The following is a 57,671-nucleotide window of genomic DNA, read 5'->3' on the forward strand; positions in this document are numbered from 1 at the left end:
GTGTCGGTCCGGAATCGTTGGTGGCGTTGGCGATGCGTCGATCGATCGATCTGTTGGTCGGTGTGTACGCGGTGGTCAAGGCCGGTGGTGCGTACGTGCCGGTGGACCCGGATCAGCCGGCGGATCGAATCGGGAACATCCTCGACACCGCCGAGCCCGCGTGCGTTCTCTCGACGTCGCGTGACGAGTTCACGGCCCCGGGGGCTGAGGTCGTCGAGATCGACGCGGTCGACCTGGCGTCGTTCTCGGATGCGCCGGTGTCGGATGTGGATCGGTTGGCGCCGTTGGTGCCGTCCAATACGGCGTATGTGATTTTCACGTCGGGTTCGACGGGTCGGCCGAAGGGTGTGGCCGTGAGCCATGCGGCGATCGTGAATCGTCTGTTGTGGATGCAGGGCGAGTACGGGTTGTCCGTCGATGATGTGGTGTTGCAGAAGACTCCGGTGACCTTCGATGTGTCGGTGTGGGAGTTGTTCTGGCCGTTGCAGGTTGGTGCTCGGATGGTGATCGCGGTGCCGGATGGTCATCGGGATCCGGCGTATCTGGCTCGGGTGATCGTGGAGGAGTCGGTGTCGACGGCGCATTTTGTGCCGTCGATGTTGGCGGTGTTCGTGGCGGAGCCGTCGGTGGTGGGGGCGTTGTCGTTGCGGCGGGTGTTTGCGTCGGGTGAGGCGTTGCCTGCGGAGACTGCGGCGCGGTTGCGGGAGATCCTGCCTGCGGTGCGGTTGCACAATCTGTACGGCCCGACGGAGGCCGCGGTGGACGTGACCTTCCATGAGGTCACCGCGGCGGACGTGGTGGGTGTGCCGATCGGTGCGCCGGTGTGGAACACCCAGGTGTTCGTGTTGGATTCGCGGTTGCGGCCGGTGCCGGTGGGTGTGCCGGGCGAGTTGTATCTGGCGGGTGTGCAGTTGGCCCGCGGGTACGTCGGTCGCAGTGACCTGACGTCGGATCGGTTCGTGGCGAACCCGTTCGGGGCGTCCGGTGAACGGATGTACCGGACTGGTGACCTGGTGTCCTGGAACGACTCCGGCGAGCTGGACTACATCGGCCGCACCGACTTCCAGGTGAAGTTGCGCGGTCTGCGGATCGAGCTCGGCGAGATCGAGGCGGTGCTTTGTGCGCTGCCCGAGGTGGCGCAGTGTGTGGTCGTGGTGCGCGCGGATTCGGCGGCCGGCGAGCAGTTGGTCGGCTACGTGGTGCCGTCGGCGGGCGCCGTGCTGGACGTCGACGAGCTGCGATCCGCAGTCGAGCGTGTGCTGCCGGCATACATGGTGCCGTCGGCGTTGACGGTGCTGGAGGCGTTCCCGCTCAACGCCAGTGGCAAGTTGGATCGCAAGGCGCTGCCCGCGCCCGTGTTCACGCTCGGTGAGCGGGCCTATCGTGCCCCGCGGACTCCCGCGGAGGAGATCGTCGCCTCGGTGTTCGCGGACGTGCTCGACGCGGATCAGGTGGGCCTGGACGACAACTTCTTCGAGCTGGGCGGTAACTCGCTCAACGCCAACCACGTGGTCGCCCGGATTGGCGCGGCATTCGGCATCCGGCTCGGCGTGCGGACGCTGTTCGAGGCCCCGACCGTCGCGGCGATCACGGACCGGGCGGAGAAGGCCAGCGCCAAGGGGGAGCAGCGCCCGCAACTGGTGGCCAGGACTCGGCAGGAGCAGCTTCCGCTGTCGCTTGCGCAGCAGCGGATGTGGTTCCTCAATCAGTACGACACCGCAGCTGCCACCTACAACCTGCCGCTCGTCGTCCGGCTCGCCGGACGCACCGATGTGCCTGCCCTGCGCGCGGCCCTGCTCGACGTGCTCGGCCGGCATGAGGCGCTGCGCACGGTGTTCCCCGAGTCGGCGGCCGGCGTGTTCCAGGTGATCCTGCCCCTCGCAGAAGTGGACCTGGACGTGGTCGCGCAGGAGGTGACCGAGGACGAACTGGCGACTCGGCTCACGGACTTCGCGTCCCTCGGATTCGACGTGGCGGAGGAGATCCCCTTCCGGGTGCGACTGTTCGCGGTCGGGGCGGACGAACTCGCCGTTGCGTTGGTCGTTCACCATATTGCCGCGGACGGCATGTCGTGGGCGGTTCTGGCTCGTGACGTGATGACGGCTTACACCGCCCGGGCCACGGGTGTGGCACCGGACTGGGCGCCGCTGCGAGTGCAGTACGCGGACTACAGCGTCTGGCAGCGCGAGGTGCTCGGATCCGAGGACGATCCGAACTCGTTGTCCGCCAAGCAGATCAGCCACTGGCGTGAGGTGCTGGCGGGGCTGCCCGACCAGCTGGACCTGTCCATGGACCGACCCCGCCCGGTTGTCCAGTCCTTCGACGGCGGCCGGGTCCGCTTCACCATCGAGGAGGACACGGTCCGGGCGCTGGGCGCGCTGGCCCGGGCCCAGGGCGTCACCGCCTTCATGGTTGTGCACGCGGCGCTGAGCGTGCTGTTGGCACGCCTCAGCGGTACCACCGACATCGCGGTCGGTACCCCGGTCGCCGGTCGAGGCGAGCAGGCACTCGACGACGTCATCGGCATGTTCGTCAACACCCTGGTGCTGCGCACCGAGGTAGATGCCGGTTCGTCCTTCGTCGATCTGCTTGCCCGCGTCCGCGACGTCGACCTGGCCGCATTCTCCAATGCCGACGTGCCTTTCGAGCAACTCGTCCAGGTGCTCAACCCGGCGCGCTCGACCTCCCGGCACCCGCTGTTCCAGGTGGCGCTGTCGTTCGAGAACATGGGCGCGACCACCCTCGAGCTCCCGGGGCTGTCGGTGTCCGCCAGCGAGGTCGAGGTCGATCTGTCCAAGTTCGACCTGCAGTTGACCCTGCGCGGCGGTTCCGATTCCGTAATGGACGCCGAATTCATTTACGCCACAGATCTGTTCGACGAGTCGACGGTGTCCGGATTCGCGGAGCGGTTCGTCCGGATCCTCCGGTCGGCGCTGCGCGAGCCCAGTCGCCCGGTCGGTGACATCGAGATCCTCTCCGGCGAGGAGCGAATCGACCTGTTGAGCCGCTCCGGCCGTGAGGGGGAGCCCGAGCGGCTCTTGCCTGACATCCTCCAGAGTGCTGCAGCCGCGAATCCGACCGGTGTCGCCGTGTCCGATCAGGGGCGTGAACTGACCTACCATGACCTCGACGAGGCGTCGTCGAGGCTGGCCCGGCTGTTGATCACCCGCGGCGCAGGGCCCGAGACCACAGTTGCCGTCGCGCTGACCCGGTCGCTCGAATCCGTGCTGGCGGTGTGGGCGGTGGCCAAGACCGGTGCCGCGTTCGTGCCGGTCGACCCGAACTACCCGATCGACCGTATTGCCTACATGATCGAGGACTCGTCTGCCGTCGTCGGCGTCACCGTCGACACCTTCCTCGGTCAGTTGCCCTCTGGCATCGCGTGGCTGGCGCTCGGAACAGACGCAGTCGAGGACGAACTCGCCGCACTGGCACTGACACCGGTGGGCGACCCGGACCGGGTGCGTCCGCTGCAGTTCGCCAACGTCGCCTACCTGATCTACACGTCGGGCTCCACCGGCAGGCCGAAGGGCGTCGCGGTCACACACGACGGGCTGGCCGCCGTCGTTGCCGATCAGCGCGCGTCCTTCGGTACGACGCGCGATTCACGGATCCTGCACTTCGTATCACCGAGCTTCGACGTGTCCATCTACGAGATGCTGCTGGCTTACGGCTCGGGCGGCACCGTCGTGATTGCTCCGCCGACGATCTACGGCGGTGCCGAACTCGCCGAGCTCATGCGGCGCGAGCGGGTGACACATGCATCGGTCACCCCGGCCGCGCTGGCCGCGGTCGACCCGTCGGACCTGACCGACCTGCGCATGGTGATGGTCGCCGGCGAGGCATGCCCGCCGGAACTGGTCGCCAGGTGGAGTCCTGTCTGTGACTTCGTCAACGGTTACGGTCCCACGGAAGCAACGATCATCGCCACCACCACCGGACCGCTCGCGGTCGGTCAGCCGATCACCATCGGCGGCCCGGTGACGGGCGTCCGCGCACTGGTGCTGGACGGTCGCCTGCGTGCGGTTCCGGTCGGTGTCGTCGGTGAGTTGTACCTGGCGGGGCCGGCGTTGGCTCGTGGTTACCGGGGTCGGCCGGGGTTGACGGCGGACCGGTTTGTGGCGGATCCCACCGGGGTGGTGGGTGATCGGATGTACCGGACCGGTGATCTGGTGCGGTGGACTGCCGATGGTGATCTGGACTACCTGGGTCGTAGTGACTTCCAGGTGAAGGTGCGTGGGTTCCGGATCGAGCTCGGTGAGATCGATGCGGCGCTGTCGGCGCTGTCGGGTGTGGAGTTCGCGGTCACCGTGGGTCACCAGGGTGTGGGTGGGACGACGTCGTTGGTGTCGTATGTGCTCGGTTCGGACGGGGTCGTTCTGGAGCCGGCTGCGTTGAAGGCGGCGTTGGCGGAGTCGTTGCCCGGGCACATGGTGCCTGCGGTGGTGATGGTGCTCGACGGGATTCCGTTGACTCCGGTCGGGAAGCTGGACCGGAAGGCGTTGCCCGCACCGGTTTTCGAGGCGACCGCGTATCGGGCTCCGTCGACGCGTGAGGAGGAGCTTGTCGCGACCGTGTTCGCCGAGGTGCTCGGTCTCGAGCGGGTCGGTTTGGACGACGACTTCTTCGAGCTCGGTGGCAACTCGCTGATCGCCACGCAGGTGACGGCGCGACTGGGTGCCGCACTGGACACCGTCGTCCCGGTTCGACTGCTCTTCGAGGCGGCGACCGTCGAGGCACTCGCCGCCCGCGTCGAGGACCTGGCCGGAGTCGGCCGCAAGGCGTTGGCAGCGGGCCCCCGCCCGGACCTGATTCCGTTGTCCGCCGCGCAGCAGCGGATGTGGTTCCTCAACAAGTTCGATCCCGAGTCGACCGCGTACAACCTGCCGTTGGCCCTTTCTCTCTCGGGTGAGTTGGACGTCGCTGCGCTGCGCTCCGCCATCGCCGACGTCATCGGTAGGCACGAGTCGCTGCGGACGTTGTTCCCAGAGGTCGATTCGGTCCCGCGGCAAATGATCCTGGACGCCGAAGACGTCGCTCCCGAGCTCGCACCGGTCGTCGTCGCGGCCTCCGAAATGCCCCAGACGCTGGTCGGCTTCTTCTCCAAGGGCTTCGACGTCACCGTGCAGGTTCCGCTGCGCGTCGCCCTGTTCCGGGTGGCCGGTGCGGACGGCGCCGCCGGCGAGTTCGTGCTGGCGATGGTGGTGCACCACATCAGTGGTGACGGCTGGTCGATGGCGCCCCTGGCCCGCGATGTGATGGTCGCCTACTCGGCGCGGACGCAGGGCGTCGAGCCCGCGTGGGTGCCGCTGCCGGTGCAGTACGCCGACTTCGCGCTGTGGCAGCATGAGCTGCTCGGCTCCGAGGACGACCCGGAGTCCTTGTCGGTGACGCAGCTCGACCACTGGAAGTCCGTGCTGTCGGGATTGCCGGACCAGCTGGACCTGCCGGCCGATCGGCAGCGGCCCGCGGTTGCCTCGTATCGGGGCGCCACGAACCGCTTCACGCTGGCGCCGTCGCTGCAGCGGGAACTGCATCGGGTCGCTCGCGAGCAGGGCGTGACCCTGTTCATGGTCGTGCACGCGGCCCTGTCGGTGTTGCTTGCCAGGCTCTCCGGAACCACGGACATCGCGGTCGGTACCCCGGTGGCAGGCCGCGGTGACGCGGCGCTCGACGATCTCGTCGGCATGTTCGTCAACACCCTGGTACTGCGCACCGAGGTGGACCCCGGTGCGAGCTTTGCGGAGGTGCTCGCCCGGGCCAAGGAGACCGACTTGGCTGCCCTCGGCAATGCCGACGTCCCGTTCGAGCGGTTGGTGGAGGTGCTGTCCCCGGCGCGCTCGCAGGCACGTCACCCCTTGTTCCAGGTGTCGCTGGCCTTCCAGAACCAGCGACAGACCGAGTTGGAACTCCCCGGACTCAGCATCCGTGCGCTGGAGTACGACGAGCAGGTCGCAAAGTTCGACCTTCAGCTCGACCTGACTGAGTCCTTTGACAGTGCAGATGAGTTCGCTGGGATCGTCACCGAACTGACCTATGCGACCGACCTGTTCGACGAGCCGTCCATGCGGGCGTTCGAGAACCGGTGGGTGCGAGTGCTCGAGGCGGTGGTGGCCGATATCGCCGTCGTCGTCGGCGACATCGACCTGCTCGAGCCCGTCGAGCGGGAATCCCTGCTGTCGTCGTGGAACTCCTCCGGAGTCGACGAGGGTGTCGACGCGACCCTGGTCGAGGCATTCGATGCCGCGGCAGTGGTTCGTCCCGATGCCGTCGCCGTTCGGTTCGACGGTGCGTCCCTGACGTACCGGGAGCTCGATGCGCGGGCCAACCAGCTGGCACGCGAGTTGATCACGATGGGTGTGGGACCGGAGACGCTCGCGGCGGTGGCGCTGCCGAGGTCTGCGGACCTGGTGGTGGCGTTGCTCGCGGTGCTCAAGGCCGGTGGTGGGTACCTGCCGGTGGATCCGACGTATCCGGCGGACCGGATCGCGTTCATGCTCGCCGACGCGGCACCGGTGTGCGTGGTGACCACGGTCGGCCGTGAGATGGATCTGCCGACTGACCTGCCGGTCGTCGAGATCGACGTGGTGGACGTGTCGTCGCATTCGTCGGCCGCAGTGCAGGATTCGGACCGAATCGCGCCGCTGCGCCCGGCCAACGTGGCCTACGTGATCTACACGTCGGGGTCTACGGGACGCCCGAAGGGCGTGCAGGTGCCGCATCGGACGGTGACCCGTCTGATGCGCAACACCGAGGGCCGGTTCGGATTCGATTCCTCCGACGTGTGGACGATGTTCCACAGCTATGCATTCGACTTCTCGGTGTGGGAACTGTGGGGTCCGCTGCTGTACGGCGGGACGCTGGTGGTTGTCGACTACTACACGTCGCGTTCGCCGGAGCAGTTCCTCGACCTCCTGGCCCGCGAGCGGGTGACGGTGCTGAACCAGACTCCGTCGGCGTTCTACCAGCTGGCGGAGGCCGATCGGCGGAACCCGGCCGAGCTCGCGCTGCGTTACGTGATCTTCGGTGGTGAGGCGCTCGAGCTGCCTCGGCTGTCCGACTGGTACCGGCGCCGCGGCGAGACCCCGGTGCTGGTGAACATGTACGGCATCACCGAGACCACCGTGCACGTGTCGTTCCGGGCGCTCGACGCCAGGACGGTCGCGGAGGCCGCCGGCAGCGTCGTCGGTCAGGCGATCGCCGGCCTGCAGGTCTTCGTGCTCGATCACCGGCTGCGGCCGGTGCCGATCGGAGTTCCCGGTGAGATGTATGTGGCCGGCGTTCAGTTGGCGCGCGGCTACCTGGGCCGGCCGGATCTGTCCGCAATTCGTTTTGTCGCCAACCCGTTCGGATCGGGCCGGCTCTACCGATCCGGTGACCTCGCTCGGTGGAACCGCAACGGGGAGCTCGAGTACCTGGGACGTGCCGACGACCAGGTGAAGGTGCGCGGCTTCCGAATCGAGCTCGGCGAGATCGAGGCCGCGCTGCTGGCGGAGCCGGGCGTGGCACAGGTGGCGGTGATCGTGCGCGAGGATACCGCCGATTCGGCCCGGATCGTGGCGTACCTGGTGCCCGAGGAGACCACCGGTCTGGATGTGCGGGCGGTGCGCGAGGGATTGGCCGGCGTGCTGCCCGAGTACATGGTTCCGTCGAACTTCGTTGTACTCGAAGAGATTCCGCTGACCGTGAACGGCAAGCTCGATCGGCGAGCGCTGCCCGCGCCTGCCGTGGAAGTACGCGAGTTCCGTGCCCCCGTGTCGACGAGCGAGGTCGTCGTGGCCGGGGTGTTCGCGGAGGTGCTCGGACTCGACCGGGCGGGTCTGGACGACGACTTCTTCGACCTCGGCGGCAACTCACTGATCGCGGCGCAGGTCGCCGCGCGGATCGGTGCGGCACTGGAGACCAAGGTGCCGGTGCGCGTCCTGTTCGAGGCGCCCACCGTGGCGGGACTGGCCGGCGCTGTCGACGCGCTGGCCGGTGGCGGAGCCATGCCCGCACTGGTCGCGCAGCCTCGGCCGGAACGGGTTCCGCTCTCCCCGGCCCAGTCACGGATGTGGTTCCTGAACCAGTTCGACACCGCATCCGCGGTGAACAACATTCCGGCGGCGATTCGACTCTCGGGCCCCATCGACGCCGCGGCCCTGCAGGCCGCAGTGGCGGACCTGGTGGATCGCCACGAGATCCTGCGGACCCGTTACCCCGAGACCGTCGACGGTCCGATCCAGGTCGTCGTTCCCACCGAGCAGTCCGTCCCGGACCTTGCGCCGACCCCACTGGCGGAGGATGACCTCTTCGCGGAGATCCTGCGCGAGGCCGGCACCGGCTTCGACGTCACCGTCGAGGTCCCGCTGCGCGTCCGACTGTTCGTCCTCGAACCCGGCATCGAACACGTGCTGGTGTTCGTCGTGCACCACATCGCAGGCGACGGGTTCTCGATGCGGCCGCTGATGCGTGACCTGATGGTCGCCTACTCGGCCCGAGTCGCCGGTCAGCAGCCGGGTTGGGCCCCACTGGCCGTGCAGTACGCCGACTACGCGCTGTGGCAGCGCGGGGTTCTCGGCTCGGAGGACGACCCGGAGTCGTTGGCGGCGAAGCAGATCGACTACTGGAAGTCCGCGCTGTCCGGGTTGCCGGACCAGCTGGACCTGCCGAGTGACCGGCCGCGGCCTGCGGTTGCCTCGGGCCGTGGTGCAGCGCACCACCTCACGGTCGACGCCGACCTGCACGCGGCACTGGCCGGTCTGGCCCGGGACCGCGGCGTGACGATGTTCATGGTCGTGCACGCGGCGCTGTCCGCGTTGTTGGCACGGCTCTCGGGAACCAGCGACATCGCGGTCGGAGCGCCGATCGCCGGTCGCGGCGAGGCGGCGCTGGACGATCTCGTCGGCATGTTCGTCAACACCCTGGTGCTGCGCACCGAGGTGGATTCCGGTGCGCCATTCGCCGAGTTGCTCGATAGGACCAGGTCGGTCGATCTCGCCGCGTTCGGGAATGCCGACGTACCGTTCGAGCGATTGGTGGACGTCCTGTCCCCGACCCGCTCGCAGGCGCGGGCCCCGCTGGCGCAGGTCGCGCTCTCCTTCCAGAACCTGGGGCTCCCCGGTCTCGAACTGCCCGGTCTGACGGTGACCCAGGTCGAGTTCGACGCGCACGTGGCCAAGGTCGACCTGCAGGTGACGGTGTCGGAGTCGATCGACGAGGCCGGCGTCCCCGCCGGGCTGGCGGTCGAACTCGGCTACGCCACAGACCTGTTCGACGAGGCCACGGTGGCCGGGTTCGGTGGTCGACTGGTTCGGGTGCTGGCGGCCGTGGCCTCCGCCCCGGAGGTCGTCGTCGGCGACATCGACATCCTCGACGACACGGAACGCGCCACCCTTCCGGTTCGCACCGGTGGGGCCGATGTCGAGCCGAGGAACTTGGCGGACGTGCTGACCACCGCGGTGGCGCTGCGGCCGTCGGCCGTCGCCCTGACCTTGTCGGGCGTCGACGTCACCTATCAGGAACTCGACGAGCGGTCGTCACGGCTGGCTCGCGTCCTGATCGAGGCCGGTGCCGGGCCGGAGACCGCGGTCGCGATCGCGATACCCCGTTCGATCGAATCCGTCCTCGCGGTCTGGGCCGTCGCCAAGTCCGGTGCCGCGTTCGTGCCGGTCGACCCGAAGTATCCGACCGACCGTGTCACCCACATGGTGACGGATTGCGGTGCGGTGCTTGGTGTCACGATCGGTGCACATGTCGAGGGGCTGCCCGCTTCGGTGCCGTGGCTGGTGCTCGACGGCGACGAGATGGACAGCCGATGCGCGAGCATGTCGCCAGCGCCGATCGCCGACGCCGACCGACTCCGCCCGCTGCGGGTGACGAACCCCGCCTACATCATCTACACGTCGGGTTCGACGGGGTTGCCCAAGGGCGTGGTCGTCAGCCACACCGGTCTGGCGAACTTCAGCGTCTACCAGCAGGCGGACTACTGGATCTCGGCCGACGACCGGACGCTGCACATCGGGTCGCCCAGCTTCGACATCTCCGTCAACGAGATGCTCCTCGCCGCGGGCGCCGGCGCGACGCTGGTCATCGCGCCGACCACCGTGTACGGCGGCGCCGACCTCGTCGACCTGCTGCGCCGCGAACGGGTGACCCACGTGATGATGACCCCGGCCGCGCTCGCCAGCGTCGAGCCGGAGGAGTTGCCGGACCTGAGGGTGGTCGGTGTCGGTGGTGAGGCCTGCCCGCCGGAGTTGATGGCACGGTGGGCCGACGACCACATCTTCCTCAACGGCTACGGTCCGACCGAGGCCACCATCGTCGTCACGACCACCGCCCCACTGGTCCCCGGAAAGCCGATCACACTGGGACCCCCGGTGCGCGGAGTGCGGGCGATGGTGCTGGACGGTCGCCTGCGTGCGGTTCCGGTCGGTGTTGTCGGTGAGTTGTACCTGGCGGGGCCGGCGTTGGCTCGTGGTTACCGGGGTCGGCCGGGGTTGACGGCGGACCGGTTTGTGGCGGATCCCACCGGGGTGGTGGGTGATCGGATGTACCGGACCGGTGATCTGGTGCGGTGGACTGCCGATGGTGATCTGGACTACCTGGGTCGTAGTGACTTCCAGGTGAAGGTGCGTGGGTTCCGGATCGAGCTCGGTGAGATCGATGCGGCGCTGTCGGCGCTGTCGGGTGTGGAGTTCGCGGTCACCGTGGGTCACCAGGGTGTGGGTGGGACGACGTCGTTGGTGTCGTATGTGCTCGGTTCGGACGGGGTCGTTCTGGAGCCGGCTGCGTTGAAGGCGGCGTTGGCGGAGTCGTTGCCCGGGCACATGGTGCCTGCGGTGGTGATGGTGCTCGACGGGATTCCGTTGACTCCGGTCGGGAAGCTGGACCGGAAGGCGTTGCCCGCACCGGTTTTCGAGGCGACCGCGTATCGGGCTCCGTCGACGCGTGAGGAGGAGCTTGTCGCGACCGTGTTCGCCGAGGTGCTCGGTCTCGAGCGGGTCGGTTTGGACGACGACTTCTTCGAGCTCGGTGGCAACTCGCTGATCGCCACGCAGGTGACGGCGCGACTGGGTGCCGCATTCGAGGCCCGGGTGCCGGTGCGACTGCTGTTCGAGGCGACGACCGTCGCCGCTCTGGCGTCCGCAGTCGCAGGCCTCGCGGGCAGTGGAGCGCGTCCGGAACTGGTGGCCCAGCCCCGGCCGGAACGGATTCCGCTGTCGCTGGCGCAGCAGCGGATGTGGTTCCTCAACCGATTCGACCCGCAGTCGGTTGCCTACAACATCCCGATGGCGATTCGACTGACCGGCGCGCTCGACATCGCGGTGCTGGAGGTCGCACTCGCGGACGTGGCCGCGCGGCACGAGTCGCTGCGTACCCACTACCCGGAGACCGAGGACGGCCCGATTCAGGTCATCGCGGCGCCCGCGGACGCGGTCCCGGCTCTGACCCAGATCCGGGTGGACTCCGAGGAACTGCCCCAGCGGCTGTACGAACTCGCGACCACCCGGTTCGACGTGACGGCAGAGATCCCGCTTCGGATCGCCCTGTTCCAGCTGTCGGCGACCGAGTACGTCCTGGCCGCGGTCATCCATCACGTCGCGGCAGACGGTTCGTCGATCGCGCCGTTCGTCGGTGACATCATGACCGCGTATACCTCCCGGCTCGGCGGGACTGCGCCTGCCTGGGTGGAGCTTCCGGTGCAGTACGCCGATTACGCGCTCTGGCAGCGACGGGTACTCGGGGACGAATCGGATCCGCGGTCGGTGGCCGGGCAGCAGCTCGACTTCTGGCAGCGCACGCTCGCCGGCAGCCCCGACCAGCTCGACCTTCCGAGTGACCGGCCCCGGCCCGCCGTGCGGTCCAACCGGGGCGGCCGGGTGGTCTTCGAGCTGGACAGGCAGCTGCACAAGGACCTTGCCGAGTTCGCTCGCGGCGAGGGGGCCACGGTCTTCATGGCCACCCACACCGCGCTGGCGGTGCTGCTGGCCCGGCTGTCCGGAACCGACGACATCTCTGTCGGCACACCGACGGCCGGTCGCGGCGAGGCCGCGATGGACGGGTTGATCGGCATGTTCGTCAACACCCTCGTCCTGCGAACCGCGGTGGACGGCGGCAAGTCCTTCGCCGAGCTGTTGGCCACGGTGAAGGATGCGGACCTCGCGGCCTTCGGCAACGCCGACGTGCCGTTCGAACGCCTCGTGGAGGTCCTCAACCCCACCCGGTCCACGGCCCGGCACCCGCTGTTCCAGGTCGGGTTCTCGTTTCAGAACCTCGCACAGACGAGTCTGGAACTGCCCAGTCTCACAGTGTCGGCACTGGACGTGGACAACGGCATCACCCAGTTCGACCTGCAGCTGTTCCTCGTCGAACGATTCGCCGCCGACGGTTCTCCCGACGGTGTCGAGGCGCTGTTCCACTTCGCCACGGACCTTTTCGACCAGCAGACGGTCGAGCGCTTTGCGGACCGGTTCGTGCGGGTGCTCGAGGTCGGAGTCGCGAAGCCGGACACCGCAGTCGGCGACATCGAGGTCCTCGACGAGGCCGAACGCACGCAGGTGCTGACGGGCTGGAACGAGACCCGTGCGGACGTCGCGGACCAGACCCTGGCCGATCTCTACCGTGCCCAGGCCTTGGCGACCCCGGATACACCGGCGCTGTGGTTCGACGGCACGGAACTGAGCTACCGCGAGTTCGACGCGCGCGTCAACCGCGTCGCCCGCGCGCTGATCGAGCTCGGCGTGGGACCGGAATCCCTGGTCGTCCTCGCCATGCGTCGGTCGATCGACCTGGTGGTCGGCATGTACGCGGTGGTCCAGGCCGGTGGCGCCTACGTGCCGGTCGATCCCGACCAGCCGGCGGAACGGACCGGTCACATCCTGGAGACCGCGGCACCGGTCTGCGTATTGTCCACCGCGCGAGATGATTTCCGCGATGCAGGGGACAGGTCTGTCCTTTTCCTGGACAGCGCCGACCTGACCGGATTCCCCGCCGGACCGGTGCAGGCCGCCGAGCGGATCCGTCCGCTGCGTCCGGAGCACCCGGCGTACGTGATCTTCACCTCCGGCTCGACCGGCAAGCCCAAGGGCGTCGCGGTCAGTCATTCCGCGATCGTCAACCAGTTGGTGTGGAAGAACAACGCTTTCGGGCTCGACGGGTCGGATTCGGTGCTGCTCAAGACCGCGGCGACCTTCGACCTGTCGGTGTGGGAGTTCTGGTCCCCGCTGGTCTCCGGTGGCCGGATGGTCATCGCAAAGCCGGGCGGCCAGCAGGATCCCGGCTACCTGCTGGACCTACTGCGTGCCCAGCGGGTGACCACGCTGCACGCGGTGCCCTCGACGGTGTCGATGCTCTCGGCGGCGGCTTCCGGTGCGGCGTTGTCTGATTCGCTGCGTCGCGTGCTCGCGATCGGCGAAGCATTGCCCGCTGCCGCGGCGCAGGACTTCCTGGCGGCGAACGCTGCCCGCCTGTTCAACCTGTACGGCCCGACCGAGGCCGCGGTGTCGGTGACTGCGCACGAGGTCACCGACGCCGATATCGCGTCGGTGCCGATCGGCGTCCCGGAGTGGAACACCCGAGTGTTCGTGCTCGACGGTCGCCTGAACCCGGTTCCCGTTGGGGTCGCGGGGGAGCTCTACCTGGCCGGAGCGCAGCTCGCACGGGGCTACCACGGCCGTGCGGACCTCACCGCGGATCGCTTCGTGGCCAACCCGTTCGGGGCATCGGGTGAGCGGATGTACCGCACCGGCGACCTGGTCAGTTGGCGCCAGGACGGCGAACTCGAATACCTCGAGCGCGGCGACTTCCAGGTCAAGGTGCGCGGCTTCCGGATCGAGCTCGGTGAGATCGAGTCCGCCCTCACCCGAGAGGCGTCGGTCGCCGCCGCCGTGGTGACCGCGCGATCGGACGAGCGCACCGGGGACCGTCTGGTGGCGTACCTGGTGCCTGCCGCCGGTGCGGTGCTCGACACCGCCGACCTGAAGGCCGCCGTGGCGGGGGCGTTGCCGAGCTACATGGTTCCGGCGGCATTCGTGGTCCTCGAGGCGCTGCCGCTGAACATCAACGGCAAGATCGACCGAAAGGCGCTGCCGGAGCCCGAGTTCGAGGCTGCGGAGTTCCGGGAGCCCGGCACCGAGGCGGAACAGCTGGTGGCCGGTGTCTACGCCGACCTGCTCGGCCTCGACGCCGTCGGTCTCGATGACGACTTCTTCGCTCTCGGCGGCAACTCGCTGATCGCCACCCAGGTCGCCGCCCGGTTGGGCGCCGCGCGCGACACCCAGATCCCGGTGGCCTGGCTGTTCGAGGCCCCGACCGTGGTCGAGTTGGCCGCGCGGGTGCAGGCGCACGTCGGTGCAGGCGACCGGATCGCACTGGTGGCAGGGGAGCGTCCGGAACGGATCCCCCTCTCGCTGGCACAGCAGCGGATGTGGGTGCTCAACCGGATTGCTCCGGATTCGGCGGCCTACAACGTGCCGGCCGGCATCCGACTCACCGGGACCCTGGACCTGGCCGCGCTGCGGGCCGCGGTCGCGGACGTCTTCACCCGGCACGAGGTGCTGCGCACCGTGTACCCGGACGGGCCGGAAGGACCGTCGCAGGTGATCCTGCCGGTGACCGAGGTGGCCGTCGAGCTGGTCCCGATCGACGTCGACGAGGCCGGGTTGGTGACGGCCGCAGCCACGGAGATGGGCACCGGTTTCGATGTCACCGACGCGGTGCCGCTGCGCGTGCGCCTGTACCGGGTCAGTCCTACCGAGCATGTGTTGCTGGTGGTGGTTCACCACATCGCCGCGGACGGATTCTCGATGGCCCCGCTGGCTCGTGACGTGGTGCTGGCTTACTCGGCCCGCACGGCCGGGGCGGCGCCGGACTGGGCTCCGCTGGCAGTGCAGTACGCGGACTACAGCCTCTGGCAGCGCGCGGTGCTCGGCAACGAGGACGATCCCGACAGCCTGCTGGCCCGCCAGATCAACCACTGGCGCGAGGCGCTGGACGGAGTGCCGGACCAGCTCGACCTGCCGTCGGACCGACCCCGTCCGGCCGCGCAGACGTTCGCCGGTGACCGGGTCGCCTTCGAGATCCCCGCGACCACGCTCGAGGCTCTGCACGACTACGCCCGACGTCGGGGCGTCACCACGTTCATGGTCGTGCACGCGGCGCTGAGCGTGCTGCTGTCGCGGCTGTCCGGCACCACCGACATCGCCGTCGGCACCCCCGTCGCCGGTCGTGGCGAGCAGGCGCTCGACGACGTGATCGGTATGTTCGTCAACACCCTCGTGCTGCGCACCGAGGTCGACCCGGCCGTCGGGTTCGACGCCCTGCTCAGCCAGGTCCGCAGCCGAGACCTGGCGGCCTTCGGCCAGGCCGAAGTGCCGTTCGAGCAGCTGGTCCAGGCACTGAACCCGGCTCGGTCGACGGCCCGGCACCCGCTGTTCCAGGTGGCGCTCTCGTTCGAGAACATGGGCGAGTCCCAGATCGAGCTGCCCGGTCTGACGGTGTCCGCGGAGGACGCTCGGATCGGCGGCGCGAAGTTCGACCTGCAGTTGACCCTCCGGCCCGGTGCACAGCCGACCGAGATGCTGGCCGAGTTCGGCTACGCCACCGACCTTTTCGATGCGGCGACAGTGCGGGGCTTCGCGGACCGCTTCGTCCGGATCCTCGACGGCGCGCTGACCGATCCGCAGCGCCCGGTCGGTGATCTCGAGGTCCTCACCGTTTCGGAGCGGTCCGACCTGATCGCCCGCCATGACGCCGAGACCGTCGGGCGCCCCGGCGGGGCGTCGGGTGCGGTCGGCCCGCAGCTGATGCCGGACATCCTCGCGGCCGCTGCGGCTCTCGACCCCGCGGCGATCGCACTGGTCGGCGAGGACGGCGATCTCACCTACCGCGAGCTCGACGAGCGCTCCTCGCGCCTGGCGCGTGCGCTCCGCGAGTACGGTGCCGGCCCGGAGACGACCGTCGCGGTCGCCATCCGTCGTTCGGTGCACTCGATCCTGACGGTGTGGGCGGTGGCGAAGACCGGTGCCGCGTTCCTCCCGGTGGACCCGAACTACCCGGCGGACCGGATCACCCACATGGTCACCGACTCCGGCGCCGTGCTCGGTGTCACCACCGAGGCGTATCTGCCGACGCTGCCCGCGTCCGTGCAGTGGCTGGCGCTCGAGACACTGGAGGAGGGTGCGGCCGCGCAGTCCGCGGCTCCGGTCACCGACGCGGACCGGACCCGGCCGCTCCGGCCGCAGCATCCGTCGTACGTCATCTACACCTCCGGCTCGACCGGGTTGCCCAAGGGCGTCGTGGTCACGCACGAGGGACTGGCCAACCTGCGGGACCACCTGCGTTCGACGTTCCGGGCCGATGCGCGGTCCCGGACCCTGCACGTGGTCTCGCCGAGCTTCGACGTCTCCGTCTACGAGCTGTTGCTGGCATACGGCGTCGGCGCGACCATGGTGGTCACGCCGCCGGACGTCTGGGGCGGCGTCGAGCTGGCCGAGTTGCTTCGCCGTGAGCGGGTCACCACCATGGTGATCACGCCCGCCGCGCTGGCGACCGTCGACCACCGCGGCCTCGATGAACTCGTGACCGTCGCGGTCGCAGGTGAGGCCTGCCCGCCGGAGCTGATGGCGCGCTGGGCGCCCGGTCGGCGGTTCATCAACGCCTACGGTCCGACCGAGGCCACCGTCATCGCGACGCGCACCGACGCACTGACCCCGGGCCAGCACATCACCATCGGTAGGCCGACCGCGGGCATCCGCAGCACCATCCTCGATGGCCGGCTGCGTCCGGTGCCGGTTGGCGTCGTCGGTGAGCTCTACCTGTCCGGCCCGGGTCTGGCACGGGGCTACCGGGCCCGTCCGTCCCTGACCTCGGACCGCTTCGTCGCCGATCCGTTCGGTAAGCCCGGATCGCGGCTGTACCGCACCGGCGACCTGGCCCGCTGGACCGCGGACGGGGAAGTGGACTACCTGGGCCGCACCGACTTCCAAGTCAAGGTGCGAGGTTTCCGGATCGAGCTCGGCGAGATCGACGCGGCGCTGGCCCTCCAGCCCCAGATCGAATTCGCGGTCACCCTCGGCCACCCCGGACCGGCAGGTACCACCGTGCTGGTGTCCTACGTGAAGGCAGCGGGCGACGTCGACGTGGTCGCGCTCGAGGCGGCCGTCGCCCGGATCCTGCCGGCGCACATGGTGCCGGCGTCGATCATGGTTCTCGACGAGATCCCGCGTACTCCGGTGGGCAAGCTGGACCGGAAGGCGTTGCCGGAGCCCGTCTTCGCGGTTCGCGAGTTCGTTGCGCCGAGCACCGAAGCCGAGCGAGTCGTCGCGGAGGTCTTTGCCGACGTGCTCGATCTCGAGCAGGTCGGCGCCGCCGACGACTTCTTCGACCTCGGCGGCAACTCGCTGATCGCCACCCAGGTCACCGCGCGGCTTGGCGTGGCGTTCGACACCTCGGTGCCGGTCGTTACGCTGTTCGACGCCTCGACGGTTGCCGGCCTGGCGAGGGCCGTGGAGCAGATCAGTGGTCGTGGTGCCCGGGCGGCGCTGGTCGCCCAGGAGCGCCCGGAGCGACTGCCACTGTCGCTGGCTCAGCAGCGGATGTGGTTCATCAACCGCTTCGAGCCCGACTCGGCGGCCTACAACATCCCGGTGGCGATCAGGCTCGCCGGCGACCTCGACACCGATGCGCTGCAGGCCGCGGTGGTGGACGTGCTCGAACGCCACGAGTCGCTGCGCACCGTCTACCCCGAGGTCGACGGCGAGGCCCAGCAACTCATTGTGCCTGCGGCACAGGCGGTCCCGGATCTGCGTCCGGTCGCCGTCGCCGAGGCGGAGATCTTCGAGCGCATCGTGGCAGTGTTGTCCGCGCCCTTCGACGTCACCGCCGAGGTACCGCTGCGCGCGGCGCTGTTCGAGGTCGGCGACCGGGACCACGTCCTGGTGCTCACCGTGCACCACATCAGCGGCGACGGCTGGTCCGTCGCACCGCTGACGCGTGACGTGATGGCTGCCTACGTCGCCCGCAGCGCCGGGCAGGCGCCTGCGTGGTCGCCGCTGGCCGTGCAGTACGCAGACTTCGCGCTGTGGCAGCGTCGGCTGCTCGGAGCCGAGGACGATCCGGACTCCCTGATCAGCGTCCAGTTGGACTACTGGCGGAGCGCTCTCGCAGGCGTGCCGGAGCTCCTGGAGCTTCCGACGGACCGGCCGCGTCCTGCAATCGCCAGCAACCGAGGGGCGCGGCTGCCCTTCGAGATCGATCACGGCCTGCGGACCGGTGTCGAGCGGATCGCCCGCGAACACAGCGCGACACCCTTCATGGTGCTGCACGCCGCCCTGGCGGTGCTGTTCGCCCGACTGTCCGGCAGCACCGACATCGCTGTCGGCGCCCCGATCGCGGGCCGCGGCGATGCGGCCCTCGACGACCTGGTCGGCATGTTCGTCAACACCCTGGTGCTGCGCACTCGGGTCGAGCCCTCCGACACCTTCGCGGAGGTCCTCGGGCGGGTTCGCGTCGGTGATCTCGGCGCATTCGGGAACGCCGACGTGCCGTTCGAACGGCTCGTGGAGTCTCTCGCCCCGACGAGGTCCCAGTCGTACTCGCCGCTGTTCCAGGTGTCGCTGACGTTGCAGAACCAGCAACAGACCGAGCTGGAATTGCCCGGACTGACTATCGGCGCCCTCGATCCGGGTGTGCGGGTGACCCAGTTCGACCTGGATCTGACGATCGGCGAGGCCATCTCGACCGACGGAGAGCCCGCAGGCATGGCTGCCGACTTCACCTACGCCACGGACCTGTTCGACGAGTCCACGGTGGCCGGTTTCGCCGACCGGTTCGTGCGTGTGCTCCGGGCCGCCGTCGCGGATCCGGAGTCCGTGGTCGGGGACGTCGACATGCTCGGGGCCGACGAGCGCGAGCGGGTGCTGCGGGAGTGGAACCAGACCGCGGTCGATCTCGGGCCCATGACGTTGATCGACCCGTTCGACGGCCAGGCGGCGCGCACCCCCGACTCGGTGGCCTTGGTGTTCGAGGGCGAAGAGCTGAGCTACCGCGAGTTCGATGAGCGGGCGAACCGATTGGCGCGCAGGCTGATCGCCGAAGGAGTCGGCCCCGAAGCGCTGGTCGGCCTCGCGGTGCGCCGCTCGGTGGAGCTGATGGTCGGCATGTACGCGATCGTCAAGGCGGGTGGCGCGTACGTCGCGATCGACCCCGACCACCCGGCCGAGCGCACCGAGTACGTGCTCGAGTCCGCGGCACCGGTGTGCGTGCTGACCACCAGCAGGGACCGGGGCTGCCTGGCGGCGGACCAGGCGGTGATCGTGATCGACGAGGCGGATCTGAGCGACTACGACGGCGCGCCGGTCGCCGACTCCGAACGGCGTTCGCCGTTGCGGCCGCAGAACACCGCCTACGTGATCTACACCTCGGGCTCGACCGGCAGGCCCAAGGGCGTCGCGGTCAGTCACGAGTCGATCGCGAACTACCTGGCGTGGCTCATCGACCGGTACTCGATGACCGCGGCGGATCGCGTGGTGCAGAAGGCCCCCGCCACGTTCGACGTGTCGTTGTGGGAGTGCTTCGCCGCCCTGCAGGTCGGTGGCCGCGTCGTGCTCGCCACGCCCGACGGGCACCGCGACCCCGAATACCTGGCGCGCCTGATCGGCGAGCAGTCGATCACGATCGCCGAGTTCGTCCCGTCGATGCTCAGCATGTTCCTGTCGGCCGGGGCGGCCTCGTCGCTGGAGTCGCTGCGGTACGTGATCGCCGGTGGCGAGGAACTCTCGCCCGCGTTGTTGCGGGACTTCGCCGCTGCGACCGGGACCAGCATCGACAACACCTACGGCCCCACCGAGACCACGGTCGGCATCATCTTCGAGCCGGACGTGGAACGTCTGGCCGGTGACCGGGTGACGGTGCCGATCGGCGGACCGAGCTGGAACGCCCGTGCGGTGGTGTTGGACACCCGCCTGCACCCGGTTGCGGTGGGTTCCGCTGGTGAGCTGTACCTGTCGGGAGTCCAGCTTGCTCGCGGCTATCTCGGCCGCGCGGATCTCACCGCGGAGCGGTTCGTGGCGGACCCGTTCGGTGACCCGGGCGAGCGGATGTACCGCACCGGCGACCTGGTGCGGTGGAACGCGGATGGTCAGCTGGAGTTCCTGGGCCGGACCGACTTCCAGGTCAAGCTGCGCGGACTGCGGATCGAGCTCGGTGAAATCGAGTCGGCGTTGATGCGGTCCGAGGCGGTGGCGCAGGCCGTCGTGACCGTGGTCCGCAGCCGGCACGCCGGTGAGCACCTGGTCGGCTACGTGAGCGCGCGACCGGGGGCGTCGGCTACGGCGTCCGAACTGCGCGCCGCAGTGGCGGCAGAACTGCCCGCGTACATGGTGCCGTCGCAGATCCTGGTGCTCGACGAGTTCCCGCTCAGCAGTGCGGGCAAGGTCGACCGCAAGGCGCTGCCGGAGCCGGACTTCACGACGGCGACCGTCGAGTTCCGCGAGCCCGGCACCGCCGCCGAGGTCGCGGTGGCGGCGGTGTTCGCGGAACTGCTCGGAGTCGAGCGTGTCGGCGCCGATGACGACTTCTTCGCTCTCGGTGGCAACTCGCTCCTGGCGATGCGACTCGTGTCGCGGGTCGATGCCGCGCTCGGCTGCGGGCTCGGTGTGCGTGCGGTGTTCGAGGCCTCGACGGTGGCCGGACTGGCCGAGCGGGCCGAGGCGGCCGCGGCGTCGTCCTCGGCGCCGGCCCTCGTCGCCCGGCCGCGGCCGGACCGTATCCCGTTGTCGTTGGCGCAGAACAGGATGTGGTTCCTCAATCAGTTCGATCCGTCCTCGTCCGCGTACACCATCCCGCTGGCGATCCGCTTGCAGGGCAGCCTCGACGTCGAGGCGCTCGACCTCGCGGTTCGTGACGTACTCGAACGGCACGAGTCGCTGCGGACCGTGTTCCCGCACGACGGTGAGGGACCGGTACAGGTGGTCGTGCCCGCGGACCAGGTCGAGCTCGACCTGGCGCCGGTGCGGGTCGACCCGCAGGACGTGTCTGCCCGGGTGATCGAGATCCTGGGCGCCGGTTTCGACGTGACCGCCGCGGTCCCCGTGCGGGGTGCGCTGCTCGATGTCGGATCCGACGAGTACGTGCTGTTGATGGCCGTCCATCACATCAGCGCGGACGGCGTCTCGACCGGGCCGATGGCTCGAGACCTGATGCTGGCCTATGCGTCTCGCACCGCCGGACAGCCCCCGGTGTGGGCGCCGCTGCCGGTGCAGTATGCCGACTTCACGCTGTGGCAGCACGAAGTGCTCGGTTCGGAGGACGACGCACAGTCACTGGCCGCGCGGCAGATCGCGTTCTGGAAGAATGCCCTTGCCGGCCTGCCGGACGTGCTCGAGCTGCCTACCGACCGGCCCCGTCCGGCCGTGTCGTCGGGCCGCGGAGCGCGGCTCGAGTTCGACATCGACGCCGAGCTCGCCTCGGGCATCGAGGCGTTGGCCCGTGCACACGGCGTCACCACATTCATGGTCGTGCACGCCGCGTACGCGGTGCTGTTGGCCCGGTTGACCGGCAGCGCAGACATCGCGATAGGCACGCCGATCGCGGGGCGCAGCGACGCCGCGCTGGACGAGTTGATCGGCATGTTCGTCAACACCCTGGTGCTGCGCACCGACGTTGCGTCCGACGTGGCCTTCGCTGAGTTGCTCGGCCAGGTCCGCATGGCCGACCTGGCGGCGTTCGAACACGCCGAGGTGCCCTTCGAGCGCCTCGTCGATGTGCTCAACCCGGCTCGCTCACAGTCCCATTCGCCGCTGTTCCAGGCGTCGATGACGTTCGAGTCCCGTACCGACACCAGCTTCGAGCTGCCTGATCTGACGATCAGCCCGGTGGCACACGAGGTCGAGGTGACGCAGTTCGATCTGACCCTGGTGATCGCCGAGGGGATCGACGAGACGAACGCGATGGGTGGCGCGTTGCGGTACGCCACCGACCTGTTCGACGCGGCGACCGTGTCCACCTTCGCGGAGCGGCTCGTGCGGATCCTGCGCGCCGTCGTCGTGGCGCCGGGGACACTGGTCGGTGACATCGAGCTGCTCGGCGAGGACGAGCTCGAGCGGGTGCTCTTCGACTGGAACGCCACCGACGAGCTGGTCGCACCGCAGACGCTGGTCGACCTGTTCGACGAGCAGGTCGCCCGCACGCCGGATGCGATCGCGCTCACCTTCGAGTCCGCCTCGCTGACCTACGCGGAGTTCGACGACCGGGTGAACCGGTTGGCGCGCCACCTCATCCGGATGGGCGTGGGCCCGGAGTCGATGGTGGCGATCGGGATTCGCCGCTCCCTCGAGATGATGATCGCGATCTACGCGGTGGTCCGGGCGGGCGCGGCCTATGTGCCACTGGATCCGGATCAGCCGGCCGAGCGGATCGGCCACATCCTCGACACGGCGAAGCCGGTGTGCGTGCTTTCCACGTCACGGGACGGCTTCGACCGCGCGGGTGCGCGGCCGATCCTGTGCATCGATGAGCTGGAACTCGGTGATGTGGACGGCGGATCGATCACGGACGCGGAGCGGGTTGCGTCGTTGCGGCCGGACCACTCGGCCTACGTGATCTTCACGTCCGGATCCACCGGCCGTCCGAAGGGTGTCGCGGTCTCACACGGCGCGATCGTCAACCGGTTGGTCTGGATGCAGGGTCAGTACGGGCTCGGCGGCGACGACGTCGTCCTGCAGAAGACCCCGGTGACCTTCGACGTGTCGGTGTGGGAGCTGTTCTGGCCGCTGCAGGTGGGCGCTCGCCTGGTGATCGCCGTGCCGGACGGTCACCGCGACCCCGCGTACCTGGCGCGGACGATCGTGGCCGAGTCGGTGACCACGATGCACTTCGTTCCGTCGATGCTGGCGGTCTTTGCCGCCGAACCGAGTGCAGTACAGGCACGTTCGCTCGTGCGGGTGTTCGCCTCGGGTGAGGCGCTGCCCGCCGAGACCGCGGACCGGCTGCGCGCGGCCCTGCCGCAGGCCGGGTTGCACAACCTGTACGGGCCCACGGAAGCCGCCGTCGACGTCACCTTCCACGAGGTCACCGAGGCGGACCGGACGAGCGTGCCGATCGGTGCGCCGGTGTGGAACACCCAGGTGTTCGTGCTCGACGGTCGACTGCGGCCGACGCCGATCGGGGTGCCGGGTGAGCTGTACCTGGCCGGCGAGCAGCTGGCCCGCGGCTACGTCGAGCGGCCCGACCTGACCGCGGATCGTTTCGTGGCGAGCCCGTTCGTCCCGGGCTCCCGGATGTACCGCACCGGTGACCTGGTGAAGTGGAACGGCGCCGGGGAGGTCGAGTACATCGGGCGAACCGACTTCCAGGTGAAGCTGCGCGGTCTGCGCATCGAGCTCGGCGAGATCGAGGCCGCGCTGACCAACCTGCCCGAGGTAGCCCAGTCGGTGGTCGTCCTGCTCCGGGATCCGATCGCGGGTGAGCGGCTGGTCGGCTACGTCGTGCCAGCACCGGACGCGGTGGTCGAGACCGGTGCGGTGAAGACCGCGCTGGCCGCGACGCTGCCCGCGTACATGGTGCCGTCGGCGTTCGTGGTGCTCGAGGAGTTCCCGCTCAACGCGTCGGGCAAGCTGGACCGCAAGGCCCTGCCCGCGCCGGCCTTCGAGGCGCGGGTCTACCGTGCCCCGGCGACACCGATCGAGGAGATCGTCGCGGCGACCTTCGCGGATCTCCTCGGTGCCGAGCGGGTCGGCGCCGAGGACGACTTCTTCGAACTCGGTGGCAACTCACTGATCGCCACCCAGGCCGCGGCGCGGCTCGGTGCGGCGCTCGACACCACGGTGCCGGTGCGCGCGCTGTTCGAGGCATCGACCGTCGAGGCTCTCGCAGTACTCGTCGGGACGCAGGCGGGCAGCGGACGGATTGCGCTCACCCCGCAGGAGCGTCCGGAGCAGATCCCGCTGTCGCTTGCGCAGCAACGGATGTGGTTCCTCAACCGGTTCGACCATGCCAGCGCGGTCAACAACATCCCGGCCGCGGTCCGGCTGGCGGGCGATCTCGACGTGGCGGCGCTGCGGGCGGCGTTCGCCGACGTGGTGGCCAGGCACGAGATCCTGCGCACGGTGTACCCGGAGCACGGGGGCACCGGACATCAGGTGATCCGGCCGGTCGACGAGATCACCGCTGACCTGACCCCGGTTCCGGTCAGGGCGGGCGAACTGCTCGAACGCGCGGCGTCCATCGTGACCACCGGATTCGACGTCACCGTCGATGTCCCGCTGCGGGTCGCGTTGCTGCGCGTCGTGGACGACGCCTCCGCAGCCGACCAGCACATCCTCGTCTTCGTGGTGCACCACATCGCCGCCGACGGGTTCTCGATGGGCCCTCTGGTGCGCGATCTGATGCTGGCCTACGCCGCCCGGACCATGGGCGTAGCGCCGTCGTGGGAGCCGCTGTCGGTCCAGTACGCGGACTACAGCCTGTGGCAGCGGGAGGTGCTCGGCTCGGAGGACGATCCGGAGTCGCTGATCTCGCGTCAGCTCGGATACTGGACGCAGGCACTGGCCGGGTTGCCCGCCCAGCTGGATCTCCCGTCCGATCGGCCGCGGCCGGCCATCGCCTCGAACCGCGGTGCGGCGATCGGCTTCGACCTCGACGCGGATCTGCATGCCGCGCTCGGTGCCGTTGCCCGCGATCAGGGCGCCACCGTGTTCATGGTGGTGCACGCCGCGCTGGCGGCGCTGTTGGCGCGGCTGTCGGGGACCACCGATATCGCGATCGGTGCGCCGATCGCCGGGCGCGGCGACGCCGCGCTGGACGATCTCGTCGGCATGTTCGTGAACACGCTGGTGCTGCGGGCGGAAGTCGATCCGGCGCAGTCGTTCACGGAGCTGCTCGCAGGTGTCCGGACGACGGATCTGGGTGCGTTCGGACACTCGGAGGTGCCCTTCGAGCGGCTGGTCGAGGTGCTCAACCCGACGCGGTCGCAGGCGCGGCATCCGCTGTTCCAGGTGGCTCTGTTCTTCCAGAATCTCGCCAAGCAGAGCCTCGAGCTGGACGGGCTCACGGTCTCCAGCGTCGAGTTCGACGAGGAGATCGCCAAGTTCGACCTGCAGGTCACGGTGTCGGAGAACCACGGCCCCGACGGGATGCCCGGCGGGATCCGGGTGCACCTGGCCTACGCCACCGACCTGTTCGACGAGTCGACCATCCGCCGGTTCGGCGAACGGTTCACCCGGATGCTCGAGGCGATCGCCTCGGACCCGTCGGCACGGGTCGGCGATGTGGAGTTGCTCGAACCCGCCGAGCGCGCGGTGATGCTCGAGGGTTGGAACGATTCGGCGTACGAGCTGCCCACCGGGCAGCGCTTGCTGGACGGGTTCCGTCGTCAGGCCGCCGCCACCCCCGACGCCACCGCCGTGGTGTACGAGGGCGAGTCACTGACCTACGCAGAATTCGGAGCAAGGGTCGCCCGGTTGGCGCGGCTGTTGATCGCCGAGGGCGTTCGGCCGGAGTCGTTGGTGGCCTTGTCCATCCGTCGTTCGCTCGATCTCGTGGTTGGCATCTATGCGGTGCTCGAGGCGGGCGGTGCCTACGTGCCGGTCGATCCGGACCATCCGGTGGAGCGGATCGGTCACATCCTCGAGACCGCCGGTCCGGCCTGCGTCCTGACCACCGCGCGGGATGATTTCCAGGTTCCGGGGGACAGGTCGGTCCTGCGGATCGACGAGGTGGACGTGTCGGGGTATTCGGCCGAGCCGGTGACCGACGCGGATCGCTCGTCGGTCCTGCTGCCCTCGCACCCGGCGTACGTGATCTTCACGTCCGGGTCGACCGGCAAGCCGAAGGGTGTCGCGGTCAGCCACGGCGCGATCGTGAACCAGATGGAATGGATGCAGGGCGAGTACCTGCTCGACGGCTCCGATGTCTACCTGCAGAAGACCGCGACCACGTTCGACGTGTCGTTGTGGGGCTGGTTCATGCCGTTGCGCGTCGGCTCCACCCTCGTGGTGGCGACGCCCGATGGTCACCGCGACCCCATGTACGTCGCCGAGAAGATCGCCGAGCACTCGGTCACGGTCACGGACTTCGTGCCGTCGATGCTGACCGTGTTCGCGGAGTACGCATCCGGTGCGGCGCTCGCCTCCCTGCGGCACGTGTTCGTGATCGGTGAGGCGTTGCCTGCCGAGACGGTGCGCGCGTTCGCGGAGATCAGCCCGGCCCGGCTGCACAACCTGTACGGGCCGACCGAGGCCGCCGTGTCGATCACCTACCGCGAGGTGACCGGAGACGGCCACGCGGCCGCGGTGTCGATCGGACGGCCGCAATGGAACTCGCAGGTGTTCGTGCTCGACTCGCGGCTGCGGCCGGTCCCCGTCGGGGTGCCGGGCGAGCTGTACCTGGCGGGTGACCAGCTGGCGCGCGGTTACTACGGACGGGTCGACCTGACCTCGGATCGTTTCGTGGCGAATCCGTTCAGCGAGCGTGGCGAGCGGATGTATCGCACCGGCGACCTGGTGTTCTGGGGACCGGAGGGCGAACTCGGCTACATCGGTCGCACCGACTTCCAGGTCAAGTTCCGCGGCCAGCGCATCGAGCTGGGCGAGATCGAGACGGCCTTGCTGTCGCACGAGTCGGTGCTGCAGGCGGCCGTGCTGGTGGTCTCGACCGCCACCGGCGATCAGTTGGTGGCCTATGTGGTGCCCGCGCAGGGCTCCCACGTGGTGCCCGCCGACCTCGTCGGCTTCGCGTCGACCTCGCTGCCCACCTACATGGTTCCGGCGGCCGTCGTGGTGCTGGACGAGTTCCCGCTGAACTCGTCGGGCAAGCTGGACCGCAAGGCGCTGCCTGCGCCGCTGTTCGAGGCCAGGGCGTACCGGGCACCGGAGACCGCGTCCGCGCGACTGGTGGCCGCGACCTTCGCGGAGGTGCTCGGGCTCGAACAGGTCGGCCTGGACGATGACTTCTTCGAGTTGGGCGGCAACTCGCTGGTCGCGATGCAGGTCGCCGCACGCCTGGGCGGTGCGCTCGACACGCGCGTTGCGGTGCGTGAGCTCTTCGAGGCAACCACCGTCGAGCTGCTCGCCGCGCGGCTGGACGTCTCCGCGAGGAGCGGCGGCCGGATCGCGTTGACGGCGGGGGAGCGGCCTGAGCGGATTCCGCTCTCGACCGCGCAGTCGCGGATGTGGTTCGTCAACCAGTTCGACACGACGTCGGCGGCGTACAACATTCCGGCTGCCGTGCGGCTGTCCGGTGAGCTGGACGTCCCGGCGCTGCGCGCGGCGATCGCCGATGTGGTCGCGCGGCACGAGGTGCTGCGAACGGTCTACCCGGCAGTGGACGGGATCGGCCACCAGGTGATTCTTCCCGCGGAGCAGGCTGTTCCCGAGTTGGTCGTCGCGACGGTACCGGAGTCGAACCTCATCGATCGGGTGATCAGGACCGTGGCGACGGGCTTCGACGTGACGGCCGAGGTTCCGGTGCGCGCAGCCCTGTTGCGGGTCGAGCACACCGCAACCGAAATGCCCGAGTACGTGCTGGTGCTGGTGGTTCACCACATCGCAGGCGATGCTCTCTCGATGGGTCCGCTGGCTCGCGACGTGATGGTGGCGTATGCGGCACGGTCCGCAGGCACGACGCCCGGCTGGACGCCGCTGGCGGTGCAGTACGCGGACTACACGATGTGGCAGCGGGAGGTGCTCGGCAACGAGGACGACCCGCAGTCGTTGATCTCGAGCCAGCTGGCCTACTGGACTCGGCAGCTGTCCGGGCTGCCGGATCAGTTGGACCTGCCCACGGACCGGCCGCGGCCGGTACAGTCGTCGAACCGCGGTGCCACGAAGGCATTCACGATCGACGCCGACCTCCACCGTGCGTTGACCGATATCGCGCACCAGCACAATTCGACCCTGTTCATGGTGTTGCACTCGGCGCTCGCGGTGCTGCTGGCGCGGCTGTCCGGGACCGACGACATCTCGATCGGTACGCCCATCGGCGGCCGGGGCGAGCGGGAGCTGGACGATCTCGTCGGCATGTTCGTCAACACCCTCGTGTTGCGGACGACCGTGGCCGCGGGCGCGAGCTTCGGCGAACTGCTGGAAGGCGCCCGGGACACCGATCTGTCGGCGTTCGCCAACGCGGACTTGCCGTTCGAGCGGCTCGTCGAGGTGCTGGAGCCGGCCCGCTCCACGTCGCGGCATCCGCTGTTCCAGGTCGCATTGGGCTTCCAGAGCGCGGATTCGGCGAGCTTCGAGCTGCCGGGGTTGACGCTGAGCGAACTGGAGATCGACGACCAGGTCGCAAAGTTCGACCTGCAGCTCACCGTCGCCGAATTGTTCGACGAGGACGGTGCGGCCGGCGGACTGTCGGCGGAGTTCCTCTACGCAACCGACCTCTTCGACGCGGCCACGGTGTCGCGATTCGCGGAGCGTCTGCTGCGGATCCTGTCGGCGATCCGGCTCGACCCCTCCGTTCCGGTCGGTGAGATCGAGATCCTGGCACCCGAGGAACGGGCGGATCTGCTGAGCCGCCTCGATCCGATCGCGACGACGCCTGCCGCCGAGCGCGACGGTGCGCCGCGTCTGCTCCCCGACATCCTCGTCGCGGGTGTGCGGATCGACCCCGACGCGACCGCGCTGTCCTTCGAGGGCGAGCGGTGGACCTACCAGGAGGCGGACGAGCATTCCTCACGGTTGGCTCGAATGCTGATCGAGCAGGGTGCCGGCCCGGAGACCACTGTGGCAGTAGCGATTCCGAGGTCGGCTGATTCGGTGCTCGCGGTGTGGGCGGTGGCAAAGACCGGCGCCGCCTTCGTGCCGGTGGACCCGAACTATCCGACGGACCGGGTGGCACACATGCTGGCCGATTCGGGTGCGGTCCTTGGCGTCACGATGCAGCGGTTCAGCGACCAGTTGTCGCCGCTGGTGCCGTGGACTGCGCTCGACGATGCCGCGGTCGATGCTCGTGTGCGGGAGCTGTCCGCGGCGCCGGTCACGGAAGAGGACCGGCTCGCGACACTGCGACTCGAGCACCCGGCCTACGTGCTCTACACCTCGGGTTCGACGGGTCTGCCCAAGGGTGTCGTCGTGACGCACGCGGGCCTGGCCAACGTGCGTGACCACCTGCAGCGCGACTACCTGACAAACAGGGACTCGCGGATCCTGCACCTCGCGTCTCCCAGCTTCGACGTCTCCGTCTATGAGATGCTCATGGCGGTCGGAGTGGGTGCGACGCTGGTCATCGCGCCGCCGACCGCGTGGGGCGGATCCGAGTTGACCGATCTGCTGCGCCACGAGAGGGTGACCCACGCGTTGATCACACCCGCCGCGCTCGGCTCCGTCGATCGGACGGGGCTGGACGAGCTGCGGGTCCTCATCGTGGCGGCGGACACCTGTCCGCCGGATCTGATGGAGAAGTGGGCTGTCGGCCGCCGGTTCGTGAACGCCTACGGTCCCACCGAGGCGACGATCGTCGCCACGTGCACCGGCGCCCTCGTGCCGGGTGGCCCCATCACGATCGGCGGGCCCACCGCGGGCACGCGCCTGATGGTTCTCGACAACCGGATGCAGCCGGTCCCCGTCGGCGTGGTCGGTGAGCTGTACCTTGCCGGTGTCGGGCTCGCGCGGGGTTACCGTGGCCGGCAGGCGTTGACCGCGGACCGGTTCGTGGCCAACCCGTACGGGGCGTCCGGCGAGCGGATGTACCGGACCGGTGACGTCGTGCGGTGGACCGAAGACGGTCAGGTCGAGCACCTCGGGCGCTCCGACTTCCAGGTCAAGGTGCGCGGACTGCGAATCGAACTCGGCGAGATCGACGCCACGCTGTCGTCGCACCAGGACGTGGAGTTCGCGGCCACGATCGGGCACACCACCGCCTCGGGCTCGACGTCGCTCGTCTCGTATGTGCTCCCGGCTGCGGGCCGCACCGTGGATCCCGCGCAGCTGACCCAGTTCGCGGCGCAGTCGCTGACCGCGTACATGGTGCCTGCGGCGATCATGGTTCTCGACGAGATCCCGATCACCCCCGTGGGCAAGCTGGACCGGAAGGCCCTTCCGGAACCGGTCTTCGCGGTCCGGGAGTTCCGGGCCCCGACGACCAGGACAGAGGAGGTCGTTGCCGACGCGTTCGCCGAGGTGCTCGAGGTCGAGCGGGCGGGCGCGGACGACGACTTCTTCGAGCTCGGCGGCAACTCGTTGCTGGCGACGCAGGTGACGGCTCGGATCGGCGCCGAACTGGACCTTCGGGTTCCGGTGCTGTGGCTGTTCACGGATTCGACGGTGGAGTCCTTGGCCGCGAGGATCGACTCGGCCGGTCTCGGGTTCGAGAACCTGGCCGAGGACGCGGCCTTCGATGTCCTCATCCCCCTGCGGGCGGGAGGGTCCAAGCCGCCGGTGTTCTGCGTGCATCCGGTCATCGGAATCTCGTGGGCGTTCGCCGGACTGGCACAGCACGTCGATCGCGAGCGCGGCGTGTACGGCCTGCAGTCGCCGGTGCTCTCCGGGACCGCGGACCTGCCGGAGTCGATCGAGGCGTGGGCGCGGTTGTACGTCGAGACGATTCGGACCGTGCAGCCGGAGGGGCCCTACAACCTGGTCGGCTGGTCTCTCGGCGGCATGATCGCGCACGCCATGGCCGCGCAGCTGCAGGAGGTGGGCGAGGAGGTCGAACTGTTGGCGATGATGGACAGTTTCGCGCAGCAGCCGGCGGACGGGACCCTGGTGGACCGGGATCTGACCGTCGGTGACCTGCTGGGCGGGTTGGTCCCGGCCCTGACGGCGGACGGTGGCCTGGAGGCAGGCGAGAACCCGCTGCTGGAGGAGTTGTCCGAGGAGATGCTGGCCGGGATCATCGAGAATCTGCCCGCGCCGTTCAACGCCATCGGGGCCGAACGCGTTGCGGCCGCCGTGCGGGCGATCGATGAGTCCGTCACGCTGATCGAGGGCTATGTGCCGCCCAGGTTCAAGGGCGACCTGCACTACTTCGCGGCGCTCGAGGACGATCCCAGCGGCGCCGTCGGTGCAGCCACCTGGCGGGACGGGGTGGACGGCCGCATCATCACGCACGGCGCCCCGGCCACCCATTGGGGCATGGCAGGCCCGAGCTCTCTCTCCCTGATCGGGGAGGTGCTGCACGAGGCGTGGAACACCGAGGAGCGCAAGTGAATTCAGGACATGACGAAAGAAAGGTAGATCTATGAGCAACCCCTTCGATGACGAGGACGGCCAGTTCCTCGTGCTGGTGAACGACGAGGGTCAGCACTCGCTGTGGCCGATGTTCGCGAAGGTCCCGGCGGGCTGGAACGAGGTGCACGGCCCCTCCTCGCGCCAGGAGTGCGTCGACTACGTCGAGGCGAACTGGACCGACATGCGGCCGAAGAGCCTGATCGATGCGATGGCGGGGGACGCCGACAAGTAGGCGTCACCGAACGACGAATCGGCCCGAGAGCTCAGCTCTCGGGCCGGTTTCTCGTTTCGGAATCGATCAGGTGTGCGTGCCCCGCGCGGGACCCACGATCGCGGTGTGGATCTTGTTGCCGTCGGCGTCGGCGTCGGCGTCGGCGTCGGTGTGATCGGGGTCGTTGGTTGGGTTGTCGGGATCTACCTGCGGGTTGCAGTGGCCTGCGGTGATGCCTACCTTGCGACCGGCGGAATCGGTGCCGGCGCCCCGTGTGCACCAGTAGCCGTACTCCGTGTAGTCGTCGAACGTGATCGTGGTGCCCGGTCCGACAACCTTTGCGGGTGGTACGGCCGGGCCCGGAACTCGGTCAGCAAGGGCGGACGCGACGCCCAGGCCGAGCAGTAGGGCCGAGGTGGCGAGCAAGCCTGTGAGTAACCGGGTGGTGCGTGTCCTGCGGGCTCCTTTGCTGTGAACGACAATCCGCCGAAGCAAGATAAACCGTCTGGTCGGTTTTTGTTACGAAACGAGACCTCCGCTGGATCGCGAGAGCCGGGGCACGGCAAACGGTTTCGGTCGCCCTATGTGCGGCCTGCCAGGGCTCTCAGGAGACGCCACAGGAGTGGGTCGGGGAGGGCGGTCGTGGCCGTGACCGAGTCCGGGCGGGATGTGTGCCGGTCACGTAGTCTTTTCCCTCGGTGTCGCACTACGCGATGGTCATGCCAAATGGTGCAGGGGGGATTCGGGCATGGCGAGGGCTCAATAGTTTCGGAGTAGGTGTTGTCGGATTTCCCCCGGTCGGTCGCCGCCGTCGCGGCTACTCGCCCCGACGCGGTCGTCGTGAAAGTCGACGATGTGTCGGTGACCTATCGGGAACTCGACGAGCGCCTCCAGATGCTGGCCGGACCGCTCGCTGCCAGGGGATTGGACGCTGAGGCCATCGTCTCGGTGACCCTGTCCGGACTGGCACCGATGGTGGTCGCGGCCGAGGGTGGCCTGGGCGCGGTCCTGGACACCATCGAGCGGGACGCCAAGGCGCTTGAGGCCCCGCCTGCCCGGAGCACCCTTGCGGATCTGTTCGACGAGCAGGCGGCGCGGACGCCGGAGTCGGTCGCTCTGGTGTTCGAGGGGCACGCGCTGACCTACGCAGAGTTCGACGCCCGCGCCAACCGGCTGGCGCGCCATCTCATCGCCGACGGGGTCGGTCCGGACACCGTGGTCGCGCTGGCGATGCGTCGGTCGATCGACCTGTTGGTCGCCGTGTACGCCGTGGTCAAGGCAGGCGGCGCCTACCTCCCCCTCGACCCGGACCACCCGGCCGAGCGCACGGCGCACGTGCTCGAGACCACCGCGCCGGTTGTCGTACTCACCACCGGCGCCGACGGCGCGGCTCTGCCCGCCGGATCACCGGGTGTGGTCCTCGAGCAGTTGGACCTCGGCGGGTTTTCGGATGCGCCGGTGACGGATGCGGATCGGATGGCGCCGCTGGCGCCGGAGAACGCGGCGTACGTCATCTTCACGTCGGGTTCGACGGGCCGGCCCAAGGGTGTGGCCGTGAGCCATGCCGCGATCGTGAATCGTCTGTTGTGGATGCAGGGCGAGTACGGGCTGACCGTCGACGACGTGGTGCTGCAGAAGACCCCGGTGACGTTCGATGTGTCGGTGTGGGAGTTGTTCTGGCCGTTGCAGGTCGGTGCTCGGATGGTGATCGCGGTGCCGGATGGTCATCGGGATCCGGCGTATCTGGCTCGGGTGATCGCGGAGGAGTCGGTGTCGACCGCCCACTTTGTGCCGTCGATGTTGGCGGTGTTCGTGTCGGAGCCGGGTATGGCGGGTTGTAGTTCGCTGCGACGAGTGTTCGCCTCGGGTGAGGCGCTTCCGGCGCAGACGGCTGGGTCGCTGCGTGAGGTTCTACCGTCGGTGCGATTACATAATCTGTACGGGCCGACGGAGGCCGCGGTGGATGTGACGTTCCATGAGGTCACAGCCGCGGATCGGGTGTCGGTGCCGATCGGTGTGCCCGTGTGGAACACGCAGGTGCTGGTGTTGGATTCGCGCCTGCATCCGGTGCCGGTGGGGGTGCCGGGCGAGTTGTATCTGGCGGGTGTGCAGCTGGCCCGCGGGTACGTGGGTCGTAGTGATCTGACGTCGGATCGGTTCGTGGCCAACCCGTTCGGGGCCGCGGGTGAGCGGATGTACCGGACCGGCGACCTGGTGCGATCCCATGTATCCGGCGAGCTGGAATATTTGGGACGCAACGATTTTCAGGTGAAGTTGCGCGGCCTGCGGATCGAGCTCGGCGAGATCGAGTCCGCGATGCTCGCACACCCGACGGTGGCGCAGGCGGTCGTGGTGGTCAGAGAGGACGTTCCCGGAAACCAGCAGCTGGTCGGCTACGCGGTCGCCGCCGCCGAGGCGCTCATCGACGGCGATGAGCTGCGTGCGTTCCTTGGCCGTTCGCTGCCCGAGTACATGGTGCCGATCACCGTGCTGACACTCGCGGAGTTTCCGATCACGGTGCACGGCAAGCTCGATCGGAAATCGCTGCCGAGGCCGGACTTCGAATCCGCACCTGGTGAGCACGGTGAGCCGTCGACCCCGGCCGAGGTGGTGGTCGCGCGGATCTTTGGTGAGATCCTCGGGGTCGAACGGGTCGCGGCCCAGGATTCCTTCTTCGATCACGGCGGCAACTCGCTGTCCGCCGCACGGGTGGTGGCCCGGGTCAACGCGGCACTCGGATGCGACGTGAGTCTGCGAGAGGTGTTCGACGCGCCGACCGTCGCGGGGCTCGCCGCCCTGGCGTCGGTTCGGGCCGACGGCGCGCGTCGTCGGCCCGAACTGGTGGCCGGGCCACGCCCGGATCGGGTCCCCCTGTCCCTGGCACAGGCCAGGATGTGGTTCATCAACCAGTTCGACATCTCATCGCCCGCATATAACCTCCCGCTCGGGATCCGGCTGGTCGGCGAACTCGACCATGAGGCGCTGCAAACCTCGGTCCAGAGCGTGTTGGATAGGCACGAATCACTGCGCACGGTGTTCCCGGACGACGGCGAGGGACCGCGGCAGGTGGTGATCCCGGTCGCCGGGGTCGATGCAGATCTCCGTCGGATTCTGGTCGCGGACGAGGCGGACCTGCGCGGCAGGTTCGCCGCGGCTGCGGCGGCCGGATTCGACGTGACGGTGGAGCCGCCGGTCCGGGTGCGACTGTTCCAGCTCGGCGGGGGCGAGCACGTGCTGCTGTTCCTGCTGCACCACATCGGGGCCGACGGCGTCTCGATGGCGCCGCTCGCGCGTGAGGTGGTGGCCGCCTACACGAGCGCGGTGGCCGGCGGTCGATATGAGCCCGAGCCGCTCTCGGTGCAGTACGCGGACTACTCGATCTGGCAGCGCGAATTGCTCGGCAGCGAAGACGACCCGGAATCCCTGCTCTCGCACCAGGTCCGGTACTGGCTCGACGAACTGTCCGGCATTCCCGATCTGTTGCCACTGCCCACCGACCGCCCACGCCCGGCCGCCGCCTCGCTCGAGGGTGGACGGGTGGAGTTCGAAATCGGAGCGGACCTGCACCGCCGGCTGTCGGCGCTGTCCCGCGAGCACGAGGCGACCCTGTTCACCACCATGCACGCGGCGTTCGCGTTGTTGCTGTCGAAGGTCTCGGGCACCGACGACGTCGTCATCGGGACGCCGACGGCCGGCCGCGGGGAGCACGTACTCGACGACCTGGTTGGCATGTTCGTCAACACGCTCGCCCTGCGGACCGTGCTGGACCACTCGGTGTCCTTCGCCGAGTTGCTCCGCAGCACAAGGGAATCGGATATCGGTGCGCTGGCGCACGCAGAGGTGCCCTTCGAGCGACTGGTGGAGGTCCTCGCACCGGAACGGTCCACCGCGCACTCGCCGATCTTCCAGGTCGTGCTCGCGTTGGAGAATGCCGAGCCCGCGGTCCTGGAGTTGCCCGGCTTGGCGGTGAGCGAGGTCGATCCCGGGTTCGCGTACGCGAAATACGATCTACAGCTCGCACTGGGGGAGCGGGCCGACCGATCGGGAATCGCGGGCACCTTCATCTATGCCACGGACCTGTTCGACGAGTCGACCGTGCGCACACTGGCCGCACGGTTCGTCCGGCTGCTCGACGCGGTGGCGCAGGATCCATCGGCGCCGATCGGGGACGCCGACGTGATGGACGCCCGTGAGCGCGCGGCGCTGTGCCCGGTCGCCGGCCGCCCCGCGGAGTCGCCGGTCACCCTTGCCGAGCTGCTGGCGGCGGCTGTCACCGAACGGACGGCGCCCGCACTGGAGTTCGGCTCCCGCACCGTGAACTACGGCGAGCTCGACACCCGCTCGAACGCTCTGGCGCGCTTGCTGATCGCGCGCGGTGTCGGACCGGAGTCGTTCGTCGCGGTCGCCCTGCCCCGATCGGTCGAGTCGATGCTGGCGCTGTGGGCGGTGGCGAAGACCGGCGCAGCCGTCGTACCCATGGACCCCGCCTACCCCGTCGATCGCCTCGGACACATGCTCGCCGACTCTGGTGCGGTGGTCGGCCTCACCGTCGCCGGGTACACGGACGCCCTGCCGGACGCGGACTGGGTGGCGCTCGACGCCGACGCCGTTGTGGTGGAGTGGGCTGCGCTCTCGACGGCGGCGGTCGCCGATCGGGACAGGCTCGCTGCGATGCTCCCGGCCCAGCCGGCGTACATGATCTACACCTCCGGCTCGACCGGGGTTCCCAAGGGCGTGGTGGTCACGCATCAGGGCATCGCGAGCTTCGCCCTCGAGCAGCGGCAGCGGTACTCGGTGACGGCCTCATCTCGGGTACTGCACTCCTCGTCGCCCAGTTTCGATGCATCGATCCTCGAGATCCTGATGGCGACGGCGGCCGGAGCGGCCCTGGTGATCGTGCCCCCCGGCGTGTACGGGGGCGGTGAGCTGGCGGACGTCATCGATTGCCAGCGGGTCACCCATGCCTTCATCACCCCGTCCGCTGCGGCCGCGCTCGCGCCCGACGGACTCGATTCGCTGCGGGTGGTCGTCATGGGCGGCGAGGCACTGAGCTCGGACCTGGTGATCCGCTGGGGTGCGGACCGGGACCTGTACAACGCGTATGGGCCGACCGAGATGACCGTCATGGTGTCGGCCAGCGCGGCGCTCGTGCCCGGCGAGGCGGTGACGATCGGCGGCCCGATCCGCGGGGTGACCGCGATGGTGCTCGACCGACGGCTTCGCCCGGTGCCGGTGGGGGTGGTCGGCGAACTGTACGTCGCGGGTCCGGCGATGGCGCGGGGATATCACAACCGATCGGGTCTGACCGCGGATCGCTTTGTGGCGAACCCTTTCTCGTCGATCGGTGCACGAATGTACCGGACGGGCGACATGGTGCGGTGGCTCGCCCCAGCGGCACAGGGCCGACTGTCGGATCTGGAACTCGAGTACGTGGGGCGCGGCGACTTCCAGGTGAAGATCCGCGGCTTCCGCATCGAACTCGGCGAGGTCGATGCGGCGCTGACCGCGCACCCGTCGGTGGATTTCGCGGTGACGATGGGCCGTCCCGCCCCGTCGGGGGCGACGGTGCTGGCCGCGTACGTGGTGGCGGCCGCCGGAGCGTCGGCGGACCCCGAGGAGCTGACCGCGTTCGCCGCGAGGACCCTGCCCTCGCACATGGTGCCGTCGGTGGTGACGGTGCTGGACGAGATCCCGTTGACGGTGAACGGGAAGCTCGACCGAGGCGTTCTGCCTGCGCCGGAATTCGTGTCGACGGCGTTCCGCGCACCGTCGACACCGGTCGAGGAGATCGTCGCCGGGACGATCTCGGAGGTGCTCGGTCTTCCGAGAGTCGGGTTGGACGACAACTTTTTCGACCTCGGTGGGAACTCGTTGATCGCGACGCGAGTGGCGGCGCGTCTCGGCTCCGTGCTGGGCGTGACGGTTCCGGTTCGGCTGTTGTTCGAGTCCCCGACGGTGGCGGCGCTCGCGGTGCGGGTCGAGCGGGACTCCGGGTCGGCGCGAGCGGTGCTGGCGCCGAGGCCCCGACCGGATCGCATTCCGCTGTCGCTGGCGCAGCAGCGGATGTGGTTCCTGAACCGGTTCGATCCGGAGTCGGCCGTGAACAACATCCCGGTCGTCGTGCGGCTGTCGGGTGCACTCGATGTCGCGGCGCTGCGTTCGGCGATTCGCGACGTGCTCGAGCGACACGAGTCGTTGCGCACGATGTATCCGGAGTCGAGTGATGGTCCTTCTCAGGTGATCGTGCCCGCGGCGTGGGTGGTCCCGGATCTGGTCCCGGTCGAGGTGTCGACGGGCGACCTGTCCGATCGTGTGGCCGAACTCGTGGTGGCGGGTTTCGACGTGGCGGCCGAGGTCCCGATCCGGGTGGCCCTCTTCCATGTGACCACGACCGAGCACGTGCTGGCGATCGTGGTGCATCACATCAGTGCCGACGGCTTCTCGATGGGGCCGCTGACGCGAGACGTCATGGCGGCCTATGTCGCGCGGGTCAGGGGCGAGGTACCGGTGTGGTCGCCGTTGGCCGTGCAGTACGCCGACTTCGCGTTGTGGCAGCGTGAGGTTCTCGGTGACGAGTCCGATCCCTCGTCGCTCGTGGCGCGGCAGCTCGGGTACTGGCGCGGCGCGCTGTCCGGGCTGCCCGCACAGCTGGATCTGCCATCGGATCGTTCGCGTCCGGCGGTCCGGACACACGCGGGTGCCCGGGTGGACACCCCCATCAGCGAGCGCACCCGGGCCGGACTGTCCGATTGGGCCGCACAGCACAATGCCTCGTTGTTCATGGCAGTGCACGCGGGCCTCGCGGTGTTGTTGAGCAGGCTCAGCGGTACCTCCGATATCGCGGTCGGCACGCCGGTGGCCGGTCGCGGCGAAGCCGAACTGGACGATCTGGTCGGCATGTTCGTCAACACCCTGGTGCTGCGGACGTCGGTCGAGGGGGCGGAATCGTCGACGGAACTCCTGGCGCGCGTGCGTGAATCGGATCTGGGTGCGTTCGGGCACACAGAGGTCCCGTTCGAGCGTGTGGTGGAGGTGCTCAATCCGGAGCGGTCCATGTCGAGGCACCCCCTCTTCCAGGTGATGCTGTCCTACCAGAACCTCGAGCAGCCGGACCTGGAGCTGCCGGGCTTGCACGTATCGGGGGTCGGCGCGGCGGTCGAGGTGGCGAAGTTCGACCTGCAGGTGACGGTCGTGGAACAGGCAGGTGCAGGCGGACTGTCGGTTTCCTTGGTCTACGCGACGGACCTGTTCGACCGGTCGACGGTGGACGGTTTCGCGCGCCGGTTCGGCCGGATTCTCGACGCGATGGCGGCCGACCCGCAATGCCCGGTCGGCGATATCGACCTCATCGGCGAGGAGGGTCGCGTGGCGATCCTGGGCGCGTGGAACGCCACCGCACATCCGGTGGCGCCGCAGACATTGGTCGATCTGTTCGACGGGCAGGTGGCGCGGACGCCGGATTCGGTGGCGCTCGTGTTCGAGGGCCAGGCTCTGACCTATGTCGAGTTCGATGCTCGGGTGAACCGCCTTGCGCGGCAATTGATTTCCATCGGTGTCGGTCCGGAATCGCTGGTGGCGTTGGCGATGCGTCGGTCGATCGATCTGTTGGTCGGTGTGTATGCGGTGATCAAGTCGGGTGGCGCGTACGTGCCGGTGGATCCGGACCAGCCGGGGGAGCGGGTGGCGCACGTACTCGGATCCTCGTCCCCGGTCTGTGTGTTGAGCACCTCTCGCGACGTTTTCACGGCCGCGGCGGCCGAGGTCGTGGAGATCGACGCGGTCGACCTGGCGTCGTTCTCCGATGCGCCGGTGTCGGATGCGGATCGGTTGGCGCCGTTGGTGCCGTCCAATACGGCGTATGTGATTTTCACGTCGGGTTCGACGGGTCGGCCCAAGGGTGTGGCGGTTTCGCATGCGGCGATCGTGAATCGTCTGTTGTGGATGCAGGGCGAGTACGGGCTGTCGGCTGATGATGTGGTGTTGCAGAAGACTCCGGTGACCTTCGATGTGTCGGTGTGGGAGTTGTTCTGGCCGTTGCAGGTTGGTGCTCGGATGGTGATCGCGCTGCCGGATGGTCATCGGGATCCGGCGTATCTGGCTCGGGTGATCGTGGAGGAGTCGGTGTCGACGGCGCATTTTGTGCCGTCGATGTTGGCGGTGTTCGTGGCGGAGCCGTCGGTGGTGGGGGCGGTGTCGTTGCGGCGGGTGTTCGCTTCGGGTGAGGCGTTGCCCGCGCAGACGGCGGCGTTGTTGCGTGAGGTGTTGCCGTCGTCGCGTTTGCACAATCTGTATGGGCCGACGGAGGCGGCGGTGGATGTGACCTTCCATGAGGTCACTGCGGCGGATGAGGTGTCGGTGCCGATCGGTGCGCCGGTGTGGAACACGCAGGTGTTCGTGTTGGATTCGCGGTTGCGGCCGGTGCCGGTGGGGGTGCCGGGTGAGTTGTATCTGGCGGGTGTGCAGTTGGCCCGCGGGTATGTGGGTCGTAGTGATCTGACGTCGGATCGGTTCGTGGCGAACCCGTTCGGGGCGTCCGGTGAACGGATGTACCGGACTGGTGACCTGGTGACCTGGAGCGCCGCGGGTGAGCTGGAGTACATCGGTCGTACCGACTTCCAGGTGAAGTTGCGCGGTCTGCGGATCGAGCTCGGCGAGATCGAGGCGGCCCTGCTCGGGCTCGACGGGGTCGAGCAGGCCGTGGCCGTGGTCCGGCAGGACAGCCTGGGGCATCCACAACTGGTCGGGTATGTGGTCGGCGACCCGTCGTTCGATCCGGGCGTCGCCCGCGCCTCCCTCGGCCGCGCCCTGCCGGAGTACATGATTCCGAGCGTGTTCGTGAGGCTGGGGGCGTTGCCGGTGAACGCGTCCGGCAAGCTTCACCGCTCGGCTCTGCCCGCGCCGGTGCCGGTCGCCCGCGAGTATCGCGCACCGGTGTCCGCGACGGAGGTCGCGATCGCAGAGGTGCTGGCCGAGGTGCTCGGTGTCGGCCAGGTCGGTGTGGACGACAACTTCTTCGAGCTCGGCGGCAACTCGCTGATCGCCACCGGCGTGGTGGCTCGGCTGACGGCCCGACTCGGATCCGAGGTTCGCCTCCAATGGATGTTCTCCGAGCCGACCCCGGCGGGGCTCGCCGACCGGATCGACTCGGGCACGAGGGCCGACGCGGACGGTGAGGAGTCCTTCGAGGTGCTGCTCCCGATCCGCGTCGGTGGATCCGAGCCGCCCCTGTTCTGCGTGCACCCGATCGGCGGGCTCTCGTGGGCGTTCGCCGGCCTGGCCCGGCACCTCGAGTCCGACCGCGGTATCTACGGCCTGCAGTCGCCCGCGCTCGGGAGCTCCGGCTGGGCGCCGGGTTCGATCGGTGAATGGGCCGACAGGTACGTGCGCGAGATCCGTTCGATTCAACCCGAGGGGCCCTATCACCTGCTGGGGTGGTCGCTCGGTGGCGTGATCGCGCAGGCAATGGCGGTCCAATTGCAGTCAGAGGGCGAGGATGTCGCGCTACTGGCGATGATGGACAGCTTCGCCGATCACGAGGCCGCGCCTGCACGGTCGGTCCTCGATGAGCCGACACCGGACGAGCTGCTCGGCGGGCTGGTCCCGGAGGGGATCCGCCTCCACGACCGGGCACAGGCCGTCGAATCAGTGGTGGAATCCCTCGTGCTGCTGGCCGCGCATCGTCCGAAGTCGTTCGCGGGAGATGTCGTGTACTTCACCGCGGCGCAGGAAGACAGGAGCGGGTCGCTCGGGGCCTCGACCTGGCGGTCGGTGGTGGACGGCGCGATCCACAATCATCCGGTGGAATCGACGCACTGGGGGATGGCCTCGCCCGAGGCACTGGCCGTGATCGCCCGCATCCTCGACGACTGGTGGTCCGGCGCGGAGGCGGTGACCCGCTAGCGCTCGGTGACGACTACACCGTCAGTCCCAGATCCCGACGTCTTCGAGGTGGCTGATCAGTCGCTGCGCCCCGTCGAGGAAGTGCGCCCGGGATTCGCGCCCGGCCTCCTCGGCGTCCCCCACGGCCATCGCGTCGATCAGCCGGTCGTGGCTCGCGATGGCGGCATCGCCCCAGCCGTGGTCCGCCGAGTAGAAGTGCACCGGCGTATACCGGGTCGCATTGAGCAGGAACCGGGAGAGCTTGGCGGAACCCGCCAACCGATTGAGGATCCGATGGAAGCCGAACTCGAGGTCCTCGATCCGTGCCGCATCCGAATCCTCCACGGCACGTGCCAGTTTCACATTGATGGCGCGGAGCTCGTCGAGGGTCTCCTTGTCGATTGCCGCGGTGGCCCTCGAGGTCAGCTCCTCGGCGATCTGCCCCTGCAGCCAGAAGACGTCGTTGATGTCGCCACGACTGAGAGCGGCGACGACGTACCCACGGTGCGGCACCAGCTCCACGAGGCCCTCGCTGCGCAGTGTCAGCAGGGCCTCGCGGACAGGGGTGACGCTGACCCCGAGTTCGGCGGCGGTCTCGTCGAGACGGATGAACTCGCCCGGCCGCACCCCGCCCGACATGATGAGGTTGCGGACGTGCACCGCGACGTCATCGGAGAGCTGGGGGCGGCGACGGAGCGCGCGCGCCTCCTTGGGGCGTGGTGTGGCGGACGAGGTCATCGAGTCTCCTTCTGACGGCAATCAGCTTAAACGCCTGCCAGCGGCTACAAGCCGTACGTCTTGCCGATGATGTCGCGCTGGATCTCGCTGGTCCCGCCGAAGATGGTGGACACCAGCGCCCCGCGGACGTGCTTCTCCATGTCGAACTCGGTGGCGTAGCCGTACCCGCCCATCATCTGCATGCCCTCGAGGGCGACGCGCTTGGCGGTCTCCGTCGCCTTCAGCTTGGCCATCGAGGCCTCTCGGGCGAGGACCTTGTCCGGGTTGGCGTCCGCCTCGCGCGCGACGTTGTAGACGAGCAGCTTGGTGCATTCGATCTCGGTGGCGAGGTCCGCCATCCGGTGCCGCAGCGACTGGAAGCTGCCGATCGGCCGGCCGAACTGCTTGCGCTGGGTGATGTACCCGAGGGTGTCGTCGAAGGCCCGCTCCGCGGTCCCCAGGATCATCGCGGCAAGGATCAGCCGTTCGAAGTTCAGTCCGGTCATCAGCTGACGCCAGCCGTTCCCCACCTCGCCGACCACCGCATCCGCGGGGAGGACGCAGTCCGTGAAGTAGAGGTCGTTCGTCTCCTTCTGGCCGCCCATCAGCTCGATCGGGCTGATCTTCAGGCCGTCCGTGCGGGCGGGCACGTGGAACATGGTCATGCCCTCGTGCTTGTTCTCGCCGCGGCTCGTACGCGCGACGAGCAGGATGTTCTCCGAGATGTGGGCGTTGGAGCACCACGTCTTCTGGCCGTTGACCAGCCAGCCGTCCGAGGTCTGCTCGGCCTTGGTGCTCAGGTTCCCGACATCGGAGCCGGCCTCGGGCTCGGACATCGAGATCGACTGGGACGCACCGCGGACGATGCCGCGCAGCACCTCGTCCTTCTGCTGCGGGGTGCCGAACTTGGCGTATGCCCCGCCGGTGATGAGCGTCGGCCCGATCGCGCCGATCGGCAACATCCCGCGTTGGGTCTGCTCGAGCAGGATGCACATGTCGACCATGGTCGCGTCGGAGCCGCCGAATTCCTCGGGGATGGTCAGCCCGAGCCAGCCCAGCTCGGCCATCTTCTCGTATACGCCCTGGTTGTGATTGTGCGCGCCGTGATCCGTCAACTGATCGCGCTTCTCGCGCGTGCCGGCCTCGCGCTTGCAGAAGTCCGTGACGGCCTTGGCGAATGCCTTCTGTTCCGTGGTGAATTCAACGCTCATCTTCGTTGGCTCCCGCTGGTTGGGTGGGCGCACGGTGCGCGCCGGGGGATCAGTGTCGATGTGGTCTTGTCGGCGGGCCTGCCGCCGCCTAATGTGATGTCCATAACACTACATCACATCAAATATATTTGATGCGAAGTATCTAGAGGCGATCGGCGACGGAGGGAACTGTCCATGCCACAGCAGGCGGCCAAGAAGCACGAGCTCACCGAGACAGCCGGGTCTCCCGCGGGGGCGGGGGTGATCGAGTCGCTGGATCCGCGCACCGACGAGGTCATCGCCAGCTACCCGGTCGCGGATGCGGACGAGGTCGCGAGGGTCGTCGAGCGGGCTCGCCCCGCCGCGCGGTGGTGGGAGTCGCTGGGCTTCGACGGACGCAAGCGATGGCTGCTGGACTGGAAGACGGCGATTGCATCCGACGCGCAGGCCCTGGCTGCCGTGATCTCCCGCGAGACCGGGAAACCGCCGGGCGACGCCTTGCTGGAGGTGATGCTCACCGTCGAGCACCTGGATTGGGCCGCCCGCAACGCCACGAAGGTGCTCGGCAAGAAGAAGGTGCCCGCCGGGTTGGTGAGCGCCAATCAGGAGGCGACCGTCCGATACCAGCCGCTCGGCGTGGTGGGGGTGATCGGGCCGTGGAACTATCCGCTGTACACGCCGATGGGTTCGATCTCGTACGCACTCGCGGCGGGCAACGCGGTGGTCTTCAAGCCGAGTGAGCTGACGCCGGGTGTCGCAGTGTGGATCGCCGACAAGTGGCAAGCGCTCGTCCCCAACCAGCCTGTGCTGCAGGTGATCACGGGTGACGGCGGCACAGGGACCGCGCTCTGCAGGGCCGGGGTCGACAAGGTCGCGTTCACCGGTTCGACGCCGACCGCCAAGAAGGTGATGGCCTTGTGCGCGGAGACCCTGACCCCGATGGTCGCGGAGTGCGGCGGCAAGGACGCGATGCTGGTGGACGCAGATGCGGATCTGGAGGAGGCGTCGAGTTTCGCCGTCTTCGGCGCCATGGGCAACGCGGGCCAGACCTGTGTCGGCGTGGAACGAATCTATGTGGCGGACGGGGTGTTCGACACGTTCGTGCAGAAGGTCACCGAGAAGGCCAAGCGGTTGCGACCCGGCGGTGCCCCGGACTCCTCGTATGGGCCGATGACGATGGCACGGCAGTCGGAGGTGGTGCGCGGGCAGATCGACGATGCCCTCGCCAGGGGCGGTCGCGCGGTGCTCGGCGGCCAGGAGTCGATCCGCGGGCCCTTCGTCGAACCGGTGATCCTCGTCGATGTTCCGGAGGACAGCAGCGCCGTCCGGGAGGAGACCTTCGGTCCGACGGTGGTGATCAATCGGGTCGCGGACCTGGACGAGGGGATTGCTGCGGCCAACGCCTCCAAGTACGGACTCGGTGCCTCGATCTTCACCGGTGACCGCAGGCGGGCGGTGGAGGCGGCCGAGCGGTTGCGAGCCGGAGTGGTCACGATCAACTCGGTGCTGGGATTCGCGAGCGTGGCCGCGCTCCCGTTCGGCGGGGTGGGGGAGTCGGGCTTCGGCCGGATCCACGGCGCCGACGGACTGCGCGAGTTCAGCCGCGCCAAGTCGGTTGCCCGGCAGAAGTACCGGGCGCCGTTGAACCTGCTGTCGATGGAACGTAAACCCCGGGACATGAAGATCGCCGCGTGGTTGCTCAAGACGCGGCACGGCCGGAGCTGAGAGGGCACCATGTTGCTGGTGAACGAGAACCCGTCCCGACCGCGCGGCAGGTATGGCTGGCTCCACCGGATCGAGCAACTCGATCCGGCAACGGACAACCACGAGATCCATCGGATCACCGCCGGCTTCGAGTTTCCGTGGGACTACCAGCGCGCGCTCGAGTTCGCGCTGTTCCGGACCTACTGCGTGCCGACGATCTCCGCATTGCTGCGCCGGACCGGGGAGTTCGAGAAGCGGCCGCAGAAGCGCTATGACGACACCGCGCTGCTGATGGCAGAACTCGTCGAGCACGGCTACGACTCGCCCCGCGGCACGGAGTCGCTGCGAATGGTGAACCGGATGCACTCGAAGTACGACATCGACAATTCGGACATGTTGTACGTGCTGAGCACTTTCGCCTTCGATCCGTTGGACTGGATCGACCGCTACGGATGGCGCCCACTGCACCCCAACGAACGGCTTGCCTCCTTCCTCTTCTATCGGGAGGTCGGACTGCGGATGGGCATCAAGGACATCCCGGAGGACTTTCAGGAGTTCTACCGGTTCAAGATCGAGTACGAGGCCGAGCGCTTCCGGTACACCGAGGACAATCACCTGATCGGCGTCTACACCCGGGACCTGTTCTGTGCGTGGTTCCCCCGTCCGCTTCGGCCTGCCGTGCGTCAGGGGGTCTACGCGATGCTGGATCAGCAGATGCGCTCGGCCTTCGGGTTCCCGGCCGCACCGGCCTGGATGACGGGCGTCGCGCAGCGCGGATTGGTTGCCCGGTCCAAGGCTGTCCGGCTGCTGCCGCCGCGCAGGAGGTCGAAGGCCGCAAGGGACCCGCACAACCGGACCTATCCCGGATACCCGGTTGGCTACCGGCCGAGCGATCTCGGAGTGGACCAGAACCACGGTCGGGGCTGACCGGCGGGGAACGCGCGTCGTCCCGCGCTGCGGGAGCCTCGATGCGCGGGGCTTAGTGTCAAACGGTACCGTCGCGCCGGCAGGGGTCGACGAACGGGGAGTTACGTGCTGCAGGTCGATCCGAGGGATGCGGTGTTCCTCTATGTGGAGCGTCCCGTCGCCTGGCAGACCTTTCTGTCCGCCTACGCGTTCGTCCCCGATGGTTCGCAGGCTCACCCGGCCGATCGCCGGGAGATCGCCCAGTGGATCTCCGACCGCGCTCGCGGGATCGCGGTATTGCGCCAACGACTGGTCCGCGTCCCGTTCGACCTCGACCATCCCTACTGGGTCGAGGATCCCGAGCACTCCGTCGAGGATCACCTCTTCTTCCATGACGGCTCGGGATGGCAGGAGCTGCGCGAATGGATGGCGCAGCTCGTACAGCAGCCGATGGATCGGTCCAGGCCGCTGTGGGAACTCCACGTCGTCACCGGGGTCCGCGGTATCCCCGGCGTCGGGGGGGAGGCCACGGTCGCGGTGATGAAGTTCCATCACTCGATGGCGGACGGCGAGCTGAGCACCACCATCTCCAGGACGCTGTTCGCGGCAGGCCCGGTTCCGGCTGTTCGCCCCGGCGGGCCGGTCGCCGCCCTGCAGATACCGGCCCCGGCCGGTCTGTTCGCCTCCGCCGTCCGAGCGTGCCCGCGCAAGGTCGGCGAGCTCGTCGGCGGCCTGCGAGAGTTCCGCGCGACGCGCCACCGACTCCTGGTCGAGCGCGAGGAGGGCACGCACACCCTGCCCGTCGCGAAGCGGCCGCGGACCGTGCTCAACCAGCCGCTCGGCCCCGATCGGGTGTTCGACGTGGCGTTCCTCCCGCTCGACGAAGTGCGGGACATGAAGGCCGCGCTCGGCGAGGTCACCGTCAACGACCTCGTACTGACGGTGATCGCGGGCGCGTTGCGGAGGTACCTCCACGAGATCGATGGCCCGACTGCGGGTTCGCTGGCCGCCGCGGTTCCGATGTCCATCCGCCGCACCCGCGCCTCCGAGTCACGAAATCAGTTCCTCACGATGGCGGTGGACCTGCACACCGCCACGGTCGATCCGATCGCGCGGGCCCGCGCGATCCATCGGTCGGTCCTGGAGGAGCGCGAGCGGTTGAGCATTCCGGCCGAGGCCGTTGCGGCTTCCTGCGATGTCGTCGGGGTCATACCCGGATGGGCGATTCGAGCCGCGCTGCGGATCGGTTACGGACGGCCGAAGCGACGGGCGGACTCGATCCACTACGTCAACACTCTGGTCAGCAGCGTGCGCAGTGGCGGTGCGGACCTGCGCCTGTGCGATGCGACCGTGGTCGCAGGCTTCGGCCTCGCGCCGCTCGTGGGTTTGGGCGGGGTGGCCCACGCCATCGGCTCGGTGGGCAACTCCCTCACCGTCAATGTCACCGCCGATCCAGTGCAGTTGGCCGACATCCGCCGCTATCGCGAACTCCTTCTCGAGTCGTTTGCCGAGCTAAGGGACCAGATCTGCCTCGGGAATGGTTCGCCGGTACGGTTGGACATCGGGAGCGTCGCCTCGGGGTGAAGCGGCGCGTGTTGGGGATGAGGCGGTACATGGAGCAGATGCATCCGAGAGACACCGTATTTCTGTACGTGGAGAAGGAACAGGCCAAACAGGCCACCATGACCGCGTATGCCTTTGTGGCCGAACGTGATTCGGATCGACGTCCGGATCCCGCCGAGATCACCCGGTGGATCGCGGACCGCGCGGGCGGGATGGAGATCCTGCGACAGCGGGTTGTCCGCGTGCCGTTGGACCTCGACCATCCGTACTGGGCGGAGGACCCGGAGTTCTCCGTCGACAATCACCTCGTCTTCCACACGGCCGAGCGCTGGGAGGACGTGCGGACGTTGCTCGCCGACCTGCTGCAGAGCCCGATGGACGAGTCAAGGCCGCCATGGGAACTCCACGTGATCTCCGGCGTCCGCGGGATCGATGGCATCGCGGGTGAGGCCACCGTGGCGGCGCTGAAGCTGCATCACGCGGCGGCCGACGGCATGTTGAGCGCCGCGATCGCACGCCGCCTCTTCGCGGCGGAGCCGGACGAGCAGGACGAAATCGTCGAGGTCGTGGACCCGGCCGCGCCGCCGTCGCAGGTCGGAATGCTGGCGCGGGCGCTCGGATCGACCCCACGGAATCTGGGTCGGCTCGCACAGGAACTCCTCAGGGCGCGCTCGGCGCAGCGTGCAATGCAACTCGGGAGCGATCTGGGGCTGTACCGGACGCCCACCGCCGTTCGCCCGCGCACGACGCTCAACCAGCCGTTGGGCCCTGACCGGGTTTTCAACACCGCGATACTCCCGCTCGGCGGCCTGCGTGCGATGAAGGTAAGGCTCGGCGAGGTCACGGTCAACGACCTGGTGCTCGCCGTGATCGGCAGGGCGATGCGGAATTACCTGCACGCGTCAGGCGAGGTGCCTGCCGGTTCGCTGGGTGCTGGGGTCCCGATGTCGACCCGCTCGACAGTGGAGGCGACGTCGCGAAACCGGTTCGTGACCATGTACGTGGATCTGCACACCGAGACCGAGGATCCGGTCGAGCGGGTGCGGGAGATCCACGATTCGGTCCTCGAGGAACGGGTCCGCACGACCACTCCCGCGTCGCTGACGCTCGATGAGCTCCCCGGTGCCGTTCCCGGCGCCCTCCTTCGCGCGGGCCTTGCGGTTCTCGGCGCGCTGCCCAAGCCGGAGTCGTCGACTGTCAGCCTGGGGAACGCGCTCGTCTCGAACGTGCCCAAGGGGCCGGCGGACATGAAGCTCGGCGATGCGACGGTGGTCGCGAGTTTCGGCCTGTGCCCGCTCTCGGGGCTCGCCGGTCTTGCGCACCGGGTCGACAGCGTCGGGGACGTCCTCACGATCAACGTCACCGCGGATCCGCTGCAGTTGCCGGACGACGATCGATACGTCGAACTGCTGCACGAGTCGTACGACGAGCTCGAATCGGCGATCATGAGCGGCGCCACGGCCTGAGGCGACGGCTCGCGGCCGGTCAGCTGTGCAGCACCGTCAGCATGAGGGTCTGCATCCGGCCGCGGGCCTGTGCGCCGGTGTCGAAATGGAGTAGCCGGCCCACGTCGAGGGTCTGGCCGAGAGTCGCGTGCACCAGGAACCTGGCCTCGACCGCGGACAGCTCTGGCCGTACCGCGGTGAGCAGGTGGACCCACTCCTCGACGTGCAGGCGCTGCACGTTGCGGAGGTTGGTGCGCTCCTGCTTGGGCAGGTTGCCTATCTCCGAGAAGTACACGGAGAGCACCTCGGGATGCGTGAATGCCAGGTCGATATAGGTGGCCGAGAGTCGACTAAGCGCCTCGTCCGGGTCGGTGGAGGCGGCGAGCGCCGCGGCCGTCGCCATGGCCAGGCGATCGGCTGCCCGGTGGAATGCGGCAGCCAGCAGGTCCGCCTTGCTGGGGAAGTGTCGGTAGACGCTGGATGCGTTGATGCCCGCTGCGGCGCCGATCTCCTCGATGCTCGACTCGTGATAGCCGCGGTCGTGGAAGATCTTCACCGCCTCCGCGAGCAGTAGTTCACGCTTGGAGGTCACGGCGAGTCCGCGCTGTGCGGCGGGATCGTCGATCGTCGTCGTCGCGGGCGGCGCGCCGGCCAGGTCGCATCTCAACACGCCCCACGCGGTGCCGAGCAGGAGCTTCTCGATCTTGCGGTTCGCCAGCGCGGCGCTGTGGGCAGTGATGCTCCCGATCACGCTGAGCGCGGCTGCAGCGAGGATCACCGATTCGCGTTCGGCGAGGTCGGGTCGCAACTCGCGCAGCGGCCCCGCGACGTTCTGGGTCACCGCGACGAACTCGGTCCGCATCAGGTCCCGGTCGTCGGGTCGGAGGTAGCGGCCCTCCCACCGGTAGAGCCCACCGGTCTTGCGGCTTTCGACGGTCGTCACGATCAGTGCTCGCAGCACGGAATCCAACCGGAGCTCAGGGGTGCGGTCCGGATCGTCGGACTCGGCGGCGGCATCGGAGGCCGATCGGAGGGCGCCGACCGTTCCCATCGCGGCATGGACCAGCAAGGCGTACTTGTTGGGGAAATGGCGATAGAGGGCAGGGCCGGAGATACCGAGAGTGGCGGCGATGTCGTCCACGCCGACCGCGTGATAGCCCCGTTCACTGAAGGCCTGCGCCGCCACCAAGGCGATCTGCGCCTTGCGGTCCTTCGGTCGTCGCCGAACGGGCGCGGCGGCCGAAGCCGGCCGGCCGGTGGTCGTCTGGGGCATCGACGTCTCCTGACTTCGGTCGCAGCAATCCTAACCGAGAGCCTGGTGGCTTCGGCCCGAAAGCGAATTCGGGTTTCCGGTGCCGACGCCGACGCTTCCCCGTAGATCGCCATCGCAAAGTCCGGACTAGCAACGGTATTCGCTATTGACAACGTCGGACGGGTACATAAAAGTAAACCGCAATTCGCACAGTGTGAGCGTGCTCACTGGCGCGGGCCGGCCGTGGCCCGCACGTCGACCGCCGGCATGTGCGCCGAATCGAAAGGGGAAGCATGACCGTGTCCCGACCTGTGGGGGCCCTCCGATGACGGCGACCCCCGAGCTCGAGGTGATCGCCGGGCTGCGGGTCGAATTCGGGGATGGGATCCTGCGGATCACCATCGACAGGCAGGAGCGGATGAACGCGATCGACCTGGCGACGATGGACGCCATGGGCGACCTGCTGACCGGGCGCGCGAAAGACCCGTCGGTCCGGGTCGTGGTGATCGGTGGAGCGCGCGCGGCCTTCTCGACCGGCGCCGACCTCGCCGCGGCGGCCGACGGTCCCGAGGCGGACCCGCGTGTCGTGATGGACTCGGCGAACCGGGTGGTCCGGGCGACCCTCACCCTGCCGATCCCGGTGATTGCGGAGGTGAACGGGGCGGCGGCCGGAGTCGGTGCGTCCATTGCCTTCGCGGCCGATCTGGCATTCGCGTCGCCGAGTGCGTACTTCCTGTTGGCCTTCGTCAACGTCGGGCTGATGCCCGACGGCGGATCGAGTCTGCTCGTCCCTGCGGCGATCGGGCGGGCAAGGGCGAGCGAGATGGCGCTGCTCGGGAGGAAACTCGGAGCCACGGACGCCGCAGCCGCCGGATTGATCGCCCGGGTGCTCCCCGAGGGCGAACTGTCGTCTCATGTGCGAGCGGTCGCGGCCAAGCTGTCCCGCGGTCCCCGGCGCGCGATCGAACTGACCAAACGCGCGCTGACCACCACCACCCTCGCCCGAATCGACGAGACGCTCGAACGGGAAACCGAGGGCCAGATCGAACTTCTGGCGGCACCCGATTTCCGGGAAGGTGTCGCAGCGATGCTCGGTGGCCGGGCGCCCGAATTCGGCCGCTGAGGCACGACACGGCCTGCCCGGCGTGCATCCCGGACGGCCCGGGCCCTGATTGAACAAACGTCCAGTCAGGGCTGGCTTTCTCGATGCGAATCTGTGTTAACAAAAAGGCCTCGCGCTGGATCGCGTGTTGCCATACTGGGCGCATCCGTGAGGGTACGTCAGCCAGCCACACCGTGACAGGGAAGGAACACCAGGATGTCGCTCAGCGATGATCTGCTCTCGCAGCCGCTGCAGGCCCGTAGGAACCATTGGAACAATCAGGTCGCCACCCACGCGGCCATGAGGCCAGACGCGGTGGCGCTCCGTTTCCAGGGGGCCACCACCACGTGGTCCGAGCTGCACCTGCGTTCGGAGTCGTTCGCGGACGCACTCGCCCGGCGAGGTGTCGGGTTCGGCGACCGGGTTCTGCTCGTCATGCTCAATCGCCCCGAATTCCTCGAGGCGGTCCTCGCCGTCAATTCACTCGGCGCCATCGCGGTCCCGGTCAACTTCCGACTCACTCCGCCCGAAATCGCATTCATCGTGACCGACAGCGGCGCGACCGCGGTCCTGACCGACGTACCGCTGGCGCCCCTTGTCGCTGCTGTGCGAGCTCAGGTTCCTGCCCTGTCGACCTGTGTCGTCGTGGGGCAGCCGGGCGCGGACGGCGTGCTCGGCTACGAAGAACTGGTCGACGAGGACGGCGCGGCGCACGCGCCGATCGACCTGATCGAGGACACCCCCGCGCTGATCATGTACACCTCCGGCACGACGGGCAGCCCCAAGGGGGCGGTCCTCTCGCATGCGAACATGCAGGCGCAGGCCCTGACCTGTATCCGGGCCCTGCGGATGTCGGGTGGCGACGACGTCGGGTTCTGTGCCTCGCCGATGTTCCACATCGCCGCGCTCGGGAGCATGGCTCCGTCCCTCGTGCTCGGAGTGCCGACGGTGATCCATCCGCTCGGCGCATTCAACCCAACGGAACTGCTGGAAGTATGGGAGGCGGAGCGGGTCACCACAGCCTTCCTCGTGCCGGTGCAATGGCAGGCGGTGTGCGCGGAACCGACTGTCCGCCAGCGTGATCTGGCCCTGCGGGTGATCAGCTGGGGTGCTGCGCCGGCTTCCGACGTGGTACTGCACGCGATGGCGGACACCTTTCCCGACGCGGTCAACGTTGCGGTGTTCGGGCAAACCGAGATGTCGCCGATCACGTGTGTTCTGGACGGCGAGGACGCGGTGCGCAAGCTGGGATCGGTCGGAAAGGTCATCCCGACGATCCAGGCACGCATCGTGGACGACGAGATGAACGACGTGCCCGCGGGGCAGGTCGGCGAGATCGTCTACCGGGGACCGACCATGATGCGCGAGTACTGGCGGAACCCGCAGGGCACCGCGGATGCGTTCGCGGGCGGCTGGTTCCACTCCGGAGACCTGGTTCGGCAGGACGAGGAGGGGTTCATCTTCGTAGTCGACCGGAAGAAGGACATGATCATCTCCGGTGGGGAGAACATCTACTGCGCCGAGGTCGAGAACGCGCTGTTCGCACATCCGAAGGTATTGGAAGCGGCGGTGATCGGGCGACCGGACGACAGGTGGGGTGAGGTGCCCGTCGCCGTCGTGGCGCTGCGGGGTGACGATCTCACCCTCGGCGAGTTGTCCGAGTTCCTCGATGGTCGGCTGGCCCGGTACAAGCACCCGAAGGAGCTGGTCATCGTGGACGCGCTGCCGCGCAACGCCAGCGGCAAGGTGGTCAAGGGCGAGCTGCGCAAGGGCCACGGATCGATGTCGGTCAGAGCGGGCTGACACCCGCTCGGGGGCATGGACGACGGGGAGGGTCGTCCATGCCTCGCTCTCGCTTCGCGGGACCTCCGGTCCCCTGCTCGACGCGATAGAGCGGAATATTCACTAACACGGCTTTTCGGTAGAAGTCGTACCGGATGACACGTAATCCATTGGTATAGAGGATCAACAGAGTCCCCATTGGCGGCTTCCCGGCGAGGACCTCTCATCGAATTATATGAGAATCATCGTTCACTTAATCCTTGCGACGGAGTGCGAGCCGTGAGAGGCTTCACACATTCGACGTCCGCGGTTTCGACCGCGAACCGGTTGAGAGGGGGCTCTGGCGATGACATACGAACTACCGGTCGCCAAGGGGCCGGTTCGTGACGTCGCGAACCAGGGCGGGTACCTGATCGGATTCGCGGTTCTCTCGCTCGTGGCATCGGCCCGAGCGTTGTTCCGCCGCCGATTGTCCCTGCACGAGACCATCACTCAGACGTTGTTCATCGGCCGGGTCAGCACCGGCCCCTCATTGCTGCTGATGATCCCGATCGGCGTGTTCATCGCGGTGTCGGTCGGCGAGCTCGCGGGCCGGATCGGTGCGGGTGGGTACTCGGGTGCGGTGGTGGCATTCATCATCGTCGGGCAGGCCGCCGCGCTCGTGTGTGCGCTGATGATGGCGGGCGTGGCGGGCTCGGCGATCTGTACCGACCTGGGGTCACGCAAGATCCGGGAGGAGATCGATGCCATGGAGGTCATGGGCATCGACGTCGTCGAGCGACTGGTCGCGCCCCGGCTGGTCGCGGCGGTGGTGGTCTCGCTCGCGCTGTGTTCGATGGTGACCTTCGGCGGCGTGATGGCCTGCTACCTCTATCACATTTATGTTCAACATCTTCCGGCCGGAACGTTCATGTCGACCTTCAGCCAGTACGGACGGATGTCCGACTTCGTGATGGCGCTGGTGAAGGCGGCGGTCTTCGGTCTCACGTCCACCCTGGTCGCGACCTTCAAGGGCTTGCACACCAAGGCTGGGCCCCGCGGAGTCGCGGATGCGGTCAACGAGGCGGTGGTGATCGCCTTCGCCCTCGTGTTCATCGTCAACGCCGCACTCTCCGCGCTCTACACCGTGATCGTCCCGGCCGTGGGGTCCTACTGATGGTCGGCTTCGACACGATGGTCCGCGTCCGGCGTCAGTCGACCGTGCCCGCCAGAGCGGTCTACGGGGCTCTGGTCGACGTCGGCAGGCACGTGACCTTCTACGCGCGGACCGTCGCATCGATCCCGTTCGCGCTCACGAGGTATCGCAAGCATGTCCTCGGTCAGATCAGCGAGGTCAGCTTCGGTACCAATTCGGTGCTGTCCGGGGGCGGCACCATCGGAATCGTGTTCGCGATGTCCCTCGCCGCCGCGATGATGCTCGGCGTCGAGACGCAGCGCGGTCTCGAACTGGTCGGGATGACGACGATGTCGGGAATGCTCTCCGCCATCGCGAACACCCGCGAGCTCGCACCGGTCGTGGTCGCCATCGCGCTGGCGGCCAAGGTCGGCACCGGATTCACAGCCCAGATCGGCGCGATGCGGATCTCGGATGAGATCGACGCGCTGGACGCGATGGCAATTCGCTCGATCCCGTTCCTCGCCGGCACCCGGGTGCTGGCCGCCATGGTCTGCGTCCTCCCCATCTTCATGGTCGGATTGCTCGCGAGCTACCTCTCGACGCGGCTCGTGATCGTGTTCTGGGGCGGTGCCTCCGCGGGTACCTACGACTACTTCTTCCACCTGGCACTGTCCCCACAGGACCTCGTCTACGCCGCACTCAAGGCGGTGGTCTTCGCCGCGGTGGTCTCGTTGGTGCACTGCGCATACGGCTACTACGCCTCGGGCGGACCCGCGGGGGTCGGGCAGGCCGCGGGCCGCGCGCTGCGCACCGCGATCCTCGCGATCGGGATCCTCGATGTGCTGATGACCTTCGCGCTGTGGGGCCTGGTCCCCGAGATCCCCGGAATGGGGGTCTGAGGTGGACCAGTTCACGGGACGATCGCGTGGGTGGCTGGCGCTGCGCGGGGCGGTCGCGGTGCTCGTCGGTGCGCTCGTCGCGGTGACGCTGGTGCTACGCGGATCGGGGAACCTGCAGCGCGATCCCGAGGTGGTTGTCGCCATTCCCGCGTCGGCGGGCCTGATCACCGGTGAGGCGCCGGTGCGCTATTCCGGTGTCAATATCGGCAGGATTTCCGGAATCGAATCGGGCACAAAGTCTTCCGTGGTCCGCCTGCAGATCGATGCCGCCGCGATCGGGCAGGTGCCGTCCTCGGTCCGAGCGCGGGTGGTACCCCGGACGTTCTTCGGGGACATCTACATCCAGTTGGTCGACGACCCGAACGCCCTGGCTGGGGTCGCGCTCGCGGACGGTGACGCGATCGCTGTCGATGCCGGTCCGGACGCGGTGGCCCTCTACGGGATCTACACGAAGATGGTCGACGTCCTCGACCACATGCAGCCTCAGAAGATGCAGACCGCGCTGACCGCGCTGGGCCAGGCGCTCGACGGGCGGGGGGAGACGGTCGGCCGCATCGTCGACCGGCTCGGCTCGGCATCGCGAACGCTCGGCCCCGCCGCCGAGCAGTTCGTCGGGGCGACTCCCGATTTCCGTTCGGTGATGGCGGCGCTCGACACGGCGACACCGGACGTGCTCGCCACCCTGACCGCGGCGACATCGGTATCGCAGCGAATGGTCGATCACGGCGATCAGGTGGCGGCCATGCTCGGGAGCGCGGCGGGATTCGCCTCGGTGGCGGCGTCGTTCGTCGGCGAGCAGCGCGATCAGATCATCACCGTGGTCGATTCGACAGGCACGATCCTCGCGACCACCGCGGCGAACCCGGCCGGCCTGGTCGACACGCTGTCCGGGGCCGAGACCTTCGGGGCGGCGGGCGCTCGGGTGTTCGCCACGGGAAAGTTCAACATCACCGCGGTGCCGACCTTTCAGGGCCCGCTGCCGTACACGGCGTCCGACTGCCCGCGCTACGGCGACGAGTACGGCGCCGACTGCGGTGGGGCCCAGGTCTTGTCCGCCCAACCGGGACGCCAGGCCGTGGTCGATGTGGGACGCGAGGCCCCCGTGTTGAACCTTCTCGAGGCCGGCCTGCGCGAGAATCGCGCGACCGCCGACCCCGATGCCGTCCCGAACCCGGCCACCGTCGTCATGCTCGGACCGATGGTGCGCGGCAGTGAGGTGACCGTCCGATGAAGATCGGTTGGGTGCCCGCGCTGAAGGCCGTCGGATTCTGCTTGACCGGCCTGCTGTGCGGGTCGTTCGTGGTGAACACGCTGACGGTTCCTGTGCGCGGCGCCACCGACCGGTACACGCTCGAATTCACCGACGTGGAGGGCCTGAGCCCAGGCAACCCGGTGACCATGGCGGGTGTTCGGGTTGGGCGCGTCGAGACCATCGACTTCGCCGACGCGGGCGGCGGCACCAGCAAGGCCGTGGTCCGGATCGAGGTCGAATCGGAGCACCGACTGGCCACGGACGTCACCGCCGCGGTCCGATACGGCGACATGCTGGGCGCGCGCTATATCGCGCTGACCCAACCGGACGGCGCCGCGATCGACACCGTGGCGATCGGGCAGCGCCCGGCCGCCCTCGAACCGGGTGGGCTTATCCCGGTCGCGCAGACCACGCCGCCGGTGGACCTGACCGCTCTGATGAACGGGTTTCGTCCGCTGTTCGACGCGCTCGCCCCCGACCAGGTCAACACCCTCACCCGTGGATTCGTCGAGACCTTCAGCGGACAGGGGCAGACGATCGCCACCCTGCTCGCACAGATCGGCTCGCTCAGCACCGGGCTGGTCGATCGGCAGGACGTGATCGAGCAGCTGGTCGACAACCTGGTCTCGCTGCTCGGCTCGGTCGAAGCGAGGGCCCCTCAGCTCGAGCAGCTGCTCGCGGGGCTCAGCGGGCTGAGCACTTCGGTGGCCGGCAACAGCGACCAACTGATCGCACTGCTCGGCGACGGGAACCGGGCGGTCGCTCAGATGGCGCAGGCGATGGCCCGGTCCAACGGGGCCTTCGGGAGGTCCGTGACCGATCTGAAGGCGGTGACCGACAGCTGGGTCGCGAGCACCGACGAGTTCAACGCCTTCGTGGCCAAGATGCCGGAGTTCGGGGCCGCGATCAACCGGATGGGCAGCTACGGCGGATTCGTCAATCTCTACCTCTGCAACTTCACCCTGAAGGCGGGCGATGTGGAAGCAAACATCTTCGGCAGCACGCATTCGCCGGTGTGCTCATGATGTTCCTGGTGAAGCTGATCGACGTGGTCGTCGGCGCCACGCGGTTTCTGTTCACCGGCGAGCGACGGCCTGGCAGCGGCACGCCGATGGTGCTGGGCGCCCTCGGGATCATCGCACTGGTGGCGGGCCTCGGGATCGCGATCGGCGCGCCGAAGGCGTGGTATCTGGCGCGGACCGGTCCCTTTGTCGCCGAACTCGACAACGCCGCCGGGTTGTCCGGAGGTGACCCCGTTTACGTGGCAGGGGTCCCCGCCGGCCGGGTGGAGGGAATCGAGTTGTCGGGTGACCACGTCCGGGTCGACTTCCGGTTGGACAAGCAGCAGCCGCTCGGCAATCAGAGCACCGCAACCGTGCGGCTCAAGACGGTACTCGGCAAACGGTACCTCGAGATCGTGCCCGCCGGGGTAGACGACGGCGGCACCGTCATCCCGCGCTCCCGCACCACCGTTCCGTACAGCCTCGACGACGTCAGCAGGGACGCG

At 68.5% G+C, this 57,671-nt stretch carries 18 protein-coding genes (2 of these 18 running past the window's edge); 14 read left to right on the forward strand and 4 right to left on the reverse strand.

Translation table 11 applies throughout. From position 1 onward, the window contains the following. A protein-coding gene (locus C8K38_RS08230) for a non-ribosomal peptide synthetase (RefSeq protein ID WP_097211047.1) crosses the window boundary here: on the forward strand, positions 1 to 31,124 show its 3' portion. 1,564 nt of this gene lie to the left of the window's left edge; only the last 31,124 of its 32,688 coding nucleotides appear in the window; the start codon falls outside the window, past its left edge; it ends in the stop codon at positions 31,122 to 31,124. Between the two features lie 31 nt (positions 31,125 to 31,155). Further along, positions 31,156 to 31,377, forward strand: coding sequence for an MbtH family protein (locus C8K38_RS08235; RefSeq protein WP_097211048.1), 222 nt, complete (start codon positions 31,156 to 31,158; stop codon positions 31,375 to 31,377). 66 nt (positions 31,378 to 31,443) lie between these two features. On the opposite strand, the gene C8K38_RS08240 is transcribed toward C8K38_RS08235, so the two are convergent. Then, positions 31,444 to 31,782: a hypothetical protein gene (locus tag C8K38_RS08240; RefSeq protein WP_097211049.1), complete on the reverse strand. Its 339-nt coding sequence runs from the start codon at positions 31,780 to 31,782 to the stop codon at positions 31,444 to 31,446. Positions 31,783 to 32,217: 435 nt separating this feature from the next. On the opposite strand from C8K38_RS08240, the gene C8K38_RS08245 reads away from it, so the two are divergent. Further along, positions 32,218 to 41,256 (forward strand): non-ribosomal peptide synthetase, encoded by a 9,039-nt coding sequence (locus tag C8K38_RS08245; protein WP_179800491.1) that lies wholly within the window; start codon positions 32,218 to 32,220, stop codon positions 41,254 to 41,256. A gap of 21 nt (positions 41,257 to 41,277) precedes the next feature. Here C8K38_RS08245 and C8K38_RS08250 read toward each other — a convergent pair whose 3' ends face one another. Together C8K38_RS08250 and C8K38_RS08255 are read right to left on the reverse strand one after the other, a co-directional pair. After that, positions 41,278 to 41,973: a GntR family transcriptional regulator gene (locus C8K38_RS08250; RefSeq protein WP_097211051.1), complete on the reverse strand. Its 696-nt coding sequence runs from the start codon at positions 41,971 to 41,973 to the stop codon at positions 41,278 to 41,280. 44 nt (positions 41,974 to 42,017) lie between these two features. Further along, positions 42,018 to 43,163 carry an acyl-CoA dehydrogenase family protein gene (locus C8K38_RS08255; RefSeq protein ID WP_097211052.1) on the reverse strand — a complete coding sequence of 382 codons (1,146 nt, stop codon included), beginning with the start codon at positions 43,161 to 43,163 and terminating at the stop codon, positions 42,018 to 42,020. 174 nt (positions 43,164 to 43,337) lie between these two features. On the opposite strand from C8K38_RS08255, the gene C8K38_RS08260 reads away from it, so the two are divergent. From C8K38_RS08260 to C8K38_RS08275, 4 genes are all read left to right on the forward strand, one after another. Further along, positions 43,338 to 44,867, forward strand: a complete 1,530-nt coding sequence (locus C8K38_RS08260; RefSeq protein WP_097211053.1) for an aldehyde dehydrogenase family protein — start codon at positions 43,338 to 43,340, stop codon at positions 44,865 to 44,867. Positions 44,868 to 44,876: 9 nt separating this feature from the next. Next, complete coding sequence (locus C8K38_RS08265; protein WP_097211054.1) at positions 44,877 to 45,773, forward strand: oxygenase MpaB family protein; 897 nt, start codon at positions 44,877 to 44,879, stop codon at positions 45,771 to 45,773. A gap of 105 nt (positions 45,774 to 45,878) precedes the next feature. Beyond that, positions 45,879 to 47,336, forward strand: a complete 1,458-nt coding sequence (locus tag C8K38_RS08270; RefSeq protein ID WP_097211055.1) for a wax ester/triacylglycerol synthase domain-containing protein — start codon at positions 45,879 to 45,881, stop codon at positions 47,334 to 47,336. Positions 47,337 to 47,365: 29 nt separating this feature from the next. Further along, entirely contained in the window at positions 47,366 to 48,781 is a 1,416-nt protein-coding gene (locus tag C8K38_RS08275; protein WP_179800492.1) for a wax ester/triacylglycerol synthase domain-containing protein, read from the forward strand. Between the two features lie 19 nt (positions 48,782 to 48,800). On the opposite strand, the gene C8K38_RS08280 is transcribed toward C8K38_RS08275, so the two are convergent. Next, positions 48,801 to 50,033 carry a TetR/AcrR family transcriptional regulator gene (locus tag C8K38_RS08280; RefSeq protein ID WP_097211057.1) on the reverse strand — a complete coding sequence of 411 codons (1,233 nt, stop codon included), beginning with the start codon at positions 50,031 to 50,033 and terminating at the stop codon, positions 48,801 to 48,803. A gap of 304 nt (positions 50,034 to 50,337) precedes the next feature. Between C8K38_RS08280 and C8K38_RS08285 the strand changes: the two genes are divergently transcribed. From C8K38_RS08285 to C8K38_RS08315, 7 genes are all read left to right on the forward strand, one after another. Further along, positions 50,338 to 51,135: an enoyl-CoA hydratase gene (locus tag C8K38_RS08285; RefSeq protein ID WP_097211058.1), complete on the forward strand. Its 798-nt coding sequence runs from the start codon at positions 50,338 to 50,340 to the stop codon at positions 51,133 to 51,135. Between the two features lie 195 nt (positions 51,136 to 51,330). Next, positions 51,331 to 52,917 (forward strand): fatty-acid--CoA ligase FadD5, encoded by a 1,587-nt coding sequence (gene fadD5, locus C8K38_RS08290; RefSeq protein WP_097211059.1) that lies wholly within the window; start codon positions 51,331 to 51,333, stop codon positions 52,915 to 52,917. Positions 52,918 to 53,242: 325 nt separating this feature from the next. Next, positions 53,243 to 54,052 (forward strand): MlaE family ABC transporter permease, encoded by an 810-nt coding sequence (locus C8K38_RS08295; RefSeq protein ID WP_097211060.1) that lies wholly within the window; start codon positions 53,243 to 53,245, stop codon positions 54,050 to 54,052. Then, positions 54,052 to 54,912, forward strand: coding sequence for an MlaE family ABC transporter permease (locus C8K38_RS08300; protein WP_097211061.1), 861 nt, complete (start codon positions 54,052 to 54,054; stop codon positions 54,910 to 54,912). Before C8K38_RS08295 ends, C8K38_RS08300 begins: the two co-directional genes overlap by 1 nt. 1 nt (position 54,913) lies before the next feature. Beyond that, the gene (locus tag C8K38_RS08305) at positions 54,914 to 56,143 is read left to right on the forward strand and encodes an MCE family protein (RefSeq protein ID WP_097211062.1); all 1,230 of its coding nucleotides are present in this window, start codon (positions 54,914 to 54,916) and stop codon (positions 56,141 to 56,143) included. After that, positions 56,140 to 57,189 carry an MCE family protein gene (locus C8K38_RS08310; RefSeq protein ID WP_097211063.1) on the forward strand — a complete coding sequence of 350 codons (1,050 nt, stop codon included), beginning with the start codon at positions 56,140 to 56,142 and terminating at the stop codon, positions 57,187 to 57,189. Before C8K38_RS08305 ends, C8K38_RS08310 begins: the two co-directional genes overlap by 4 nt. After that, positions 57,189 to 57,671: the 5' end (the start) of an MCE family protein gene (locus C8K38_RS08315; RefSeq protein ID WP_097211107.1), read on the forward strand. The gene runs 564 nt beyond the window's last position; the window shows 483 of its 1,047 coding nt (coding positions 1–483); it begins with the start codon at positions 57,189 to 57,191; its stop codon lies off the right edge, out of view. Before C8K38_RS08310 ends, C8K38_RS08315 begins: the two co-directional genes overlap by 1 nt.

Source organism: Rhodococcus sp. OK611 (assembly GCF_003050885.1).
GTDB classification, from domain to species: Bacteria; Actinomycetota; Actinomycetes; order Mycobacteriales; family Mycobacteriaceae; genus Rhodococcus_G; species Rhodococcus_G oryzae.

Bases quoted from the DNA above. Each gene is read 5' to 3' on its own strand.
- C8K38_RS08235 (WP_097211048.1), top strand. From the start codon at position 31,156: ATGAGCAACCCCTTCGATGACGAGGACGGCCAGTTCCTCGTGCTGGTG.
- C8K38_RS08250 (WP_097211051.1), bottom strand. From the start codon at position 41,973: ATGACCTCGTCCGCCACACCACGCCCCAAGGAGGCGCGCGCGCTCCGT.
- C8K38_RS08255 (WP_097211052.1), bottom strand. From the start codon at position 43,163: ATGAGCGTTGAATTCACCACGGAACAGAAGGCATTCGCCAAGGCCGTC.
- C8K38_RS08260 (WP_097211053.1), top strand. From the start codon at position 43,338: ATGCCACAGCAGGCGGCCAAGAAGCACGAGCTCACCGAGACAGCCGGG.
- C8K38_RS08265 (WP_097211054.1), top strand. From the start codon at position 44,877: ATGTTGCTGGTGAACGAGAACCCGTCCCGACCGCGCGGCAGGTATGGC.
- C8K38_RS08275 (WP_179800492.1), top strand. From the start codon at position 47,366: ATGGAGCAGATGCATCCGAGAGACACCGTATTTCTGTACGTGGAGAAG.
- C8K38_RS08280 (WP_097211057.1), bottom strand. From the start codon at position 50,033: ATGCCCCAGACGACCACCGGCCGGCCGGCTTCGGCCGCCGCGCCCGTT.
- C8K38_RS08285 (WP_097211058.1), top strand. From the start codon at position 50,338: ATGACGGCGACCCCCGAGCTCGAGGTGATCGCCGGGCTGCGGGTCGAA.
- fadD5 (WP_097211059.1), top strand. From the start codon at position 51,331: ATGTCGCTCAGCGATGATCTGCTCTCGCAGCCGCTGCAGGCCCGTAGG.
- C8K38_RS08295 (WP_097211060.1), top strand. From the start codon at position 53,243: ATGACATACGAACTACCGGTCGCCAAGGGGCCGGTTCGTGACGTCGCG.
- C8K38_RS08300 (WP_097211061.1), top strand. From the start codon at position 54,052: ATGGTCGGCTTCGACACGATGGTCCGCGTCCGGCGTCAGTCGACCGTG.
- C8K38_RS08310 (WP_097211063.1), top strand. From the start codon at position 56,140: ATGAAGATCGGTTGGGTGCCCGCGCTGAAGGCCGTCGGATTCTGCTTG.